The sequence below is a fragment of the Rhizobium album genome (assembly GCF_003122325.1).
GTDB lineage: Bacteria > Pseudomonadota > Alphaproteobacteria > Rhizobiales > Rhizobiaceae > Metarhizobium > Metarhizobium album.
On sequence record NZ_QFBC01000010.1, the window covers coordinates 111,890 to 169,560 of the forward strand.

Genomic DNA, 57,671 nt, shown 5'->3' on the forward strand with positions numbered 1-57,671 from the left:
GACGAGCGTCGGCGCCGAGCCGCGATCGGCGAGCGCCACCTTCAGCGCCAGCAGGAAGCGCGACAGCTCGCCACCCGACGCCACCTTCATGATCGGCCCGGGACGCGTGCCGGGATTGGTCTGGACATGGAATTCGACGACATCGATTCCCTCGGCCGTGCCCTCTTCGGGATCGGTGGTGATCTCGACCATGAAGCGCGCCCGCTCCAGCTTCAACGCCGGCAGTTCGGCCATGACAGCGGCCGCAAGCGCCTCCGCCGCATGGCGTCGCTTGTCCGAAAGCGCACGGGCCGCCGTATCGAAAACCTGCTTCGCCTCGCCCAGCAATTTGTCCAGTTGCGCCAGCCGCTCCTCGCCGGCATCGAGCTCGGCCAGGTCGGCGATCATCTTCACGGCCAGTGCCGGCAAGTCGGTCACGGGGACGGAATATTTGCGTGACGCAGCGCGCAGCGAAAACAGCCGCTCCTCGACGCGCTCCAGCTCCCGCGGATCGAACTCGGTGCGCCGCAGGGCGGCCTCGACTTCCATCTGGGCGTTGGACAGCTGGTCGAGCGCCGCATCGAGCAGCGCTACCGTCTCTTCCAGCAGGCCCGGCGCCTCGTGGCTCTTGCGCTCCAGCCGCCGCACCAGCGAGGCGATATGCGGCACGGGCGAGGCATTGCCGTTCAGGAATTCGCTGGCTTCGGAAATGTCGCCGGCAATGCGCTCGGATTTCTGCATCCGGGCGCGACGTTCGGCGAGTTCCTCCTCCTCGCCGTCCTTCGGCGCAAGCACCTCCAGCTCCTCGACCGAGGAGCGCAGGTAATCCGCTTCGCGCGCCGCATTTTCCACCTTTTCGCGGTGTTTTCGCAGGCTGCGCTCGGCGTCCTTCCAGCTGCGGTAAAAGCCCGCAACCGCCACCGCCTCGTCGCTGAGACCGGCGAAGGCATCGAGAAGAAGACGGTGGGCATTGGTATCGACCAGAGCGCGGTCGTCATGTTGGCCGTGGATTTCCACCAGCATCTGGCCCGCCTGGCGCATCAGCTGCACACTGACCGGCTGGTCGTTGATATAGGCCTTGGTGCGTCCGTCCGCCGATTGCTGCCGCCGGAAGATCAGGTCGCCGTCGTCGTCGAAACCGTTGTCCCGCACCAGCTTGCGCACGGCGTGATCCGCCGGCACGTCGAAGACGGCCGTCACCTGGCCCTTGTCTTCGCCATGGCGGACGAGGCCGCCGTCACCGCGGCCGCCAAGCGCCAGCGACAGGCTGTCGAGCAGGATGGATTTGCCGGCGCCGGTTTCGCCGGTCAGCACGGAAAGCCCCGTCTCGAAGGCCAGATCCAGCCGTTCGATCAAGACGATATCGCGGATCGACAACTGAACGAGCATCGGCTTTCAGGTCTCAGGTTCCAAGCAGAATTCGCTTGCCGGCGCGCGCTATCCAGGAACCGCTGTTTTCACGCGGCGCCACGCCACCGCTCTGCAGCAGCTTGAAGCTGTCGGCATACCACTGGCTGTCCGGATAGTTGTGACCGAGAACGGCGGCGGCGGTTTGCGCCTCCTGCACGATGCCCATGGCGTAATAGGCCTCGACCAGACGCGCCAGCGCCTCTTCCACCTGGTTGGTGTTCGGGAACTGCTCGACCACGACGCGGAAGCGCGAAATCGCCGCCAGATATTCCTTGCGTTCCAGGTAATAACGGCCGATCTGCATTTCCTTGCCGGCAAGCTGGTCGCGGGCAAAGCGGATTTTCGCCTGCGCGTCGTCGACATATTCCGACTTCGGATAGTCGTTGACGACCTTCAGCATGGCTTCGATGGTCTTGGCGGCAGCGCGCTGGTCCTGCGTCACGTCGACGATCTGCTTGGAATAGGAAAGACCGATCAGATACTGCACATAGGCGGCATCTGCGGAATGCGGAAACTGGTTCATGTAGCGCGTACCGGCCGTCACCGCTTCGTCGTACTGCGTCTGGCGATACTTGACGAAGGTCGACATGACCAGCGCCTTGCGCGACCAGTCGGTGAACGGATGCTCGCGATCAATCGCATCGAACTTGCGTCCGGCTTCGTTGATGTTGCCGGCCTTGAGGTTGGCAAGACCCTGATTGTAGAGCACTTCCGGCGGATCGGTTTCGACGCCGAGCTTGGTGATGTCGATGTCGGGGTCCGTCTGGCACCCGGCCACGAGGGCTCCCGTGCCGACAAACAGCAAGGACGCGACCACAATTCTTGCTGCCTTCTTCATCATCAAAGACCCCGCACTATCCATCTGGACAAATCCCACTTGTCGTCGCGACCGCGAAACGCCGCCCCTTGCTGGCGTTTCTAGCCACAAAAGCATCCCGAGAGCAACGCAATGATGTGGCATTAACGCATTTTTATGGCAAAATCGATCATCGCGCCATTTCTTCACTCATCGCAAGGCCCGGAAAAGATTTGCGAATCGGAAACGAGCCTCAAACCGCGCATCCCGCGGCCCCAAAACAAAAGGCCGCCCCGAGGGACGGCCGTTCAAACAGTGTTAAGAATGCTTATGCGGACCAGGGCGCAAATTCCGGCGCATTGATCGCGATGAAATCACGCGCGCCGACGCGCTGGCGCGGCATGCGGGTTTCCACCACTTCATAGGCGGTCGGATCGCTGAGCAACGCCTTCAGGGCATTGGCGTTCATCTTGTGGCCGCCGCGGTAGGAGCGGTAGCAGCCGATGAACTGCGCACCGGCAAGCGCCAGGTCGCCGACGGCGTCCAGCGCCTTGTGGCGCACAAACTCGTCATGGCGGTAACGCAGGCCTTCCATGTTGATGACCGTATCGTCGTCGGAGATGACGACGGAATTTTCGAGCGAAGAGCCCAGCGCGTAGCCGGCAGCCCAGAGCCGCTCGACATCCCGCATGAAACCGAAGGTGCGGGCACGGGAAAGCTCGTCGCGGAACACCTGCGCGGTCAGGTCGCCCTTCCACATCTGCCGTCCGATCAACGGCGTTTCGAAATCGATCTCGATCTCGAAACGGGTGCCGTCATAGGGGCGGAATTCCGACCAGGAACCGCCAGCCTCGATACGCACCGGCTTGACGACGCGGATGTAGCGGCGCTTGACGCCGAGCGCCCGCGTGCCGGTCTGCTCGATCGCTTCGATGAAGGCCTGGGAACTGCCGTCCATGATCGGCATCTCGGCGCCGTGAACCTCGACCAGCAGATTGTCGATGCCCATGGCGTAAAGTGCGGCCATGACATGTTCGACGGTCGCGATCGAGTGATTCGGCATCCGGCCGAGCACCGTGCAGAGATCCGTATTGCCGACCTGCGACGACACCGCCCGCACTTCGGCGACAACCGTGTCATCCTGCATGCGCTGGAAAACGATGCCCGTATCCGCTTCGGCGGGATGGAAGGTAATCGATACCGGAGCCCCCGAATGAACACCGATACCCGCCAGGCTGATACTATCGGCAATCGTGGTCTGAAACCCCAGCAATCCTATTGGCATAAATTTCCGCCTTCTCATTCGCCATTCCGGGACACTCCAAACGAGATCACCGGGCCGGCTTCAATATCAACGCGGCGCTGAAAGCAGCCGCTTCAAGGCCCATTCATACGGATCGACGGGCGACATTCAAATCACTGTTTCTTTCGATTTGTAACGAAAGCAACCGAATGAAAACAAAGAGAAATTCGTCACGGCAGGAAGGCGTTGAAACACAAATGCCCGGGCTTGCGGCCCGGGCATCGAATCTGTGTGGCGATGCGGCGATCAGTTGGACTGGCGGCGCAGGAATGCCGGGATTTCCAGCTGGTCTTCCTCGCCATGCGAACGGCTCTGGGCAACCGGACGGCCATGGTCGTCGAGCTGGCCGCGGCGCGGCGCATAGAGGCTTGCTTCCGGCGACAGCGGGCGGCGCTGCTGCGAGGCAGCACTCGGCGCGGACGCCGTCATGTCGGCCGTTACCTGGTCCTCTTCCTCGCGACGGCCGAGCGAATTGGTGATTCGCTTCAACAGGCCCATCGGGCCGCGCTCTTCCGTCGACTGGGCCGGCGCGACGCGGTGGTCCATTTCGGCCTTCACGACCGGCGGGAAGTCCTCGACCTTCGGCATGCGAACATGCTGTTCGGCGGCCGGGCGGATGATCGGGGCCATCGGCTCCTGGCGCAGGACCGGCTGGGCCTGGGCGATCGGCTGGCTGATAATCGGAGCGGAAGCCGGCGCGTGAACGACCGGCTGCTGGACCTGGACCGGGGCAGCGCGGGTTACCATCGGGGTTTCGGCCGGAGCCGCACCAGCGAAGAGCTTGCTCTGCGGACGGAAGGCGTCTTCGACCTGGGCAACCGGCTGGCTTGCGACCGGCTGCTGCATCTGCGTGGACTGCATGGAGATTTCCAGCTCGCGCTCCATCTGCACTTCGGCGGCACGGATGGTCTGCGCGATCGGATCGACGGCGGTCTTGGGGGCCTGCATCGTTGCGGCAGGCTGGACTGCGGCCGGTGCCGGAGCAACGGCCGCGGACGGACGGATAATCGGCTTGGAAACCTGGCGGAAGTCGACATTGCCGTCGCCGCCGGCCTGGTTGAGTGCACGGTCGATGCCGGTGGCGACGACGGAGACGCGGATGATGCCTTCGAGCGATTCGTCGAAGGTGGCGCCGAGGATGATGTTGGCGTCCGGATCGACTTCCTCGCGGATGCGGGTCGCGGCTTCGTCGACTTCGAACAGGGTAAGGTCACGGCCGCCGGTGATCGAGATCAACAGGCCCTGAGCACCCTTCATCGAGGTTTCGTCGAGCAGCGGGTTGGCGATCGCGGCTTCGGCGGCCTGCATGGCGCGGCCCGAACCGGAGGCTTCACCGGTGCCCATCATCGCGCGGCCCATTTCGCGCATGACCGAACGGACGTCGGCGAAGTCGAGGTTGATGAGACCTTCCTTCACCATCAGGTCGGTGATGCAGGCGACGCCCGAATAGAGAACCTGGTCGGCCATGGCAAAGGCGTCGGCGAAGGTCGTCTTGTCGTTGGCGATGCGGAAGAGATTCTGGTTCGGGATGACGATCAGGGTATCGACCGACTTCTGCAGTTCCTGGATGCCCTGCTCGGCCAGACGCATGCGGCGGGCGCCTTCGAAGTGGAAGGGCTTGGTGACGACGCCGACCGTGAGGATGCCCTTGTTGCGGGCGGCCTGCGCGACGACCGGGGCAGCACCGGTGCCGGTGCCGCCGCCCATGCCGGCGGTGACGAAGCACATATGCGTGCTGTTCAGGTGATCGACGATCTCGTCGATGCATTCTTCAGCGGCGGCGCGGCCGACTTCCGGCTGCGAACCGGCGCCGAGACCTTCGGTGACATTGACCCCGAGCTGGATGACGCGATCCGACTTGGTCATGGTCAGCGCCTGGGCGTCCGTGTTGGCGACGACGAAATCGACGCCCTGGAGGCCGGCGGTGATCATGTTGTTGACAGCATTGCCGCCGCCACCACCGACGCCGAATACGGTGATCCGAGGTTTCAGCTCGGTGATGTCTGGCTTTTGCAGCTTGATGGTCATTTACCCGTTCCTTCTCTATTCGGCCGCAATCGCCACGCCGGCCAATTTATTACATTAGTGTTTCCACCTTGCCCGGAGCCGGTGTCCCCCTCCGGGCAAGACGTCAGAAGCTTTCCTTCAGCCATTGACCCATGCGGGCGATCCGGCTGGTGTTTCCGGCAAAGGACGAGAGCAGACCGCCCGTTGCCGCATGTGTTTCCATTTCCGCGACCTGCGGGTAGATCATCAGACCTACCGCCGTCGAAAAAGCCGGGCCCTTGGCCGCCGTCGGCAGGCCGGAGACGCCCATCGGCCGGCCGATGCGGACGTTGCGGGCGAGGATGCGCCTCGCCGCTTCCGAAAGACCGGTCAGCTGGCTGGCGCCGCCCGTCAGAACGACGCGCTTGCCGACGATCGGGCTGAAACCCGAACGCTGGATGCGGTCGCGGATCAGTTCCAGTGTTTCCTCGATACGGGCCCGGACGATGCGCGAGACAAGCGCCCGCGGCACCTGCGTCGGCTGGTCGCGATCGTCCTCGCCGATCGGCGGGATCGAGACGATGTCGCGCTCGTCGCCGGCATTCGGCAGCGCCGAGGCGTGAACCACCTTCAGGCGCTCGGCATCCTCGATGCGGGTCGACAGGCCGCGCGCCAGGTCGGTCGTCACATGATGGCCGCCGAGGCTGACCGCGTCGGTGTGCACCAGGCGGCCTTCGGCAAAGACGGAGATCGTCGTGGTGCCGCCGCCCATGTCGATGGCGGCGCAGCCCAGCTCGACCTCGTCCTCGACCAGCGCCGCAAGGCCGCTGGCATAAGGCGTCACCACGATGCCCTCGACGGAGAGATGCGCCCGGTTGATGCAGAGCTCGAGGTTTTTCAGCGCGGCGCGCTCGGCCGTCACCACATGCATGTCGACGCCAAGGACGTCGCCATACATCGACAGCGGATCGCGGATGCCGCGCTCGCCGTCGAGCGAGAAGCCGGTCGGCAGCGAATGCAGCACGGCGCGGTCCTGGCGGATCGACTGCTGGCAGGCGGCGGTCAAAACGCGCTTCAGATCGTTCGATTCGACTTCCTGGCCACCGAGATCGATGGTCGCGGTATAGATGTCGCTGGCGATGCGGCCGGCGGAAACGTTGACGATCAGGCTGTCGACGGTCAGGCCGGCCATGCGCTCGGCGGCATCGACGGCCAGCCGCACGACGCTCTCGACCGCTTCCAGATCGGCGATGACGCCGGCCTTGATGCCGCGGGAGCGCTGGTGGCCGATACCGATCACCTCGATATTGTGGGTGCGGTTCGGCAGCATCTGGCTTTCTTCGCGCGGCGTCAGCCGGCCGATCATGCAGACGACCTTGGTCGATCCGATATCAAGCACGGAAACGATATGCGTCCGCTTCGAGGACAGTGGCTTCAGGCGTGGCAGGCCGAAATGCGAGGATCCGAAGAGGCTCATATCTGCTTCTCCCTTTCCGCTTTCTTCACGGCCTTGTCGCGCGCTTCGACGACGGCCTGGCGGCGGGCGGCGGCTTCCGGCGTCAGCTGGATGGTGGTGCGGTCCTGCAGGCGCAGGTCGATGGCGGCGATGTCGCGCTCCAAAAGGTTCTGCTCGGCATCGAGACGGGTCAGTTCCTGCATCGCCCGCTGCACGTCGGTTTCCGGCAGCTTGACGACGACGCCGTTGTCGAGATGCAGGTCCCAGCGGCGACCGGCGACACGCACGAAAGCCTTGACGCGCGTCTTGAGGTCGGGCCAGCCGGCGAACTGCTCCTCGAAATCGACGGCGGCGGCTTCCGCATCCTGGCCGACGAACAGCGGCAGCGCCGTGAACTTGTTGTCGCGCAGCGGCGCGATGACGCTGCCGTTCTTCTCGATCAGCGACAGTTCGGAGCCGTGCTGCCATATGGCATAGGCTTCCCGCTCCTTGAGCGTGACCTCGATGGTGCGCGGATAGACCTTGCGGACAGCGACGGTCTCGACCCAGGGCAGATGCGCCAGCTTTTCACGGGCGACACCGATGTCGAGGGCGACCAGCGAGGTGGTGCCGTCGAGGCCCAGCAACTGCAGGATGTCGATTTCCGACGTCTCGTTGTTGCCCGACACCTTGACGTCCTCGATGGCGAAACCGAAGGCCGTCGTGGTCGATTGGGCGAAAGAATAGGTATAGCCGCCGACCGACATGCCATAGAGGCCGGTCGCGGCATAAAAGGCCACGGCGGAAATCGTGCCGGTATGCGCCGGGATATGAACCCGGCCGCTCGCCAGGTTCACCAGGAAGCGCGCCATGCGGCGAAACGGCCGCGGCAGCACCAGCCGGCCGTCCGGATCCGCAGCAGGCAACGGCAACCGTGCACCCCGCAACCTTCTTGCTTTCCTGCCAATCACCGCAAACACGACGCGTCCTCCACCATCCAACGGAGAAATTCACCAAAGGAAAGGCCGGCATGAGCGGCCATTTCGGGCACCAGCGACGTAGGGGTCATGCCCGGCTGGGTGTTGATTTCCAGCCAGATGACTTCGCCATCCTTGGAGAAACGGTCATCGAAACGGAAGTCCGAGCGGCTAACCCCGCGGCACCCGATCGCCTGATGCGCCTTGAGGGCCAATGATTGTATTGTTTGGTAAATATTTGGTGAAATTTCCGCCGGAATGACATGCCGCGAACCACCCTCGGCATATTTGGCGTCGTAGTCGTAGAAGTCGTGACTGAGCGGAATGATCTCGGTGACGCCGAGCGGCGTGTCGCCCATGACGCCGCAGGTAAGCTCGCGGCCATGGATGTACCGCTCCACCATCACCGCTTCGCCATAGCGCCATTCAGATGAGGACAGGACCTGCGGCGGATGCGAGCGATCCTCCTGGACGATGACGACGCCGAAGGACGAGCCTTCGCGCACCGGCTTGACCACGTAAGGCGGCTTCATCGGATGTTCGTTGCCGATCTCGAAGCGGGTCATGACGCGCGCTTCGGCGACCGGGATGCCGGCAGCCTTCGCCACCAGCTTTGCCTGCCCCTTGTCCATTGCCAGCGCGGAAGCCAGAACGCCGGAATGCGTATAGGGAATTTCGAGATATTCGAGGATGCCCTGGATGCTGCCGTCCTCGCCGTAGGGACCGTGCAGGGCGTTGAAGACGACGTCCGGGCGCAGGTCGGCAAGCACCGACGCAACATTGCGATCGACATCGACCCGCGTGACGCGGAAACCTTCGGCCTCCAGCGCGTCGGCGCATGCCGTTCCCGAAGACAGGCTGACAGGCCTCTCCGAGGAAAATCCGCCCATCAGGACAGCCACATGCTTGCCGCTCATTCATGCCCCCAAATCAATTGACCGTTGTTGCCCGTCACAGGGTGTTCGCCCGAGAATCCGACAACTTCGTGCCACGCCCTACTAAAACGCCATTAAGGTTAATGAAGTGTTTACTTTGGTTAACCAAATGGCTCGGAAGGCGAATTTTTCTTTTCGCGAATCAAATCGCCCTTGCCGATTCCGCGCTTAGAATCAGAGCCTTGCGGCATTCGCAAGACATGGCATGTCACAGCCGTGATAAAAGCGATCAACGGGCAATGCCGCCCTGCCCGTCACCGCGGAGCCCGCAGGCCGGGGCGATTCGGCTGCCCGATTCGGGACAGAATTCGGGAGCATCCATGAAGCAGCCCGAAATCGGGCAGCCGGACAGGTTGAAACTTTATACCAAAGCCGTATGGGCGAAATTGGCGTTTCTTGCGTTTTTGCCATTTCGCAATTCCTAAAATTGAATTAAGGAACCGATAGCCCTCCCAAGGCTGAAAAAACATTCCCGATAGGAAAAACAATGTCTGACGCGATATCCCGCATATCGCCGGCCGCTGACTCCCCGAACGATGTAAAGACAAATTCGCCTGCACGAGTTCTGATAGCCAGCCTGGTCGGCACAACGATCGAATTCTTCGATTTCTATGTCTATGCCACCGCGGCGGTTCTGGTGTTCCCGCACCTCTTCTTCCCCGCCAGCGATCCCACCTCGGCGATGCTGCAATCCTTCGCCACCTTCTCGATCGCTTTTTTCGCCCGTCCCGTCGGCGCCCTGATCTTCGGGCATTTCGGCGACCGCATCGGCCGCAAGGCGACGCTCGTCGCTGCACTGATGACCATGGGACTTTCCACCGTGCTGATCGGCCTGCTGCCCGGTTATGAGTCCGTCGGCGTGCTCGCGCCGCTGCTGCTCGCCTTGTGCCGCTTCGGCCAGGGTCTCGGCCTCGGCGGCGAATGGGGCGGCGCCGTGCTGCTCGCCACCGAAAACGCACCGCCGGAGAAACGCAGCTGGTACGCCATGTTCCCGCAGCTCGGCGCACCGATCGGCTTCATCCTGTCTGCCGGCTTCTTCCTCATCCTCTCGGAGACGATGACCAAGGACACCTTTATGAGCTACGGATGGCGCATCCCCTTCGTCGCCAGCCTGGCGCTGGTGGCCGTCGGCCTCTACGTCCGCCTCAACATCACCGAGACGCCGGAATTCCAGAAAGCGCTGGACAAGCAGGAACGGGTCGCCGTGCCGATCACGGAGATCCTCAGGTCGCACAAGCGCAGCCTGGTTCTCGGCACCTTCGTCGCCGTCGCCACCTTCGTGCTTTTCTACCTGATGACCGTGTTCACCCTGTCCTGGGGCACGACGAAGCTCGGTTATTCGCGGGAACAGTTCCTGGTGGTGCAGCTCGTCGGCGTCGTCTTCTTCGGCCTGACGATTCCGATCGCCGGCCTGCTGTCGGACCGCTTCTCGCGCCGCCGGGTGCTGATCCTGACGACCATCGGCATCGCCGTCTTCGGCCTGTTCTACTCGACGCTGCTGGAAGGCGGCATCGTCGGCGCCTTCGCCTGCTCGATCATCGGCCTGGCGCTGATGGGCTTCACCTACGGTCCGATCGGCGCAGCCCTTGCCGCTCCCTTCCCGACCGGCGTGCGCTACACCGGCGCCTCGATGACCTTCAACCTCGCCAGCATCTTCGGCGCATCGCTGGCGCCGTTCATCGCGACGTCGCTGGCGACGAGCTACAGCCTGACCTATGTCGGCTATTATCTCGCCGCAGCCGCTGCCATATCGCTGCTGTGCATCGTATTGTCGGGTCACGAAGAGATCTGATCGACACGTCTCGTTCCGGAGGGCCGCGCGAAACACCGCGCGGCCCTTTCTTTTTGTCAGGATGACGGGCAGGAGTTGCCGGCGGCCACTTCTCCGCCCGGCACCACGACCCTATACTGCCCCAACGGGAACCGGAGGACGGACATGGTCACGCGACGTTCGCTTTTGCTGCAGGGAATGGGAGCCGGCCTCTGGCTGTCGGCGCCACCGGCGATTCGCCCCGCAGCCGCCACCATGCCGCAGACCGACGTGACTTTTCTCGTCATCAACGACATCCATGCCTGCCGCATGGGCAGCGGCCTCAGCCCGAATTGCGCCGCCGAGGGCAAGACCGACGCCAACCTGCTGCGCCACATCGCCGCGCTCAACGCCATCACCGGAAAACGCTGGCCGGAGGAGATCGACGGCAAGGCGACCGGCCTCGCAAGCGCCGGCAAGCCGATCCAACATCCGCACGGCATCGTCGTCTGCGGCGACATCACCGACGACGGCGGCGGCCAGACGGCGGAGCCCGGCGAAGGCTCGCAACTCCTGCAATTCTCGCACCGCTACCAGCAGGGCCACGGACCGGACTGCGTGCATTACCCCGTCTATGTCGGGCTCGGGAACCACGATCTCGACCAGGACGGCCGGCCGCCGCAGGTGGACTGGTACCGCGACGAGCTGCGCGACTATGTCCGCTTCAACCACAAGCCCAGCGTCTTCTTCAAGGCACCCTTCCCCGCCGACAATTACGACGAGGCGTCCGACAATTATTCCTGGAACTGGGACGGGCTGCACCTCATCCAGGCGCAACGTTTTGCCGGCGATACTGGCAAGGGTGCGGCAAGCGGGCTTGCCTGGCTGAAGAGCGACCTGGCAACTTATGCCGCCGATGGCCGGCCCGTGGTGATCTTCCAGCACTACGGCTGGGACCATTTTTCGCTGGAACGCTGGGACCCGGAAAAGAAGACCTTCGATCCCGAGGGCAGCGGCCCGCCGCACTGGTGGTCGGATGCCGACCGGCAGGCTTTCGTCGATACGCTCAAGGGTTACAACATCGCCGCGATCTTCCACGGCCACGAACACGACACGCCGATGATCTACCAATCCGCCGGCTTCGACATCGTCAAGCCGAAAGCCGCCTACATGGGCGGCTTCGGCCTGGTGCGCATCAGCGGTACGGCGATGGACATCGCACTCGGCGAAGCGTCGGACGACAAGGGCGGCGTCCGTTTCCTCGCCGCCCACAGCAAACCGTTGATGACGCGCTGATTACTCCGTCGTCGCATCCAGGAAAGGCTCGACCTCACGGCCCGGCATGAACGTGCCCAGCCGCCTGATCTCCCATTCCAGCTTGATGCCGGAGGTTTCGAACACCCGTCCGCGCACCGTCTCGCCGAGATATTCCAGATCGTAGCCGGTCGCATGGCCGACATTGATCATGAAGTTGCAATGCAGCGACGACATCTGCGCCCCGCCGATCATCAGGCCGCGGCAACCGGCATCGTCGATCAGCTTCCAGGCCGAATGGCCCTCCGGGTTCTTGAAGGTGGAGCCGCCGGTCTTTTCCTTGATCGGCTGCACCGTCTCGCGGTGGCTGCGCACGGCATCCATTTCGGCGCGGATTTTTGCCCGGTCTTCGGGATAACCCTCGAACACGGCATGGGTGAAGATCAGGTCGGCGGCGGCTTGCGAATGGCGATAGCTGTAGCCCATCTCGGCATTGCTGAGGACGTGCTTTTCGCCCTTGCGATCGACCGCGTGGATTTCCACCACCCGCATTGCCGTCTCGACGCCGTTGGCGCCGGCATTCATGCGCAGCGCGCCGCCGATGCTGCCGGGAATGCCGTAATAGAAATGCAGGCCGCCGATGCCGTTGTCGGCGGCCATCGCCGCGACGTTCTTGTCCGGGCAGATGGCGCCGGCGCGGATGCGGCTTTCACCGGCGAGTTCGACCTGTCCGAAACCCTTGGCGGACAGGCGGAGCACCACACCCGGAATGCCGCCGTCACGCACGAGAAGGTTCGAGCCGACGCCGACGACCGTCAGCGGCACGTCCGCGGGCAGGAATTTCAGGAAGGTGATGAGATCGTCGACGTCATGCGGCTGGAACATCAGCTCCGCCAGTCCGCCGGCCTGGAACCAGGTCACACGATCCATCGGCGCATCCGGCGTCAGACGGCCACGCAACTGATTGACGCCGTCCCCGAGCGACGCCAGAAGCTTTTCCCCATTCACCTGTTTCATGACTTCCCTGAAACGCCTTCCAATTCCTTCGGCAGCGACGCTGCCCATTGCGTTATGTTTCCAGCCCCCAACAAAACCACGAAATCACCCGGCTGTGCAATGCCTGCTATGATTGATGCCAGTTGATCCGGTGAAGCAAGGTAACGGGCATCACGATGTCCGGCGGATTTGATGCGCGAGACCAGCGTTTCCGAATCGGCGCCTTCAATCGGATCTTCCCCGGCCGAATAGACCGGGGCGATCAGGATGCAGTCGGCATCGTTGAAGCAGGCGGCAAAATCCGGCAGCAGGCTGGCAAGCCGGCTGTAGCGATGCGGCTGGTGGACGGCGATGATTCGGCCGGGGCCGGCTTCACGCGCCGCCCGCAGCACGGCCTTGATTTCGACGGGATGATGGCCGTAGTCGTCGAACACCTGCACGCCGTTCCATTCGCCGGTAAAGGTGAAGCGCCGCTTGACGCCGCCGAAGGACGCCAGCCCCTTGCGGATATCCTCGTCGGAAATGCCCAGCCGGTTGGCGACGGCAATCGCCGCCGTGGCGTTCGAGACGTTGTGCCGGCCCGGCATCGGCAGCACCAGGTCCTTCATGGCAAAAACCTTGCCGGTGCGGCGGCGGCGGATTTCCACGTCGAAGATCGACTTCGTGCCCTGCATCCGCACATTGGTGAAGCGGGCATCGGCCTGCGGGTTCTCGCCGTAGGTGATCACTTTCCGGTCCTCGATCTGGCTGACGAGGGCCTGCACCTCCGGATGGTCGAGGCACATGACGCCGAAACCGTAGAAGGGCACGTTCTCGACGAACTGCCGGAAGGCGGCGCGCACGGCGTCGAAATTGCCGTAATGATCGAGGTGTTCGGGGTCGATGTTGGTGACGACGGCGACGTCGGCCGGCAGCTTCAGGAAAGTGCCGTCCGATTCGTCGGCCTCGACCACCATCCATTCGCCCTCGCCCATGCGGGCATTGGTGCCGTAGGCATTGATGATACCGCCGTTGATGACGGTCGGGTCGAGATTGCCGGCCTCGAGCAGCGTCGCGACCATGGAGGTCGTGGTCGTCTTGCCGTGGGTGCCACCGATGGCGATGGCATTGCGGAAACGCATCAGTTCGGCCAACATCTCGGCGCGGCGTACCACCGGCAGCAGCTTTTCACGGGCAGCGACGAGTTCCGGGTTGTTCTTGCGGATGGCCGTGGAGACGACGACCACTTCGGCGTCACCGAGATTTTCCGCCTTATGACCGACGAAAACCTCGATGCCCTTGGCGCGCAGGCGCTGCACGTTGGCGCTGTCGGACTGGTCGGACCCCTGGACGCGATGGCCAAGATTGTGCAGCACCTCGGCGATGCCGCTCATGCCGATCCCGCCGATCCCGATGAAGTGGACGAGGCCGATGGCCTGCGGCATTTTCATGCATGCGCTCCTTTGAATTGTGAAATCGGTTGTTTGCCGGCGATGGCCTCGACCATGTCGGCGAGTTTTGCAGCCGCGTCCGGCTTGCCGGCCTTTTTGGCGGCCGTCGCCATGCGGACGAGCTTGTCCGGATCGTCCATGCATGCCTTGAAGATCGCCGCCAGCCGCTCCGGCGAGAGCTCCGCCTGGGCAATGACCTTGGCGCCGCCAGCGGCGGCAAGCGAGGCGGCATTGGCCGCCTGGTCGTGGTCGAGCGCATACGGATAAGGCACCAGGATCGCCGGCCGGCCGATGACGGACAATTCCGAGACGGTCGAGGCGCCCGAGCGGCAGATGATCAGGTGCGCCGCGGCTAAGCGTTCCGCCATGTCGGTGAAGAACGGCGAGGTCTCGGCCGGCACGCCGAGTTTTTCATAGCTGCCGGCCACCTTGTCGCGGTCTTCCGGCCGCGACTGCTGCGTCACCGCAAGGCGCTGGCGATAGGGGTCGTCGAGCAGGCTGATCGCGGTCGGGATGGCCGAGGAGAAGAATTGCGCGCCCTGGCTGCCGCCGAAGACGACGAGGCGAAAGGTCTCTCCCGCAGCCGAGGGATGGTAGGGCATGGCGGCGGCGGCGAGAACGGCCGGCCGCACCGGATTGCCGGTTGCCACCGTCTTGGCGGCATAAACGCCTTCGCCCTCCGGCAGGAAACCGCCGGCGATCGCCTGCACGCGGTTGGCCAGCGCCTTGTTGGCACGGCCCATGACGGCGTTCTGCTCGTGGATCATCGAGGGCACGCCCATGCCGGTCGCGGCGATCAGCGGCGGCAATGTCGGATAACCGCCGAAACCGACGACGACCAACGGCTTCAGCCTGGAAATCAGCCGGCGGGCGGCGCGCAGGCCGCGCCACAGCGTCCAGAGCGAGCGGGCAAGCGCCACCGGGTTCTTCGAGCCGATGGTGGCGGAGGGAACGACGTGGATTTCGTCCGCCGGAAATTTACCGGCAAAACGTTCGGCACGGCTGTCGGTCACCAGATGGATGGCGTAGCCGCGCTCCTTCAGCGTATGCGCCAGGGCCTCCGCCGGAAAAACATGGCCGCCGGTACCACCGGCGGCGAGAAGAATGATACCCTTGGTCATATGCGCTCTCCGCGTCCGGCCATTCGGTTACTCTGCCGGCACGCCCTGATGCACCCGGAAGAGGCTGCGCTCCTGCGCCCGCTTTTCCGGTCGGTGTCGTGTCAAGGCCAGGATGAACCCCGCCGTGACACTGATCGCCACCATCGACGAACCGCCGTAGGAGATCAGCGGCAGGGTCATGCCCTTGGCCGGCAGCAGCTCGAGATTGACGCCGATGTTGATCATCGACTGCAGGCCGATCTGCAGCACGAGGCCGGCAACGGCGAACCGGTTGAAGTCGTTACGCTCCTTGAACGCGTGACTCAACCCCCTCAGCACCACGAAGGAAAAGATGATGACCAGCGCCATGCAGAACAGGATGCCGAATTCTTCGGCCGCGACAGAGAAGATGAAGTCGGTATGGCTGTCGGGGATAATGCGCTTGACGATGCCTTCGCCCGGTCCCTGACCCAGCCAGTCGCCGCGGATGATCGCCTGGCGGGCGGTATCGACCTGGAACGTATCGCCTTCGCCGGTGAGGAAGCGGTCGATACGGCCGGCGACGTGCGGCAGCATGTAATAGGCGGACACGAAACCGGCGACGCCGAAGCCGCCGAGCAGCACGATCCACAGCCAGGGCATGCCGGCCATGAAGAACATGCCGCCCCAGACGGCGGTGGTCAGGATCGTCTGGCCGAGGTCGGGCTGCGCCACCAAGAGCGAGCCGACCATGCCGAACAGGATGATGGCGAAGAAATTGCCCGGAATTTCCGGCTGGCGGGCATGTTCGGCAAACAGCCAGGCGCAGACGACGACGAAGGCCGGCTTCATGAATTCCGACGGCTGGATGGAGATGCCGGCGAGCGTCACCCAGCGCCGCGATCCCTTGACCTCGACGCCGAAGAACAGCGCCACCAGCATCAGGCCCAAGGCCACGACCAGAAGCACGATCGCGGTGCGTCGCACCTGCCGTGGCGACATGAAGGAAATACCGATCATCACCGCCAGCGACGGCAGCAGGAATGCGGCGTGGCGCTTGACGAAGTGGAAGCTGTCGAGGCCGAGGCGTTCGGCGACCGGCGGCGAGGCAGCGAAGGACAGCATGAAGCCGATCCCCATCAACAGGATGAACGTCGCCAGGAAAAACCGGTCGATCGTCCAGAACCAATCCGCCACAGGGCCTCGTTCGGCACGGCTCACCATGTCACTTCTCTCCGCTTTCGGTATCGATCAGCATGGCCACGCCCTGCAACGACCGGACATGGCCGACGAAGGCATCACCTCTTATCTCGAAATTCTTATATTGGTCGAAGCTTGCGCAAGCCGGGGATAACATAACGGCGGAAGGCCCACCCTGATCCAGCGCCGAATCGGCGGCCGCATGGGCGACCGCCTGCTCCAGCGTTCCGGAAATCTCGTAAGGCACGGCCTGGCCGAGAGTCGCAGCAAACTCCGCTGCCGCCTCGCCGATCAGGTACGCCTTGACGATCCGCGGGAAATACGAGGTCAGCGTCGTGATGCCGCCGGTCTTCGGCAGGCCGCCGGCGATCCAGTAGATGCGATCGTAGCTCGAAAGCGCCGGGGCTGCGGCATCGGCATTGGTCGCCTTGCTGTCGTTGACGAACACGACACTGCCACGGCGGCCGACCGGCTGCATGCGGTGCTTGAGGCCGGGGAAGGATTTGAGCCCGGCCCGGATCTGCTCCGGCGACACGCCGACCGCCAGGCAGGCGGCAATCGCCGCCGCCGCATTCTGGGTGTTGTGGCTGCCGCGCAGCGTCTGGATGTCGGTGAGGTCGGCGATCTCGGACGTCGCGCCCGTCTCGGCACGGATGATGCGGCTGCCTTCAGCATAAAGCCCGTCGGCCAGCACCTGCCGGCGCGAAATACGGATGACCTTGGTGCCGGCCCGCTCGACCCGATCGGCGATCAGGGCCGAAAAACTGTCGTCCACACCGACGACGGCAACCTTGCTGCCGGCGACCAGCCGTTCCTTGACGTCGGCATAATGCTGCATGGTGCCATGACGGTCGAGATGGTCGGGCGTCAGGTTGAGCAGGATGCCGGCGGACGGGTTGAGGGTGGGTGCGAGATCGATCTGGTAGGACGAGCACTCGATGACGAAATAACGTTCCGCCTTCGGCGGCTCCAGCGTCAGGATCGCCGTGCCGATATTGCCGCCGAGTTGCGTATCGCGGCCGCTCGACTTCAGGATATGGGCGATCAGCGCCGTCGTCGTCGATTTGCCGTTGGTGCCGGTAATGGCGATGAACGGGCAATCGGGCGCATGCGCCCGGCGCTCGCGGACGAAAAGCTCGACGTCGCCGATCACTTCGACGCCGGCGGCTTTCGCCAGATCCACCGTCCAGTGCGGCTTCGGATGGGTCAGCGGCACACCCGGCGACAGCACGAAGGCGGATAGGCCGCTCCAGTCGATCGAGCGCAAGTCGGCGGTCGGAATACCCTCGGCGGACGCCTTGGCGACGCTGTCGGGATTGTCGTCCCAGGCGGTGACGGCGACACCGCCGGCCACCAGCGCCCGCGCCGTCGCCAGCCCCGAGCCGCCGAGGCCGAACAGCGCGACCGCCTTGCCCTTGAATGTCGTGACCGCGATCATCGGCTCACCGCAGCTTCAGCGTCGACAGGCCGACCATGGCGAGCACGACGGCGATGATCCAGAAGCGGATGACCACCTGGCTTTCCGTCCAGCCCTTCTTTTCGAAATGGTGGTGGATCGGCGCCATGAGGAAGACGCGCCTGCCGGTCATCTTGAAGAAGCCGACCTGGATGATCACCGACAGCGTTTCCATGACGAACAGGCCGCCGATGATGACCATGACGATTTCGTGCTTGGTGGCGACGGCAACCGAACCGATCAGGCCGCCCAGAGCCAGCGAGCCGGTGTCGCCCATGAAGATGGCGGCCGGCGGCGCGTTGAACCAGAGAAAGCCGAGGCCGGCGCCGATCACCGCGCCGAGGATGACGGCAAGCTCACCGGTGCCGGGCACGAAGTTGATCTGCAGGTAGCCGGCAAAGACCGCGTTGCCCGCGAGATAGGCGATGACGCCGAAGGAGGCCGAGGCGATCATGACCGGCACGATGGCGAGACCGTCGAGGCCATCGGTCAGGTTCACCGCATTGCCGGCGGCGACGATGACAAAACCGCCGAACAGCACGAAGAAGATGCCGAGGTCGATCAGGAAATCCTTGAAGAAAGGAAAGGCAACGGAGGAGCCGAAACCGCCGCCATGCGCCGGGTTGGACAGCGCCGTGTGCATCATGAAATAGACGGCGATGCCGGCAATGACGAATTCGATGGCGAGCCGCGCCTTGCCGGAAAACCCCTTGTCGGTCTGCTTCGTGACCTTGAGGTAGTCGTCGTAAAAGCCGATGGCACCGAAACCCAGCGTCACCAGCAGCGTCGCCACCACGTAGACGTTGGAGAGGTCCGCCCACAAAAGCGACGAGACGACGATGCCCGCAAGGATCATCAGCCCGCCCATGGTCGGCGTTCCGGCCTTCTTGAAATGCGTCTGCGGTCCGTCCGCACGGATCGGCTGGCCTTTGCCCTGGCGGATGCGCAACGACGTGATCATGCGCGGCCCGAACAGGAAGACGATCGCGGCCGAGGTGAAGAGGGCTGCTCCGGTGCGGAAAGTAATGTATCGAAATAGGTTGAAGAGTTGAAAGTGGTCCGCCAGTTCCACAAGCCAGATTAGCATAGGAGCCCTTTCTCAAGCCCAATCAAGATTGGCGCTCCGTGTCGGAAAACGCAGGATATTTGTCAAGCAGCGCCGCGACGATCTTGCCGAAACCGATGCCGAGCGAGGATTTTATCATCAGCACATCGCCCGGCATCACCGACGCGGCGGCAAATTTCACCATGTCTTCAGTCGCGGCGCGATATTCGACATGGATACTGGAGGGCAAGGCGTCGCGCAGATGCGCCATCTCGGGTCCGGAAAGCCAGACATGCTCGATGCCGCTTGCGAGCAACGGCGAGGCCAGCTCGGCATGCACCTGCGCCGCGAATTCGCCCATTTCCAGCATGTCGCCGAGAATGGCCACCCGCCGCCCCTCGCCTTCCGGCTGGGCCGAGGCAAGCAGCGCCAAAGCGGCGCGCATCGAGGCCGGGTTGGCATTGTAGCTTTCGTCGATCAGCGTGAAGAAACTGTCGTGCCCGATGGCGCGGCGGTGGCGCTGGCCGCGCCCCTTGACCGCCTTCAGGTCCTCCAGCGCGGCGACCGCCTCGGCAAGATCGGCGCCGACAAGCATCGCCGTGCCGAGTGCGGCCATGGCGTTTTCGGCGATGTGCCGGCCGGGCGCGCCGATCAGGATCTCGGTGGTCTCGCCGCCGAGGGTCGCCCAGACGATCGAGCCTTCCGCCGAACCGTCGAAATCCGCCAGCCGGAAATCTGCCTTGGCATGCTGGCCGAAGGAATAGATGTGCTCGATGCCGCAATTCTGCGCCGTTTTCTCCAGGAAGTCGTACTGCTCGTTGTCGCGGTTGAGAACGACCGCGCCGCCCGGCTCGACGCCCTCGAAGATTTCCGCCTTGGCAGCGGCGATCTCGCGCAGGTCACGGAAATTACCGAGATGGGCGGCGGCGATGGTGGTGATGATCGCCACATCCGGACGCACCAGCTTGACCAGCGGCCGGATCTCGTCTGGATGGTTCATGCCGATCTCGAAGACGCCGAAGGCGGTATCGGCCGGCATGCGGGCCAGCGTCAGCGGCACGCCCCAGTGATTGTTGAAGGAGGCGACCGCCGCATGCACCTTGCCGGACGGCTCCAGCACGTGGCGGAGCATTTCCTTGGTCGTCGTCTTGCCGACGGAGCCGGTCACCGCGACGATCTTCGCCGGAGTCCGCGCCCTTGCTGCGGCACCCAGCCGGCCAAGTGCGGCCAGCACGTCGTCGACGACGATCATCGGCACCGTCAGCCGGCCCAAAGCCGGAAGCTTGGCTTCGCTGATCACCAGAAGCGAGGCGCCGTTCGCCATGGCGATGCTGGCATAATTATGGCCGTCGACCCGGTCGCCCTTGATGGCAAAGAAGGCCTCTCCCTCGGAAATGCTGCGGCTGTCGATCGAAATGCCGGTCACGCCCTCCGGCAGGGTGCCGATCGGCCGCCCCACCATGGCAGAAATCATTTCGTCGGTTGTCCAAAGCCACGTCAATGCCTGCGCTCCTCCAAAGCCTTTCTCACTTCCGCATGATCGGAGAACGGCAGCGTCACGGCGCCCACCGTCTGTCCCTCCTCATGCCCCTTGCCGGCAACGATCAGCGTGTCGCCGGCCTCCAGCAGGCCGACGGCATGGCGGATCGCCTCGGCGCGGTCGCCGATCTCGGTGGCGCAGGGGGCTGCCGCCATGATCTCCGAGCGGATGGTCGCCGGCTCTTCCGAGCGTGGATTGTCGTCGGTGACGATCACCACGTCGGCAAGCCGGCAGGCGATCTCGCCCATGATCGGCCGCTTGCCTTTGTCGCGATCGCCGCCGCAGCCGAACACCACGACGACGCGGCCGGTGGTGAAAGGCCGCACCGAAGCGAGCACGTTCTGCAAAGCATCCGGCTTGTGGGCGTAATCGACATAGGCCAAAGCGCCGTTGCCGGCATGGCCGACCAGTTCCAGCCGCCCGGAGGCGCCCTTGAGCTTGCCGAGTGCGGCCATGGCTTCGGCCGGCGCAACGCCGGTCGAGATCGCCAGCCCGGCGGCGACCAGCGCGTTGGCGATCTGGAAATCGCCGGCAAGCGGGATGTGCACTTCGAAGATCTCGTCGCCGTGATGCACCTCGGCGACCTGCTTGTGGCGGAAATGCTCGACGCGCTTCAGGCTGAGGAAACGGCCCTGGCGGCCGACGGTGCGCACGTCATGACCGGCAGCCGTAGCGACACGAATGGCTTCCGCCGACCACGGATCGTCGGCGAAGATCACCGCCGGCGAGCCCTTCGGCAACAGCGTATCGAACAGCCGCATCTTCGCCGCCATGTAGTTTTCCATGGTCGGATGGTAATCCATGTGGTCGCGGCCGAGATTGGTGAAGGCGGCAGCCGACAGGCGCACGCCGTCCAGCCGGCTCTGGTCGAGGCCGTGGCTGGATGCTTCCATCGCCGCATGTGTCACGCCGGCACCGGCGAGTTCGGCCAGCAGACGGTGGAGGGAAACCGGATCGGGCGTCGTCAGCGAGCCGTAATCGTCGCGCCCCGGGGCGATGACACCGGTGGTGCCGATCTGGGCAGCAGCCCGGCCGGCACCGGCCCAGATCTGCCGCGTGAAGGAAACGACGGAGGTCTTGCCGGCCGTACCGGTCACCGCCACCATGGTCTGCGGCTGCGCGCCAAAAAAGCGGGCGGCGGCCAGCGCCAGGAAGCGCCGCGGCTCGGAAACAGACAGGACCGGCACGGCGGACTCGCCATCACCTTGCCCCGGCCCGGCAATCACCGCCGCTGCACCGCGGGCAATCGCGTCGCCGATGAAGCGGGCGCCGTTCGCCTTGCTGCCGGCGAGCGCCACGAAAAGGCTGCCGGGTTTCATCGCGCGGCTGTCGGCGGAGATATCCGCCACGGCGATGTCACCGGCCTTGCCTTCGAGTTCAGTTGAGAGTTCCGGAAAGTCGGTTCCGGCCAGTTCGCGCAGTTTCATCGGATATGCTTTTCTGTCCCTTGCGTCGCGCACCCCACGCGAATCGCTGGCCGCTATTCTTTCCCATTCAATAAGACTGCAGCAAGGCAGCACCGCCATCACCAAACTGCGGCTGGACGCCCAGAAGCGGCGCCGCACGGCGAATGATGTCGCGCACCATCGGCGCCGCCGTATAGGAGGCGATCGTGCCGCCGCCCTCGCCGCTGTGCGGCTCGTCGCAGAACGACAGGACGATGTAGCGCGGATTGCCCATCGGGAAGGCCGCAAGGAACGCGTTGAAGTTCAGCTTGCTGTCGTAGCGGCCGTTGACCACCTTGTCGGCGGTACCGGTCTTGCCGCCGACGTCGAAGCCGGCGACACGGGCGTTGCGGCCCGAACCGTTCACGCCGTTATATTCGAACAGGTAGCGCATGTCGGCGCTGGTCTTTTCCTGGATCACCACCTTGGCGACCTCGTCGGCCTGGTCCTGCGTGCGCGGCAGGAAGGTCGGCTCGATCAGTTTGCCGCCGTTGACCAGCGCGGCACCTGCGACCGCCGTCTGCAACGGCGTCGTCGAAACGCCGTGGCCGAACGAAATGGTGATCGAGTTGATCTTCTTCCATTCACGCGGCTGCGTCGGCGTCTTCACTTCCGGCAGCTCGGTCTGCATCCTGGTGAGCAGGCCGAGTCTGGTGAGGAATTCCTTGTGCGCCTCGATGCCGACGACGTCGGCCATCTTCGCCGTGCCGATGTTGGAGGAATACTGGAAGATTTCCGGCACGCTGAGCACCCGGTGCTTGCCATGGAAATCCTTGATGGTGAAACCGCCGATGCGGATCGGGAAACGAGCATCGAAATTGTCGGTCAGCTTGACCTTGCCGGAATCGAGCGCCATTGCCGTGGTGAACGACTTGAAGGTCGAGCCCATCTCGAAGGTGCCGTTCGACATGCGGTTGAGCCAACCTTCGGCTGCACCCTCCAGCGGATTGTTGGGGTCGAAATCCGGTGCCGACGCCATGGCCAGGACTTCGCCGGTATTGGCATCGAGAACGACGGCGCCGGCCCCCTTCGCCTTGTAGTTGGTCACCGCATTGACGACGACGTCGCGGACGATCGCCTGGACACGCACGTCGATGGAGAGTTTTACCGGCTCCAGCGGCGTATCGCTGGTCATGCCGACGGCGGCGAGATCGGCCAGGCCTTGGTTGTCGATGAACTTTTCCATGCCGGCAACGCCGCGGTTGTCGATGTTGACATAACCGACGATGTGCGCGGCGGTGGCGCCGCCGGGATAGAAGCGGCGCTTTTCCGGACGGAAGCCGATGCCGGGAATACCGAGCGCCAGGATCTGGCTCTGCTGCTTCGGCGTCAGCTGCCGGCGCAGCCACTGGAAGTGCGATTTGGACGACAGCTTCTTGTAGGTGCCCTTGAGGTCGAGGTCCGGCAGCACGGTCGCCAGCATTTCGACGGCTTCGTCGGCATCGACGATCTTGTGCGGCTCGGCATAGAGCGAAACGGTGCGAATGTCGGTGGCCAGCACCTCGCCGTTGCGGTCGAGGATATCCGGGCGCGAGGCCATCAGCCGGTCGGCCGGCATGATGCTGGACACGACTTCCGGCGACGCCATGCCGTATTGCACGAGTCGGCCGCCGATAATGCAGTAGACCACCGAAAAACCGGCGATGATGATCGCAACCCGGCTGCGCGCCTGGTCGCTCTTCTTCTTGACGGTCCCCTGGAAGGCGGAGGATTGCGTGCCGCCGGGGCGGTTATGGCCGCCTGCGGAAAAATGCGCCTTGCTCTTCAGCACCATGATACGGGAAAGAAAAGACATCAGGGTTTTACCGATCCTGTTGCGATTTTATCCGTTGCCTTGTCCTTGGCGCCCTTCGCGCCATCCGTCTCGGCCGCTTCCGTTGCCGGCACGTCGGCCTTGAGCATCGGCAGCTCCATTTCCTGGGCGATCTGGCGCGAATCGGTCGGCACCAGCTTCAATTCGCCGGCATAGACGGTAATCAGCTTTTCCAGCCGGTTCGGCTGCGTCAGCAGCGCCCAGTCGGCTTTCAGCAGATCGATCGTATCCTTCTCCAGCTTGATTTCCGCTTCCAGGCGCTTGACCTCGTCGAGCTTCAGCTCGGCGCGATGCTTGATGGAATAGGTCACCGTGGCGGTCACGGTCATGACGGCGATCAGAACGATGTCAAAGGTGCGCAGCATCGGTTCAGCCTCCAATCTTTCCTAGGCTCGTCAGGTTGGGGAGATCGAAGATCGAAAAATCTTCCGTTTCGGCCGGGGCCTCGGTGCGGCTGCCGGCCCGCAGCTTGGCCGAGCGCGCCCGCGGATTGAGCTCCGCCTCTTCATCACTGGCGGCCACCATCGACTTGCCGACGGGATCGAACGTCGCCGCCCGTTCGTGCATCATCGGCATGTGGCGGGAACCGGACGCCTTGCCGGAACGATCGGAGAAGAACTTCTTGACGATGCGGTCTTCCAGCGAATGGAAGGTGACGACGACGAGGCGCCCGCCGGGCTTCAGCACCCGTTCGGCGGCAAGCAGCGCCTGCGCCAGTTCGCCCAGTTCGTCGTTGACATAAACGCGCAGCGCCTGGAACACCCGCGTCGCCGGATGGATCTTGTCTTTGGCCTTGCGCGGTGTGACGATCTCGATCAGGCCGGCAAGGTCGCGGGTCGTCTGGAACGGTTCTGTGGCACGCTTCTTCTCGATGGCGCGGGCGATGCGGCCCGCCTGCTTTTCCTCGCCGAGGAAGCCGAAGATGCGGATGAGGTCGGACACCTTGGCGCGGTTGACCACATCGGCGGCGGAAACGCCCGATGCCGACATGCGCATGTCGAGCGGCCCGTTCTTCTGGAAGGAAAAACCGCGCCCGGCCTCGTCGATCTGCATGGAGGAGACACCGATGTCGAGCACGACGCCGTCAAGCCCGCCGGCCGGCGCATGCTCGGCGAGACGGGAAAATTCCGAGTGGATCAGGGAAAGACGGCCGCCGCTCGCAGCCACCAGTGCCTGGCCGCCGGCTATCGCCGTCGGATCGCGATCGAGCGCGATGACGTCGGCGCCGGCATTCAGGATCGCCGAGGTATAACCGCCGGCGCCGAAGGTGCCGTCGAGGATGACCTTGCCGGGTGCCGGCTCGAGCGCCGCCAAAACCTCTTTGAGAAGAACCGGAATGTGGCGAACCGGTCCGCCATCGGCTTCAGAAACAGATCCTCCGCCAAGATTCGCCACCATTCCGTTTCCCCGTCTTAACTGGGCCGCGTTCCTCTCAGTCTGCGTCCCTCTCGCGCAGCCTGCTGCGTCTCCTGGAAGACCGTCGGCTGCCAAAGCTGAAAATGATCCGCCCGCCCGACAAATGTCACCTCGGTGGTGATACCGGTGAAATCGCGGATAAAATCCGTGACCATCAACCGCCCCTCGGCATCGAGCTTCATGAAGACCCCGCCCCCGTGAATGAGGAGCGACATCTCGTTGGCGTCCGGCGAAAAAGGATCTTCCGCCGAAATCTGGCGCTCGAAACGATCGAGCACATCCGGGCCCCCGACGCTGATCGCCGGAAACACAAAATCCTGGAAGCAATAAAGCTCCTGGATGTTCCGCTGCGCCAGCACCGACCGGAACACGGACGGCACGGAAACCCGCCCCTTCGCGTCGATCTTGCTGGTCACGTTGGAAAGGAAACGGTTCATGATTCGATACAGCCGTTCCCCATCGTGAGAGGCGCCGCATCCGCCCCCGAAGATACACCCTATGAAACAAAGCATCTCTCATCCGGGGAGCGGGTAGCACCCCGTCAACTCCATCCTGGAGCCGGCCTTTTTTTTGCGATGAGCGGGCGTCAAATCGCCCTTGAGCAGTGTGCATTTGGGATAACATGGGACCATATGGGCGTCAATGGGAACCAGCCGCCGACACCCGTGACAGCGTCAAACGTTTATAAGCTGTTAAGTTTAACGAATCGTTATGAAACCCCGGCCCCGCAGGCTCTGGCGGGCAGGAGAAGCAAAAACCGGCGATTACTCGCCCACGTAGAAAAAAGAAAATAAAACCAGATGCTTGCGAAAAAATTTCGCAAATTTTTGAAAAATCTCAGGGGTAAAAATTGCCAGTTGGCCTGTAAGCCGGGTTCTGTATGGCCCCGGTTGTGACACCGGTGCGTGGCAGCCATTCCTCTGGGACAGGACTTGCGCCCTGCCTCTCGCAACCCACCCGGATGACCGGCCCGGAAACGGGCTGTAACGCTTGCGCGCCCATGTCATCCCTATTCGGTCTTGCTCCCGGTGGGGTTTACCATGCCGCCCCTGTCGCCAGGCGCGCGGTGGGCTCTTACCCCACCCTTTCACCCTTACCCCGCCGGCTTTGGCGTCCGTGTCGACGACGCAAAAGCAGGCGGGGCGGTTTCCTTTCTGTGGCACTTTCCCTAGGGTCGCCCCCGCCGGACGTTATCCGGCACCGTGTTTCCGTGGAGCCCGGACTTTCCTCACCCTACCGCCTTTCGGCATTGGTAAAGCGCGGCTGCCCGGCCAACTGGCAGGGGGTCAATAACCGAGTGTGGCCGGGAATGCCACAAAAATATGCATGCTTTGGCGTTCAGAGAAATTCCGGTTTGAAATCCGTCGCATAGGCGCCGTCGCTGATTCGGCCCTCGAGCATCAGCCCCGCCCCCAGCCGGCCGATCTCGTCCGAACTCTTGGCCGAGGCGCCGCAGCCGCCCGTCAGCACGGCGATGCGCGGCGACGAGGTGAAACCGATCGCCGGATAGCCGCTTGGCGGAAACGAGGTAACGCAGGACGAGGTGGAGATCGACCGCACGGCCAGATCAGGGACGATCTCGCCCATGATGCGCACGAGGTGATCGCGGGCAGACGGCCGGCCGTCCGTCTGGAACCAGTCGCGAATCTCCGGCTCGGTCTGCAGGTGCAGATTGTCCGGATCGCCGCCGATCTTCGCATAGATCCTGCCGTCAGGATAGAGGATCGGCGGCAGCATGTAGATGCCGTCGCGCGGGTCCGCGGGCTCGCTGATCAGCGACGGCATGTTCGAAAGCCGTCCCGCTTCGGCCTCGTCGACCTCGAAGAAGACGATCGTGCGGCCATAAACCGTCATGGCAAGACGGTCCGGCAAGAGGCGTTCCGCAATCGAAAAACCGCCCGCTGCCACCAGCACCTTTTCGGCACTGTAGCTGCGCCCCGTATCGGTCACGACCTCGACGTGGTCGCCGCGATCACGCGTCGCAACAGCAGTCTCGCGGATGACGGCGGCGCCTGCCTTTTCCGCCAGCAGCGACTGCGCCTTTACCAGCCGCCGCGGGCTGATATGCCCGGCGTTACGCGCCTCGTGGACACCTTCGCTGCCAGCAGGAAAGGCAAAGAACGGAAAGCGTTCGGCCAGCGCCGCATCGTCGAGAATATCGATCCCGACGCCGAGCGCGGCGGCGGCATCCACGACATTGGCGATATAGGCGCCGCCACTGCTGCGCTTCTGGCCGGCAATGAGGCAGCCGGCAGGCGTATAAAAATCGATGCCGCTCTTTTCGGCAATCTCGGCGTATCGCGCAATCGAGCGATTGGCGAGGCGCGCCCAGTCGGCGTCCTTGTCGATGGTGCGGGTAATCCGACCCTCGTCATAATGGCTGGCGAAGACGCCACGGTGGCCCTGCCGCTCGGCAGGTTCATCCGGCCCGAGCACGGCGATGCCATCGGACTGCAGTGCCAGATGGCGGGCGGCGGCGGCACCCATCATGCCGCGACCGATCACGAGAACCTTGAAATCCGCCGCCATGATCGCCATCCCTCTCAACGCCTGAAAGGCAAGCGATAACATGGCGGCTGAATTACCGCATTACTTTAAGTCGGGGCGAAAAGGATTCATCCCCAGGCACTTGCGGGACGTTTTGGAAATCTCAGTCGATCAGCGACTGCACCTTGCCGCAATAGCGCTTCGACACCGGGTTCATGCGTTTGGCCGCATGGCCGGCATTGTATTTCAGGATGGTGCTGCAGGTTTCGCCGCCGCCCAGTTCATGGGCCATGGCCAGGTATTTCATGCCGAAGCGGATGTTGGTCTCCGGGTCGTAGAGACCTTTGCGCGTGCCGGAATATCCCATCATCCGCGCCGTTGCCGGCTTGATCTGCATCAGGCCGATTTCGCCGGCGCTGCCGCGGGCTTTCGGGTTAAAATTGCTTTCGATCCGCACCACCGCATGTGCCAGCGAAACCGGCACGCCATATTGACGGGCATATTTGGAAATCAGCTGCGAATAGGGACCGGTGGAGGAAAAGGAAGGGGTCGCATAACCGGCGGTGCGGGTGGTCGAGGTCAGCGATATCGTCTCGACACGGGCGGGCCTTTCTCCTGCAAAAGCGCAGGAAATCCCCGACAGCAGCACGCCAAGGCATGCCGCAGCAGCAAAAGTCAGTCTTTTCATCTTGGAAGTTTTACTCCGACCCAAAGGCCTGCCGGACAGTGCGCCCACGCGTTTGGTCCTCGTGCGGATGTCCTCGGACGGCATCGCACGGCAGCAGCACCTTATCGTTTACATTCGCAGCCGGCCCTTGCGGCGGCTGCCGTTCACGGGGCTGTTAGACCAGCGCAATGCGGAAAGAATAGGGAATTGCTGTGGCGGCGCAGCATTTCACCGAAAACGGCGTTTCCGGACGAATAAAACCGCCCTGTCGCCCGTTCAGTCCTGACCGAAACGCGGCAGCGCCGCAAGCAGGCGGTGCAACGTATCGATAGTGGAAACATCGGCGATGCCGTCGATCCGCTCCGGCCGGAAATGGCGCTGGAAAGCGTTGACGCAGCCTTCGGTCTTGTCGTCGAACGCACCTGTGATTTCAACACCGTAACCGTACATCGACAGCATCGACTGCAAGGCTTCGATCGGCTGGCCGTGGTCGCCGCGCTGGAAGAAGCGCCCGCCCATCGCCCGGCCCGGCTCCACCCAGTGGCCGACGCCGTGCCGATACAGGGTTTCCCAGGGAAACCTTTCACCCGGATCGACCTTGCGAACGGGAGCGATATCGGAATGCCCCAGCACCCGCTCCGGGGCGATGGCCCAACGCTGGCCGCAATCCCGACACAAATCGATGACGGCGGCGATCTGCGCCTGCGAAAAATCCGGCAGACCGCCAGGATGGCCGGCATTGGCGATCTCGATGCCGATCGAGGCGGAATTGATGTCGGTTGTTCCACCCCAGAAACTTTTGCCGGCATGCCAGGCGCGCCGCGTCTCCGGCACGAGCTGCAACACACGGCCGTCCTCATCGACGAAATAGTGGCTCGATACCTGGCTTTCGTCACGACAGAGCCAATCCAACGCCCGCCCGGCGCTCTCCATGCCGGTATAATGCAGGATGATCATGCTTGGCGTGCAGCCATCGGCCCGTTCACCATGGTTGGGCGAAGGCTTGACCTCCGCACCGGCGTAGTCAGCAGTAAAATGGGAGGTCATGCCGCGCGGCGTTCTTTCTCGATCGCCGCGTAAGCGGCATTCAGCGTCGCCATGCGATCATTGGCGATGGTATGGAATTCCTCCGGCACACCGCGGGCGATCAGCCGGTCGGGGTGGTGCTCGGAAACGAGGCCGCGGTAATGCCTGCGGATCGTGGCGAAGTCGTCGGAACGGTTGACGCCGAGGACGATATAGGGATCGCGGCCCTCGACGAAGACGTGGCGGGCGGTGATGCGCTCGAAATGCGCCTCGCTTATGCCGAAAATCTCCGCCACCCGGGCAATGAAGGCCATTTCCTTCTCGTGCAACGCGCCGTCGGCCTTGCCGATATGGAAAAGACCGTCGATGACGTCTTCCAGCACCGGGCAGTTGGCGGCACAGGTGCTGCACAGGCCGGCGAGCTTCTCGGCATAGGCCTCGTAGCCGGCCACGTCCTGGCGGGCCAGATTGTAGAGGCGGGCGACGTTGCGCGCCTCGCTGTCGGGGAAGTCGAAGATGTGGCGGAAGGCTGCGACCTCGGATTCGGTCACCACGCCGTCGGCCTTCGCCATCTTCGCCGACAGCGCGATGACGGCCACGGAGAAGGCGACGTTGCGCCGCGTCTCCGGATCACCTTCGAACACCGTTCGAATGGTTTCCACCACCGCTGACAAGGCATTGCTGGCAGCGTCAGCGACTGCGCTCAGCAACTTCTCCCAGAAAGACATTATCGATCCATAGGCAAAATGCGTCGTTTTGCAAGCTGATCAAATAATCCTGGCAATTGCAAGATGACCTTAGGATTGCATCGGATGAAACATCGTTCACATTTGTTTCATCGATCGTCGCCCATGGGAAACCATGACAGGCGGCACCGACACGCTTTCGCCTGAGGAAACCTTAAAACTTCACTTTACACCCGCTTCCGGCTGTCGCATCCATGGCCCGCATGAACCATGAGCGGCGGCGCCCAAGGCGCCGAAGGAGGAACGATGGCGAAACAGAAAGTTGCAATGCTGACGGCCGGCGGCCTGGCCCCCTGCCTCTCGTCGGCGGTCGGCGGGTTGATCGAGCGCTACAGCGACGTCGCCCCTGATATCGAACTGATCGCCTACCGTTCCGGCTATCAGGGCCTCCTGCTCGCGGACCATATCGCCATCACGCCGCACATGCGTGAAAAGGCCGCCCTGCTGCATCGTTATGGCGGCTCGCCGATCGGCAACAGCCGCGTCAAGCTCACCAATGCCGCCGACTGCGTCAAGCGCGGGCTGGTAAAAGAAGGCCAGAACCCGCTGGCAGTCGCCGCGGACCGACTGGCCGAGGATGGCGTCACCATCCTGCACACCATCGGTGGCGACGATACCAACACCACCGCCGCCGACCTCGCCGCCTATCTCGGCGCCAACGGCTATGATCTCACCGTCGTCGGCCTGCCGAAGACGGTCGACAACGACGTCGTGCCGATCCGCCAGTCGCTCGGCGCCTGGACGGCGGCCGAGGTTGGCGCCGATTTCTTCGACAATGTCAGCAACGAGCAGAGTGCTGCGCCCAAAACCCTGATCGTCCACGAAGTCATGGGACGCCACAGCGGCTGGCTGACGGCGGCGACGGCGCGTGCCTACATACAGAAGAGCAGCCGCAACGACTATGTCGACGGCCTGATGATGGACGGCAAGCTGAAGACGATCGACGGCCTCTACCTGCCGGAAATGGCCTTCGACCTGCAGGCCGAAGCGGCACGGCTGCGCAAGGTCATGGAAACCAACGGCTTTGTCAGCCTGTTCGTTTCGGAAGGCGCCTGCCTCGATGCGATCGTCGCCGAACGCGAGGCGGCCGGCGAGACGATCAAGCGCGATGCCTTCGGCCATGTGAAGATCGACACCATTAACGTCGGCAACTGGTTCTCCAAGCAGTTCGCCGCCCTGCTCGGCGCCGAACGCTCGATGGTGCAGAAGTCGGGTTATTTCGCCCGCTCCGCGCCTGCCAACCAGGACGACCTGCGGCTGATCCAGGGCATGGTCGATCTCGCGGTGGAAAGCGCCCTCAACAAGGTCTCCGGCGTCACCGGCCACGACGAGGCCCAGAAGGGCAAGCTCAGGACGATCGAGTTCCCGCGCATCAAGGGCGGCAAACACTTCGACCTGTCGACCAAATGGTTCGGCGAGGTGATGGATGTCATCGGCCAGAAATACAAGCCGGCCTGATTGAACACTGGCGGCGCCCACGAGTTTCTGGCAGGATATCTGCGGAGGAATCGATGTCCACGGAATATCTGGCGATCTACGCCGTTGGCGCCGCAATCATCCTGGCCCTGCCGGGTCCGGGCAACTGCCTCATGCTGTCTTATGGTCGCAGCAGGCGGCATTTGCAATCGCTGGCGGCAGCGGCGGGAATCACCCTGACCGGCACGGTCCTGACGACCGCGATTGCGACCCTCGTCGCCGTCGCGGGCGGCCTTTCGGAACTGCTCGCAGCCGTTTTGCGCGGTTGCGGCATGGCCGTGCTGGTGTGGTCGGTGCTGGTGCTCTGGCGCCTGCGCGGCATGACCGGCCTCGTCGCCGACAATGACAATCTCGACGGTAAAAACGCCGCATCGGCCTTCCTCAAGGGGGCCAGAACAATGATCCGCAATTATTGGCAGTTGACGCTGTTTGGCGCCCTCGCCACCCAGGCCGTCGGGCCTGGCATCGTGAATTTCCAGCAAACTATTGTTTTTTCAGTTATATTTATTGCATTCTCGATTTTGACAAACCTGATCTATGCCATTTTCGCCGGCCGCATCCACAAAAGGCTTCGCCGCCTGGAAACCCGGAAGATCAAGGGCAGGACCCGCGGCAAGCTGCGCGTCAACGCGGGAATCGTCAGCGTCGGCTATCGACGCCTTGCTGCATAGCCAGCTTGCCCCATGCTTGCGGGGCCTTCACGAATAGGTTAATGGGTGAAAAATGGTGTTAACAGTTTCCCCCTGTTTATGCGTTGCGGGGAGGCACGATTTCGCGAGAGTGATCAAATGGTAGCGATCGGACATGTCACCCTGAAACGCAATCTGGCATTGGCGGCCGTCCTGACCGCGGGCCTTTCGGGATGCGCCAGCGTTGACTCGACATCCGAAGCCGAATTGTCTGCCGTGCAGACGACCGTACCCGTGGCAAAGCCCGGCACGGAAGTCGGTTACGCGACGGCGGCCGCAGCGGACACACAGGCGACCGGCACTGGAATGGTGACCACCACGGCAGCGCTCGACACCTCGGATGCTGCGGCGAACAAGCCGGCGACGATGGCCTACGCGACGCAGACGACGTCGACCGCCACCACAGCCCTGGCGACCGCGACGAACGACACGGCCACCACCACGGTCGTCGCCACCAGCGAAATCCCGACCGAGACGGCAGCACAATCAATGACGGCGTCTTATGCCGAAATGCCGCTGACCGACGAAGTCACCGCCATCCAGTCGGTCATTCCGATGAAGCGCCCCGGCAGCGAACTCGCCTATGCGGCGACGACGACAACGCCGACGAGAACAGCCTTCACCTCGATGAATTCCATGCTGGAATTCGACACTCGTCCGGTCAGCGCCATCCAGCCTGCCAGCCTGACGTTCCAGCCGAGCGTCGGCATCGTCGAAACCGGCAACAAGGGTCCGCTCAAGGAACTGATTTCCAAATATGCGAAGCTCTACGAGGTTCCCGAAGCGCTCGTGCATCGCGTCGTGAAGCGCGAAAGCACCTACAATCCCAAGGCCTTCGCCCACGGCAACTACGGCCTGATGCAGATCCGCTACAACACCGCCAAGGCCATGGGCTACGAAGGCCCGGCTTCCGGCCTGTTCGATGCCGAGACCAACCTGAAATATGCGGTCAAATATCTGCGCGGCGCATGGATCACCGCCGATACCGACCATGACGGCGCGGTAAAACTCTATTCGACTGGTTATTATTACACCGCCAAACGCAAGGGCCTGCTGAACCAGGTTCAGTAGGCGGACTTGATCATTCCGGCAGGTCGAGAATAGCCTTCAGCATCTGCTGCGGGCGGTAGTTGAGGCGACCGGGCGTCAACCCCAACCGAACGACGACCAGCCTTGCCGACGGTACGATTGCGACCGTCTGGCCGTCATGTCCCTGCATCCAGAACACGTCCTCCGGCAAGCCCGGTTCGTCTGCGTTCCTCTGCCGCGGGCCGGCATGCCAGGCTTGCATCTGCGTATATATGCCGTTCGAAACCGCTGTCGGCCGGCCCATTGCCGCAACGAAACCTTCGGGCAGCAGCCTTACGCCGTTCCAGACGCCATCCTGCAGCAGGAACTGACCGAAACGGGCCCAATCGCGTGCCGTGGCATAGAGGTAGGAACTGCCGACAAAAGTGCCGGCCGCATCGGTCTCGAAGACGGCGCTGCGCATACCGAGCGGCGCGAACAAAGCCCGCCGGGGATAGTCGAGCGCCTCCTGCGCGGTTCCCACCCTTGACATCCACAGGCGAGCCAGCAGCGTTGCCGTGCCCGATGAATAATTGAAGGTCGTGCCTGGTTTGGCCACGAGCGGCTTAATCGCCGCGAAGGCCGCCATATCGCGCTCCAGATACAGCATGCTCGTGACATCGGTGACGCTGCCGTAATCCTCGTTGAACTGCAGGCCGTCTTCCATGGCCAGCAGATTTCGGATGCTGATCCCAGCGCGATCGTCCCCCTTCCACGTGTCGAAAAGGCCGGCCTCATCAAGGCCGAGCTTGCCTTCGGCCATCACCCGGCCAAGGATGGCTGCATTCACCGTCTTGGTCATCGACCAGCCCAGCAGCGGCGTCTCCGCATCGAAGCCGGCGCCATAGGCCTCGCCGACGATCCGACCGTCCTTCACCACGACGATGCCGCGCATGCCCGGCCCTGTCAGTGTCGGATTGGAGAACAGCGCGGCAATACGCGGATCGGCAGTCTCGATCTGCTTCCCCTGCGGCCAGAGCCCGTCCGGTGCCGGCTCTTGCGACGCCGCGGCCGTCACAGCGCCAGCAAGCGCCGCAACATCGCCGTCCGGCACCACAGTGCAGCCAAGTCCCTCGCGATAGGCTGCCGTGGATGCAGCAAACAATCCCATGAAACGCGAGGTCACCGTCGCCGCCTCACGGTCGACACTCACCCGTAGCAGCTTGAGCAGCGGATGCCCCGGCGCCTGGACGTCTTCGGCCAGAACCTGCTCCGCATCGCGGCCGGCGAGGAAGACATTGGAGCAGACAATTTTGGCTGCATAACCGTCGCCCACCTTCAGCAGCAGCGGCGGCGCCACGGAAAGCCAGACCGCGCCACCCGCGACCACGAGAACAGCCGTTGCCCCCAGCGCCTTGAAGATCCTGCCAAACGCCATGCGACCATCTCCCTCGGTTGCGCCCAGACAAGCAGGTAGGGCCTGCAGAGGGAAATCACAATGTCTTCAGGCTGGCCTGCCGCCCTGTCCTCAGGCTGCGTCATGAAGCTGTAGCAGTAGCGGAGTAGATGCGTTCAACCCAAACGGAGGGCAGACTCAGATGACCGAATTCGCACCCGACGCCGGCTTTCGCAAGAACCGCAAACTCAAGGACGCACTTCTGCAGCACAAGGCGTTGTCGAAGGCGGGTTTCTCCGAGCGCCTGTTCGGCCTGCTGTTTTCCGGTCTCGTCTACCCGCAAATCTGGGAGGATCCGGATGTCGACATGGCGGCCATGGAACTCTGCCCGCAACATCGCATCGTCACGATCGGCTCCGGCGGCTGCAACATGCTCGCTTACCTCTCGAAGGATCCGGCCCGCATCGATGTCGTCGATCTCAACCCGCATCATGTGGCGCTGAACCGCCTGAAGCTCGCCGCCTTCCGCCACCTGCCGGCGCATGCCGACGTGGTGCGCATGTTCGGCATGGAAGAGGTCGAAACCAACAGCCTTTCCTACGACACGTTCCTGTTGCCCAACCTCGACGAAGCGACCCGTTGTTACTGGAACACCCGCACCAACATGTTCGGCCGCCGGCGCATCGAGGTCTTCAACCGCAACATCTACAAGACCGGCCTGCTCGGCCGCTTCATCGGCTTCGGCCATCTCATCGCCCGCCTGCACGGCGTCAAGCTGCAGGAGATCGCCGAGACCCGCTCGCTCCGCGAACAGCGCCAGTTCTTCGAAGATCGCATCGCGCCGCTATTCGACAAGCCGCTGATCCGCTGGATGACCAGCCGCAAGAGCTCGCTGTTCGGTCTCGGCATTCCGCCGCAGCAATTCGACGAACTCGCCAGCCTCAGCGCCGGAAAGTCCATCGCCCCTGTCCTGTGCCAGCGTCTGGAAAAGCTCACCTGCCATTTCCCGCTGCGCGAAAACTATTTCGCCTGGCAGGCATACACCCGCCGCTATCCGACCGTCGACGAAGGCATTCTGCCGACCTACCTGAAATCGGAAAACTATCATGCGATCCGCCGCAATGCCGGCCGCGTCGAGGTGCATCACGCCAGCTTCACCGAGCTTCTGGCGCAGAAGCCGGCCAATTCCGTCGATCGTTTCGTGCTGCTCGACGCCCAGGACTGGATGACCGACAAGCAGATCAACGAATTGTGGGCCGAGATCACCCGCACGGCAACGCAAGGCGCCCGCGTCATCTTCCGCACCGCCGCCGAAAAGAGCGTCATAGAAGGCCGCCTCTCGGAAACCATCCACAACCAGTGGACCTACCTCAGGGAGCGTTCGCAGGCGCTCAACACCCAGGATCGCTCTGCCATCTACGGCGGCTTCCACATCTACGAAAAAGCCGCCTGATGGCCGTGGATGCAGCAACCGGCGACAGCCACGCCGCCCGCATGGACCGGATGTACCGCTACCAGCGGCACATCTACGACCTGACGCGGAAATATTACCTCTTCGGCCGCGATCGCACGATCGCCGGCCTGGAGGTGCCGGACGGCGGCTCGCTGCTCGAAATCGGTTGCGGCACCGGCCGCAACCTGTTGCTTGCCCACAGGCTTTACCCGCACGCCCGCCTCTACGGCCTGGATATCTCCGCCGAGATGTTGTCCTCCGCCCGCAAGGCGTTTTCCGGCAAGGCGACGATGCCGGAATTCCGGGTGGCGGATGCGACGAATTTTACCGCCCAGGCCTTCGGCACCAAAGGTTTCGACCGCATCATGATCCCCTACGCGCTATCGATGATCCCCGCCTGGGAAGCAGCGATCGACGCCGCGCTGGCTGCGCTGAAGCCCGGCGGATCGCTGCACATCGTCGATTTCGGCCAGCAGGAAAGGCTGCCCGGCTGGTTCCGCCGGCTGCTGCAGGCATGGCTCAAGCGCTTCCACGTCATGCCGCGGGCCGATCTGGAAGAGGTGCTGAAACAGCGCCTGCCAGCTTACAATGCCACGATGCGCTTCGAATGCATCGGCGGCGGATATGCCTGGCGCGCCATAATTACGCCGCGTGCGACAATCTCCGCTTGAATAACGCAATTTTTACGTTGATATGGTGAAAAAGAGGTTCACGCCTCTGAGGGGATCTCTTTTCGCGGAAGCCATCAGTGGGTCATCGACACCATCCATTTCCGAATGGGCCATTTTCGAATGGGACGCGTATGCGGCGGCTTCTTGTTGCGTTTTTGCCAGTGGTCATGGTCCTGTCCGGCTGCACGTCAAGCAGTTACGACCTGATCGAGACGGCCGCCATCCCGCCGAAATTCGAGGACAAGGATCCGCAGGATTTCGGACCGAAACATCCCAATCGCCATCCGGTGCACGGCATCGACGTGTCGAAATGGCAGGGCGACATCGAATGGGAAAAGGTCAAGGCTTCGGGCGTCTCCTTCGCCTTCATCAAGGCGACCGAAGGCAAGGACCGGCTCGACACCCGTTTCCATGAATACTGGCGACGGGCGAATGCCGTCGGCATTCCGCACGCGCCGTATCATTTCTACTATTTCTGCTCGACGGCGGACGAACAGGCCGACTGGTTCATCCAGAACGTGCCGAAGGTTTCGATGGACATGCCGCCGGTGCTGGATGTCGAGTGGAACGGTGAGTCCAAGACTTGTCTGACCCGCCCTGCCCCCGACACGGTGCGCAGCGAGATCAAGCGCTTCATGGATCGCATCGAAGCCTATTATGGCAAGCGCCCGATCATCTATACTTCCGTCGATTTCCATCGCGACAACCTGGTCGGCTATTTCGGCGACTATCACTTCTGGGTGCGCTCCGTCGCCGCCCATCCGGAAAAGACCTATGCCGACCGGCGCTGGGCCTTCTGGCAATACACCTCGACGGCCGTCGTTCCGGGCATTCCCGGCAATACCGACATCAACGTCTTCGTCGGCACGCAGAAGAGCTGGAAGAAGTGGCTTGCCTCCGCCAACAAGTCGTGATTTTTGCTGCCTGTTTCATGATCTTTCTTGCTTCCGTCACAATGTTCTGTGAAAGCCACCAAAGCTGAACAGAGAAAAAGGATTGCCGTATGTCCCGTTTTGCCGCCCGCCGTTTCGGACTTCTGATGTGCTTTACGTCGATCCTGGCAACCACCGCGGCAGCGCAGGAATGCGGCGGCGACCTGGGGGCCTTCCTTGACGGCGTCAAGAAGGAAGCCGTCGCAGGCGGCATTCCGGCCGAGATCGCCGACAGGGCGCTTGCCGGCGCCCGCATCGACGAAAAGGTGCTGTCGCGCGACCGGGCCCAGGGTGTCTTCAAGCAGACCTTCCTGGAATTCTCGCAGCGCACCGTCAGCAAGGCGCGCCTCGATATCGGCGCCAGGAAGATCAAGGAATATGCCGAGGTCTTTGCCCGCGCTGAGCAGGAATTCGGCGTTCCCGCCGGCGTGATCACCGCCTTCTGGGCAATGGAAACCGATTTCGGCGCCGTGCAGGGCGATTTCAACACGCGCAACGCCCTCGTGACGCTGTCGCATGACTGCCGCCGCCCGGAACTCTTCCGGCCGCAGCTGATCGCGCTGATCAAGATGGTCGAGCACGGCGACCTCGACCCGCAGACCAATACCGGCGCCTGGGCCGGCGAAATCGGCCAGGTGCAGATGCTGCCGAAGGACATCATCGCCTTCGGCGTCGACGGCGACGGCGACGGCCACGAAAACCTCAAGACCAGCGCGCCGGACGCCATCCTGACGGCTGCAAAATTCATCCAGCATCTCGGCTTCCGCCGCGGCGAACCCTGGATCCAGGAAGTGACGCTGCCGGAAAACCTGCCCTGGGAAAAGTCGGGCCTCGGCGGCACGCTGACGGCCGGCGACTGGTTCGCGGCTGGCGTGACCCCGCGTGACGGCAATACCAGCTTCGCCAGCCTGCCGGCGGCGCTGGTGCTGCCGCAGGGTCGCAAAGGCCCTGCCTTCATCACCTATCCGAATTTCAACGTGTATCTGGAATGGAACCAGTCCTTCATCTACACGACGTCGGCTGCCTATTTCGCCACGCGCCTGAACGGCGCCCCGGCCTATGACAAGGGCAACCCGGAAACCGGCCTGAACGACGCCGACATGCGGGCGCTGCAGACCAAGCTGCAGGCGCTGGGCCACGACGTCGGCAAGATCGACGGCATCCTCGGCTCCGGCACCCGTGTCGCCATCCAGAAGGAACAGGCGCGCCTCGGCATGCCGGCAGACGGTTGGGCGACACCGGCGCTGCTCGGCGCGCTCTGATCAACCAGTCGTCCCCGGCTTTCTTGTCTCGGTGACAAGAATCGGGTGGTTGGGGCGGCAGCCGCCGCCTACAGCCTTCCGCACGTTGCGGGAGGACGGTCATGGCAGGTGAAACGGAATACAGGATGAGCACCCTCACCTGGGGACTCCTGGTGTTGCTCGGCCTCATCTGGGGCGGTTCGTTCTTCTTCGCCCGCATCGCCGTGCAACAAGTGCCACCCTTCACGCTGGTGTTCCTGCGGCTGTCGCTCGCCGCCATCGCCCTGCATCTCTATCTCCACGGCCGTTTCGGCCTCTACGCGGCGCTGCGCAGCCGCTGGCGGCAATTCCTGGTGATGGGCCTGATCAACAACGCCGTGCCGCACACTCTGATCTTCATGGGCCAGACCGAAATCGGCGCCGGCCTTGCCGCCATCCTCAACGCCACGACGCCGATCTTCACCGTGCTGATCGCCAACAGCCTGACGAAGGACGAAAAACTCACCTCGGCAAAGCTGGCGGGCTGCATTCTCGGTCTGGCCGGCACCGCGATCATGATCGGCCCCGGCGCCTTCGCCCGCAGCGGCATCCCGTTCTGGGCGCTGCTCCTGCCGGTGCTCGCCGCGGTCTCCTATGGTTTTGCCGGCACCTACGGCAAGCGGTTCCGCGGGCTTGCCGCCCCGGTAACCGCCGCCGGCCAACTGACGGCCTCCTCGTTGATGATGCTGCCGGTCTGCCTGTTCGTCGATGCCCCCTGGACGCTCTCCCTGCCCTCCACCGGCGCCATCGCCGCCATCCTCGGCCTCGCCCTGCTGTCGACCGCCTTCGCCTACATCCTGTTCTTCCGCATCATGAGCCTGGCCGGCGCCACCAATACGTCGCTGGTGACGCTGCTCGTGCCGCCAAGCGCCATCCTGCTCGGCATCCTGTTTCTCGGCGAACATCTGGAGGCGACCGAGATCGGCGGCATGCTGCTGATCGCCGCCGGCCTCGTCATTCTCGACGGCCGGGTGCTGGCAAGGCTCCGGCCGGCCTGAGCCTGCGGCCAGAATCAGCCTCTCGCTTCCCTCCTCCGGCCAGCGCCGGAAGCAACCCATGCGCGGAAGGCGAACACCACAAACAATATTCATAAAAACCAGCGATTTACAGGCTTTTGCTTCCTGCAAACTCATCCGGCCGGGCCATTAACCTCGGATAACCGAATGTTAAACTGCCGCAAAAAATTGTGAATAATTTTTTGGATGAATTTTCAATAGCTTGCAATTCAACATCAGCATTTTCTGCGCAGTGTCTTCGCAGCGCAACATTGAAAGCGCTTTTCAGCCGCCATAAATCCGACATATGATTTAACGGTCAACGCAAGGAGGCAACAATGGGACTTACGAATTCCTTCAATGTCCTTCTGGTCAGTGCAGCATTTGTGTTCATCGCAACCATGCTTTTTATCTAGGGGAAAGTCGCCGATCCTTCCAAACGTCAGCGACTGACGACAGACCAGTCTTCGAGCACTCTTCGCAAGACACACACATCAAGACAAACGCATGGCGATGGGAGTATCGCCATGCGTTTTTCTTTTCAGCGCGGGTGGAACAGGATCAGGCAGCGGCGCCGGTGGTTTCAGCCACCTTCCGCGTCAGGCCAAGCCGCGCAAACGTCTCGTTGACCAGCGGCGCGCGGTTCATCGAATAGACGTGGAATTCGTGAATGCCGCGCCGGACGAGATCGGCCATCTGCTCGGCGGCAACATCCGCCGCCACGGCAGCGCGCTCCGCCGGCTTGTCGTCCAGCCCCTCGAACCGTTCGTCGAGGCGCGCCGGCACGGTCGTGCCGCAGGCGCCGGCGAACCGCTTGAGCTGCGTCAGGTTCTGGATCGGCATGATGCCCGGCACGATGGGAATGGTGATACCGGCGGCACGCACGCGCTCGAGATAGCGTTCGAAGACATCGTTGTCGAAAAAGAATTGCGTCAGCGCCCGGTTGGCGCCGTTATCCACCTTGCGTTTCAGCATGTCGATATCAGCCGCCGTGTCACGGCTTTCCGGATGCTTTTCCGGATAGGCGGAAACGGAAATCTCGAAATCGTCGATCGAGCGCAGGCCGGCGACGAGTTCCGCCGCATTGGCGTAGCCGCCGGGATGCGGCTGGTAGGCGGCGCCGACACCACCGGCCGGATCGCCGCGCAGGGCGACGAAATGGCGAACGCCGGCGGCCCGGAAATCTTCGACCACCTGGTGCACCTCGTCGCGGCTGGCGCCGACGCAGGTGAAGTGCGAGGCGGTCGGCAGCGCGGTTTCAGCCAGCAGCCGGCGCACCGTCGACAGGGTCGGCGCCCGCGTCGAGCCGCCGGCGCCATAGGTCACCGAAACGAATTCGGGGCGCCAGCCGGCGAGATCGTCGATGGTCGCCCACAACTGCCCCTCCATCTCCTCCGACTTCGGCGGGAAGAACTCGAAGGAAAAGTGAAGCTTCGCGAGGTCTGCGGAACGGAGGAGGGAATGGGACATCAGCGGCTCCCGACGAGAAGAGAGGAAGGCTGGCCGTCTTGGCCGGTTCGATCGGCGGCGCGTTCGTCACGCGCCAGCCAGATGGTGACGGTCAGATCCTGGCCGGCCTGTTTGCCGGAATGCAGATCGACGGATTTTTCCATTTTCAGGCCGGCCCGCTTCAGCCAGTCGGCCATCGCCTGGTTGGAGAAGCCGAGGCGGACATGCGCATGCTCGTCGCGCAGGTGCTCCAGCGTATGCGGCGCCAGATCGACGATCACCAGGCGGCCGCCCGGCCGCAGCATGCGCGCCGCTTCGGCGATCGCCAGTTCCGGCTGGTCGAGGAAGTGCAGCACCTGGTGGATGGTGACGAGATCGAAATCCTGTGCATCAAGCGGCAGGTTGAGAATATCGCCGTGCCGGACGGAGGCTTTGGCGACGCGGGCCTGATCGAGATTGGCGCGTGCCACCGCCAGCATGTCGCGGCTGGCATCGATGCCGACGGCGCGCTGGTAGAGCGGCTGCAGCAATTCGAGAATACGGCCGGTGCCGGTGCCGAGATCGAGCAGCGCCTCGACCGGTTCGTCGCCGACAAGTGCCACGATCGCCGCATCGATGTCGGCATCGCTGACATGCAGGCGGCGCAGCGCATCCCATTCGGCGGCATTGCGGCTGAAATAGGCCTGGGCGCGCTCGGCACGCACCCGCTTCACCGAGGCGAGACGGTCGCTGTCGCGCAGCAGCACCGGATCGTTCTCCGATGCCGTTTTCAGCAGCGTACGCGCCAGCGTCGCCGGCCGGCCTTCACGCTTCAGGCCGAAATAGGCCCAGGCGCCTTCCTGGTAGCGGTCGATGAGATCGGCCTCACCCAGCAGCTTGAGATGGCGGGAAATGCGCGGCTGCGACTGGCCGAGAATTTCCGTCAGGTCGGAGACCGTCAGGTCGCCCTGTTCCAGAAGCGCCAGCAACCGCAGCCGCGTGGGCTCGCCCACCGCCTTCAGCAGGTCCACCAGATCGTCGAGTCCGAATTTCACCAGATTAGCCACGAAACACCCAATCAAGATATAAAGATATCTTTATGTCATTAGATGTTTTGACGCAAGCGGGAAATGATCCGCCGCACATTTCTGTCGGCCGCGCCATGATGCTGCGGAAACGACGATCGGGCAAGAAAAAGGCCCCCGGATGACCGGAGGCCTTGGATTGCAGGCGGAAATCGGCACAGGGCCGGGAACGAAACGGGCGTTGCCGGCCAGGCCGGCCCTGCAGCCGCCCGGAGGCCGAAACCACTTTCGGCGGGAGGCTGCCGAAAGCGAAAGGGCCGATCAGCGCGTCAGGCGCTTGTAGGTGACCCGCTTCGGATTGACTGAATCCGCGCCGAGGCGGCGGATCTTGTCCTTCTCGTAGTCCTCGAAGTTGCCTTCGAACCACTCGACCTGGCTGTCGCCTTCGAAGGCGAGGATATGGGTTGCCAGGCGGTCGAGGAACATGCGGTCGTGGCTGATGATGACGGCGCAGCCGGCAAAGTTTTCCAGCGCGTCTTCCAGCGCCGCCAGCGTTTCCGTGTCGAGGTCGTTGGTCGGTTCGTCGAGCAGCACGACGTTGCCGCCGGCCTTCAACAGCTTGGCGAGATGCACGCGGTTGCGCTGGCCGCCCGACAGCGTGCCGACCTTCTGCTGCTGGTCGCCGCCCTTGAAGTTGAAGGCGCCGCAATAGGCGCGCGAATTCATCTCGTGCTTGCCGAGCTTGATGATGTCGTTGCCGCCGGAAATCTCTTCCCAGACCGTCTTGTTGCCATCGAGCGTATCGCGGCTCTGGTCGACATAAGCGAGATCGACGGTATCGCCGACGCGGATTTCGCCGCTATCGGGCTTCTCCTGGCCGGTGATCATGCGGAACAGCGTCGTCTTGCCGGCGCCGTTGGGGCCGATGACGCCGACGATGCCGCCGGGCGGCAGCTTGAACGACAGGTTGTCGATCAGCACGCGGTCGCCGTAGGACTTGGTGAGGTTTTCAGCCTCGATGACCACTTGGCCGAGACGCTCGCCGACCGGGATGACGATCTGCGCGTCGCCGGGGCGGCGGTCCGCCGCCGATTGCACCAGTTCGTCATAGGCGCGGATACGCGCCTTGGATTTCGCCTGGCGGGCCTTCGGGCTGGCGGCGATCCATTCCTGCTCGCGCGACAGCGCCTTCTGGCGGGTGGCCTCCTCGCGGCCTTCCTGCGCCATGCGCTTGGCCTTTGCCTGCAGGTAGGCGGAATAGTTGCCTTCGTAGGGAATGCCGCGGCCGCGATCGAGTTCGAGGATCCAGCCGGTGACGTTGTCGAGGAAGTAACGGTCGTGGGTGATCATCATCACGGCGCCGGGATATTCGCGCAGGTGCTTTTCCAGCCAGGCGATGGTTTCGGCGTCGAGGTGGTTGGTCGGTTCGTCGAGCAGCAGCAGGTCCGGCTTCGACAGCAACAGCTTGCAAAGCGCCACGCGGCGCTTTTCACCACCGGAGAGGCTGTCGACGCCAGCGTCGCCCGGCGGGCAGCGCAAGGCGTCCATGGCCATCTCCACCTGGCTTTCCAGATCCCAGAGGTTCTGGCTGTCGATGACGTCCTGCAGCTTGGCGCCCTCTTCCGCCGTCTCGTCGGAATAGTTCATCATCAGCTCGTTATAGCGGTCGAGGATCGCCGTCTTCGACGCCACGCCTTCCATGACGTTTTCCAGAACCGTCTTGGCGGAATCGAGCTGCGGCTCCTGCGCCAGGTAACCGAGAGTGGCGCCCTCCGCCAGCCAGGCCTCGCCGGTGAACTCCTTGTCAAGACCGGCCATGATGCGCAGCACCGTCGATTTACCGGCGCCGTTCGGGCCGAGAATACCGATCTTCGCATCCGGATAGAACGACAGGTGGATGTTTTCGAGAATCTTCTTCGGACCGTAGGACTTGTTGAGCCCCGACATATGATAGATGAACTGACGTGCCATTGGGATGATCGCTCCGCGCGGAAAAACTGGGATTGTGCCGCTATGTAGGCGAAATGCTCCGCGCGGGCAATGACGAAACCCAGCTTTCCGCCACGATCTGCCGCACCGCCCGCCTCACTGGAAACCGGCGGCGTCGACGATACCTTCCGGGCAATCGAATTTTGTCTTGCCGGCGCCGGCGATCATCGCCGCAAGCGAGACGTTCTCCGTCGAAACCGTGCCGTTGAGGCCGATCGTCAGTTCGGTGATGATCCGCCGGTCGCCATCCTTGTTGCAGCGCATCTTGACGCGGTCGCCCGCGCCGTCTCCGAAACTCTGCTCGAAAGCCTGCTTGATCGCGGCCTCCGTAAGCGGCTTGCCGATGTTGTCGGCGAACAGCGTGCCGACGGCCGAAGCGTTCAACTGCTCCAGCAGGAGCAACGACGTCCTGAAATAGGTCTCGGCGTCCACGCCGGAACAACTGCCGTGCTTGACCCATTCGTGGCGATCCAGACCCGACTGCATGCCCGGCATCTTCTGGGCCAGCGATGCGGCGGTATCCGGAGACAGGCTTAGAGCCGGCAGGTCCTTCCAGTCGCCCTTCTTGTCGGCAAGCTGCAACTCGGCGCTGACGTCGCAATAGGTTTTCCGGATCCTCCAGAGACCGTGCAGCGAGAAGCGGCTGGCGTCGAAACGGTCCGCCGTCTGGCTGGCGCATTCCGGCTTCTTGCGCCGCCGCTCGCAGAAACCCGGCTGCCAGCTTGCCGCAAGGATGAGTTGCGTCCGCCCCTTGCGGCCGGTCGCCGCCTGTTCCTGGGTTTTTGCCGCCGCGTCCTGCGAATCATCCTGTGCCGTCGCGCCGGCAGGGAAAAACAGTCCGAACGCAATCAAAAGCCAAGCCAGAACCATTGACCGGAAAGAAATCCCGCTCATGCGTCACCTCGTCGCCAATGAAGAACAAAACAGGATCAAATATGCATTACCACATGACAAATGCAACCCAGAATCGATATGGACGCGAGATTTTCGCACGTCGCCGAAGAGACACTTGCTTCTGTTGCGCAAATCCCCTTTGTTCGGGACATGGCATGGGGAGGCAGGGCGAATGTTTGACGAAAGGCGGCGGCGGCAGAGCCCCGACGGTGCCGATCTCGCCTGGCACCATCAGGAGGCGGCGATGCAGCCCCGCGGCATCCTGCTGATCAGCCACGGGCTTGCCGAACATTCCAGGCGCTACCGGCGCTTTGCCGAATACATGGCAGCCGAGGGATATCATGTCTACGCCCACGACCACCGCGGCCATGGCGAGACGCGGGCTGCGGATGCGCCGCTCGGCCGGTTTGCGCAGCGCGGCGGCACGCGGCGGGTGCTGGAAGACGTCTTCACCATCCGCGACATGGCCGCGGAGTGCCATCCGGGCCTGCCGATCATCCTGTTCGGCCATTCCATGGGGGGCCTGATCGCTTTGAACGCCGCCTTCGAGGATGCCAGCCGCTTCGATGCGCTTGCGGTCTGGAACTCGAATTTTCACCCGGGCCTCGCAGGCCGGGCGGCGCAGCTCATCCTTTTCATGGAGCGCTGGTTCAGGGGTTCGGACGTGCCGAGCGAGCTTCTGCCACGCCTGACATTCGAGGCCTGGGGACGATCGATAGCCGGCTACAAGACGCCTTTCGACTGGCTTTCCCGTGACGAAGCGGAAGTCGCGCACTATATCGACGATCCGCTCTGCGGCTTTGCCTGCAGCGTGTCGCTGTGGATCGACGTGTTTTCCCTGACATTTTCCGGCCCGAAACGCGCCCGGGCGGCATCAAGCGCCCGCGATCTGCCGATCCATCTCGTCGGCGGCGGGCAGGATCCGGCGACGACGAGGGGGCGCGCCGTCCTCGACCTCGCAAATGATTTGAAAAAGGCGGGATTCTCCAATATCAGCACCCGCATCTATGAGGAGATGCGCCACGAAACGCTGAACGAAATCGACCGCACCGTCGCCATGGCGGAGTTTGCCGCGTGGTGCGGGTCGGTTTCCGGTGGATTTGCCGCAAAAACGGGACGGTTGTGATCGATGGCGAGCAGTTCCACCCCGAAAGGAGCAACCGTTCCCGGCAGCGAAGTGATGACCGGGCTGGTCCTGATGTTCCTCGCCGTCCTGATCGGGCCGCTGATCGACATCTTTTCAAAGCTGGCAGCCTCGACGCTCGTTTCGACGGAAGTCGCCCTGTTCCGTTTCCTGCTGCAATCGCTGTTCATGCTGCCCTTCGTGCTCTGGCGCGGCGCGCTGGCGCAAATCTCCTGGCGCCAGACGCGTTTCCACATCATCCGCGGCGGCCTGATCGCATTGTCGATGATCTGTTTCGTCACCACCCTGCGGGTGATGGAGGTGGCCGATGCCATTGCGATCTTTTTCGTCGAGCCGATGATCCTGACGATCCTCAGCAGCATTTTCCTGAAGGAAATCATCGGCTGGCGGCGGTATACGGCTTGCGGCGTCGGCTTCCTCGGCGCGCTCTTGATTATCCAGCCGAGTTTCAACGAGGTGGGTTTCGTCGCCCTTCTTCCCGTCGTCACCGCCTTCTGCATCGCCATCTTCGCGCTGATGACGCGCGTGCTCGCCCATCGCGAAGATCCCTGGGCGATGCAGCTCCAGACCGGCATCTGGGGCGGCCTCATCTGCGGCGTCATCCTGTTTTTCGGCGAAGGCAGCGGGTCGCCGCTCTTCGATCCGTCCATGCCGGATCTTGCAGCTTCCGGCCATCTGCTCGGCGTCGGGATAGCGGCAACCATCTCCGGCATCCTGTCGGTCTATGCCTACCGCGCAGCACCCGCCTCGACGCTGGCACCGCTGCAATATTTCGAGATCGTTTCCGCAACCCTCTTCGCCTGGCTGGTCTTCGGCGATTTTCCCGATGCGATCAAATGGCTGGGCATCTCGATCATCATGGGCTCAGGCCTGTATATCATCTGGCGCGAGCGGCGTTTCGTCTCGCGGCCGGTGTCCGATACCTCAGAATCCGCTCTTTCGCCCTGAACTTCGAGGACATTCCATGACAACAGACAGATCCAAGCAGCCGCCGCTCGCCGGCTTTCGGGTGATCGAACTCGCCCGGGTTCTCGCCGGCCCCTGGGCGGGGCAGATGCTGGCGGACATGGGCGCCGATGTCATCAAGGTGGAAAACCCCGAAGGCGGCGACGATACCCGCGCCTGGGGCCCGCCCTTCGTCGAGGGCGCGGACGGCGAAAACCTGTCTGCCGCCTACTACCACTCGACCAACCGCGGCAAACGCTCGATCGCCGTCGATTTCAGCAAGCCGGAAGGCCAGGAGATCGTCCGCCGCCTGGTCAGGAGCGCCGATGTCGTCATCGAGAACTTCAAGGTCGGCGGCCTGAAGAAATACGGACTCGACTACGAAAGCCTGAAAGCGGTCAATCCCAAGCTGGTCTATTGCTCGATCACCGGTTTCGGGCAGACAGGCCCCTATGCCACCTTTGCCGGCTACGACTACATCGTCCAGGGCATGTCCGGCTTCATGTCGATCACCGGCGAGGCCGACGGCCAGCCGATGAAGGCGGGCGTCGCCATCGCCGATATCTTTACCGGCATCTATGCGGTCGCCGCCATCGAAGCAGCCCTCATCCACGCCCTGAAGTTTGGCCAGGGCCAGCATGTCGACATGGCACTGCTCGACGTGCAGGCCGGCGTGCTGGCCAACCAGAACATGAACTACCTGATCTCCGGCCGGGCGCCGAACCGGATGGGCAACGCCCACCCGAATATCGCCCCTTACGAAGTGGTGCCGGCGGCAGACGGCCATCTCATCCTGGCAGTCGGCAATGACGGCCAGTTCCGCCGGCTCTGCGGCATCTTCGGCATCGAAAGCCTGGCGGACGACGAACGGTTCGCCTCCAACAAGGCGCGTGTTGCCCATCGTGCCGAATTGCGGCCGATCATCTGCGCCGAGACCGTAAAGTGGAAGAAACGCGACCTGCTCGATGCCTGCGAGGGCAACGCCGTGCCGGCCGGCGCGATCAACACCATCGGCGAGATGTTCGAGGACCCGCAGGTCAAGGCCCGCGGCCTGCGCATCGACCTGGAAGACCGCGACGGCAACCGCATCCCGAGCGTGCGCAGCCCTATCGTCCTGTCGGAAACGCCGCTGGTCTACGAGCGGCCGAGCCCGCGGGTCGGCGAGCATACGCAAGAAATCCTCGAAGAATTGCAGCAATGGGAAAGGAAGGCCTGAGATGAAGAGAACCGGCGGAGAGCTGATCGTCGAGGCACTGAAAGCCAACGGCGTGAAGCGGATTTCCTGCGTGCCGGGCGAGAGTTACCTCGCCGTGCTGGACGCGCTGCACGACAGCGATATCGACGTCCTCGTCTGCCGCCAGGAAGGCGGCGCGGCGATGATGGCCGACACCTGGGGCCGGCTGACCGGCGAACCGGGCATCTGCATGGTCACCCGCGGGCCGGGCTCCACCAATGCGTCTGCCGGCCTGCATGTCGCCATGCAGGATTCGGTGCCGATGATCCTGTTCATCGGCCAGGTGCAGCGCGATGCCCGCGAGCGCGAGGCCTTCCAGGAGGTCGAATATCGCCGTGCCTTCACCGAATTCGCAAAATGGGTCGGCGAGATCGACGATGCCGCCCGCATTCCCGAATTCGTCACCCGCGCCTTTGCCGTCGCCACCTCCGGCCGCCCCGGCCCGGTGGTGCTGACCCTGCCGGAAGACATGCTGCGCGACAGCGTCGAGGTGCCGGCCGCCAGGCCCTACCAGCCGGTCGAAGGCCATCCTGGCCCATCGCAGGTCAAGGCCTTCCACGACATGCTGCTGGCGGCGGAACGGCCGATGGTCATCCTCGGCGGCACCCGCTGGACCGAGGAGGCCGTCGCAGACTTTCAAGAGTTTGCATCAGCGCACAACCTGCCGGTCGGCTGCTCGTTCCGCCGGCAGATGCTGTTCGACCATCTTCACCCGAGTTATGCCGGCGATGTCGGCATCGGCATCAATCCGGCCCTCGGCAAAGAGGTCAAGGAGGCCGACCTGATCGTGCTCATCGGCGGACGTTTCTCGGAAATGCCGTCCTCCGGCTACACGCTGATGGATATCCCCTACCCGCAGCAGAAGCTGGTGCATGTCTATCCCGATCCCGACGAGCTCGGCCGCGTCTACCGGCCGGAGCTTGCCATCGCTGCTGCGCCCGAACATTTCGTCGCCGCGCTGAAGGGATTGACGCCGCCTTCGACGCCCGCCTGGGCGAAGCGGACGGAAGACATGCACGCCGCCTACCTCGCCTGGTCGACGCCGCCGGCCTCGGGGCCGGGCGCGGTGCAGATGGGGCCGATCATGGACTGGCTGGAAGCCAACGTCGCCGAGGATACGATCTTCACCAACGGCGCCGGCAACTATGCCACCTGGGTGCACCGTTTCCATCGTTTCCGCCGCTTCAACACCCAGTCGGCGCCGGCTTCCGGCTCGATGGGTTACGGGCTTCCGGCCGCCGTCGCCGCCAAGCAGCTTTTTCCGCAACGCGAGGTCATCTGCTTTGCCGGCGACGGCTGCTTCATGATGCATGGGCAGGAATTCGCCACGGCCGTACGCTATGGCCTGCCGCTGATCACCGTGCTGGTCAACAACGGCATCTACGGCACGATCCGCATGCATCAGGAGCGGGAATATCCGGGCCGCGTCAGCGCCACCGGCCTCACCAACCCCGACTTCGCCGCCTTCGCCCGCGCCTATGGCGGCCACGGGGAAACGGTGGAAAGGACGGAGGATTTCGCAGGCGCCTTCGAGCGGGCGCGCCAGAGCGGCAAGCCGTCGATCATCGAGATCAGGCTCGATCCGGAAGCAATCACGCCGACCCGCACGCTGAGCCAGATCCGCGACCGGGCCTGAGGAGGCAGGCCCTGAGGAGGCAGGCAAGGCACAAAAAAAGGCCGGTTCGACGACCGGCCTTTTTCCATAGTGTCAGACAAATCAGTCGAGAGCGGCGATGACGACGAACTCGACCTTGTAGTCCGGGGTCGCCAGGGCGGCCTGGCTGGTGGCGCGGGCCGGCGTGTTCTTCGGGTCGACCCAAGCTTCCCAGACGGCGTTCATTTCGCCGAAGGTGGAGATGTCGGAGAGATAGATGATCGTCTGCAGGATCTTCGACTTGTTGGTGCCGGCGGCGGCCAGCAGACGATCGACTTCGGCCAGCGCCGACTTCGACTGCTCGGTGACGCTCACACCTTCACCGACCTGGCCTGCCAGGTACACGGTGTTGCCGTGGACGACAGCGCCGCTCATGCGCGGACCGGGCTCGATACGGGTAATGCTCATAGAAAACTCCCTCATGTTTGGAAATCGAAAGAAAGGGCCTGCGTCATGAACGCAGGTCCAAGAAGGCCAGCCCGCGACCGCAGGCCGGTAATCCTGAACGCCTGTCAGGCGCGGATATGCAGGGTCTGCTGGTAGACGGCGGTCGAGCGCGCGCCCGAACGGCAATAACCGAGCATCGGACGGGGAAACTCGTCGAGCGCATCGACCATGGCGGTGACGGCATCGGCGGTCACGCCCGCCGGACCGACCGGGATGTGTTTGATGTCGAGGCCGAGTTCTCCGGCGCGAGCGGCGATGTCTTCGAAACGCGGCTGGTCCGGAGCCTCGAAGTCCGGGCGATGGCAGACGATCGACTTGAAGCCGAGTGCCTTGATCTCGTCGAGATCCTCTACCCCGATCTGGCCGGTGACCGAGTATTCGTCGTTGATCTCACGAATGTCCATGGCGTTCTCCTCGATTGAAATCCAAGGATGATCTACGCTGTGGCAAAGGCAGCGTCAATTCAACGGCGTTCCAAACTTCTCAAACAAAGGAAAAACGCAATCCGTAGCTCCGGCTTTCGCCGGGTGCGATTTCCGTCAGTTCTCCCGACCGGCCGAGTTCGGCGCGGCCGACAAATCGATGCGAGCAGGGTTCGATGCCGAGCACATGCGCCGGCGCCGCCTGGTTGCGCCAGATCTGCAGGAACGGCAGCGTATCGGTGCGGAACGCCACCCGCAGCGACAGGCCGCCGAGCGAGGCCATCGGGCCGAGCACCAGTTCCGCCCATTCGGGACCCTCGGCCGGCACGCAGAAAACGCCGCCGGGGTCCTTGCCGAAGGTCCAGGGGAAGCCGCCGCCCTCCAGCATGACGCCGGACAGCCGGACATCGCCATCGAACAGTCGGGCGCCGATGTTCATGTGGTACATCAACATCGGCGGAAACGGTGCATCGCCGGTGTTGACGATCCGGTCGTCGAGCTGCACCTCGCCGGTCTTGCCGTCGATGAACCAGCGCCGCTCCAGCCGCGCCGGGCCGCCCTCGGTCATGCGCACGTCGACGACGGCATGGCATTCCGCGTCGCCGTTTTCGCCGGTGTTCGAAAGGATGGTCGCGGGATGGGCAGAAAAGGCGCCGTGCAGCGGATATTTGCGGCCCGCCGCATCGCCCTCGATTGGTTCGGGATGCCGCAGGTGATCCGGCCCGCAGGTAAAGAGGAAGCCTTCGAGCGAATGGTCGATGCGCGGATCGCCGTCGTCGGGAATGGCCCGTCCGGGCGCCAGGTTTTCGCCGCCGACGATGCACGCGCCGATATCGAGCACCGAACCCGAGTCGAGCGTCAGGCGCGGACCTTTGGCTGCCGAAAATTCGATCATGATAGTCCTCCCCTTGCCCGCTGGAGCCGGCATCCCCACCTGGCGTCCGAACAGGGCTCAAAACGCCGTCTCAATCGCATAGTGGCTGCGGTGTCGTTCCGTCAATCGCAAAGGATCGCTTTCACCGCCGTTGCACGCTTTGTCGCGGCAGCGGGCGGGCATTGCGAGAATCAGCCATGATGGCCAGATGCGGGATAGAGACATGCGCCCGAAACCTTCGGATACCGCCTCGCATTTGGATGAGAAGGGCGGGCGGTTGAAGCCATGTGGGCATCGGTCATAAACACGCCCGATTCAAATTTAATGGAACGTTCACCACAGATTCATGATTTTCACACTAGGGTCAAATTTGAGGTGTCTGTGACTTTTAAAGCGCTGCGTCGAGGATCGCCAAAACCGTGAGAAACGTTGTTAGAATTGCTGTATCTGCCGCCACGATGGTTTCGGTCATGGCGATTGCGGCTGCGGACGCGGAAGCCCAGCAGAGATATCGCCGCTACCAGAGCGAATCCGTGCTGGTCACGCCGGAAGGCTCCATCCTCGACTTTATGCCCGAGGAAAGCGAAGTCATCGTGCGGATCGACAGCCGCGGCCGCCGCGTGCTGATCGATCACTACGGCAATCTGGTCGCCACCGAAATGCCGGCCGATCTTTACTTCGCCCGCAACGAACAGCCGCGTTACGAAGACCCCTATCGCGACAACGACGACAATGGCGGCTTCGACGGTTTCGATGCCCGCGATCCCAGCACGATCACCGGCACCGTCCCCCGTCACGGCGACGTGACGCGCCTGCCGCTCGAAGACCAGTCGCTGCCCGGTTTCGAAAACGACAACGCCGAAGGCCAACTGCGAAACACCGCCCCCACCGACAACCAGGACATCACCTCGCTCGACCCGCAGGCAAGCCAGCCTGCCATCCAGGATACCGAGCCGGCGATCGTCCTGAAGAACAAGTCGCGCGCCGAAATCACCGCCCTGCAGGTCTTCCTCGACCGCGAAGGCGCATCGCCGGGCGTGATCGACGGCAAGATGGGCATGAACGTCACCAAGTCGATCCGTGCCTGGGAAAAGATCAGCGGCGAGACGCTCGACCCGAACGATACCGAAGCGATCCTCGAACGGCTGCGGCTGTCCGGCGGCATGCCGATCATCAGCTACACGATCACGCCGGCCGACGCCGCCGGGCCGTATGTTGCGGAGATTCCCGAGGATTATGCCCACAAGGCCCTGCTGCCGCGGCTTTCCTTCACCTCGACGACGGAAATGCTCGCCGAGCGGTTCCACATGGATGAGACCTATCTGAAGGAACTCAATCCCGGCGTTGACTTCAGCATTCCCGGCACCATCGTCAAGGTGGTCAATCCCGGTGAAGCCCGCACCGGCATCGTCGCCCGCATCGTCGCCGACAAGGGCCGCAAGCAGGTTCTTGCCTATGGCGAGGCCGGCGAACTGATCGCCGCCTATCCGGCCAGCATCGGCTCGTCCGACACGCCGTCACCCTCCGGCACCGTGACGGTGGAGCGCATCGCGCTCGATCCCGGCTACACCTACAATCCGAAGATCAACTTCCAGCAGGGCGGCAACGACAAGATCCTCGAAATCCCGCCGGGGCCGAACGGCCCGGTCGGCACGGTCTGGATCGCGCTGTCGAAACCCACCTACGGCATCCACGGTACGCCGGAACCGTCGAAGATCGGCCGGACGCAGAGCCATGGCTGCATCCGCTTGACGAACTGGGATGCGACCGAACTGGCCAAGATGGTCAAGCCGGGCGTCACCGTCGAGTTCATCGACTGACCGTCATCTTTTTGCAGGCATGGAAAAGCCCTCCGGAAACGACGTCCGGAGGGCTTTCATTTTACGCACGACGAAAGCGGGATTTCAGGCTGCGTCGGAGAGGCGGCGGAATGTCGGGCGACCGCGGCGCAGCGGAACGTAGCGCGTGACTTCGTCGGCGAACTGCCGGGCATTTTCCATGGCCTTGTCGAGATTGCTGACCTTCGCCGGGTCCATGCCCGTCAGCGTGCCGCCACAATCGAAGATGTCACGGAAGGCGGAGCGTTCGATGATCGGCGTGCCGAGCACGTGCACCTGGCGCTCGGCGAGCAGCATCTTCACCGAGAGAAGCGCGCGCGTCGTGACGAGCGAATTGACCCGGGTCAAGACCACCGAATGCGGGATCTCGATACCGGCCTTGTCGGAGAGGTATTTCAGCAGTTCCAAAACCTGCGCGCCGCCGCGCGCATCCATGGCGCAGCCCTGGATCGGGATCAGCACATGGTCGGAAAGGCCGAGCGCGGTGGCAAGCAGGGGATTGCGGGTGCCGGGCAGATCGATGATGAAACAATCGGTCCGGTCCTGGTTTTCCGTGATGTGCTGCTGGATCGACGCCATGGTGACGTAGGAGATCACCGAAAGGTTCGGAATGGTGCCGGAAATATCGTGCCAACGCGAAATCCAGTGCTGCGGATCGGCATCAAGGATGGTGATCCGATATCCCTGGCGGGCAAGCTCGGTTGCAAGGATAAGCACCGCAGTGGTTTTGCCGGCGCCGCCCTTTGTGTTGGCAAATGTAATGACTGGCATGTTCGATCCTTGATGTGGCAGAGCAGTGCATCGCTCTGAATCAGCACCTCGGAAGAGCATGGTGCGTTTCGTACATCTTTTCCAAATATGGTTAATGAAGTGGAAATTCCCGGACCGGTTTTATCATCACAATTTCTTGGGTCGCCTTGATACGGCAAGAAAAAAGCCCGGAAACTCAAGAGCTTCCGGGCCGGGTTTGTTGCAGGATCGAAGGATCTTCAGAAGCAGTCCAGGAAAAGCTGCCTGGTGTTTTCCGCCGTCATCTTGACCGGGTTGCCGCCGACGCTCGGATCTTCCAGCGCCATGGCGGTCAGCTCGTCGATACGATCCGGCTTGATGCCCATCGCCGTCAGGTTGTCCGGCACGCCGAGTTCCGAACGCAACGACAGGACGAAATCGTAGAAGCCGTCGAAACCGCCCGCGATGCCGAGATAGGCGGCGGCCCGTTCGATCCGGCTTTCGATTTCCGGACGGTTGAAGCGCAGCACCGGCGGCATGACGACGGCATTGGTCATTCCGTGGTGGGTGTTGTAGACCGCGCCGATCGGGTGCGACAGCGCATGGATGGCGCCGAGCCCCTTCTGGAAGGCGACGGCACCCATGGCAGCCGCCGACATCATGTTGGCGCGGGCTTCGAGATCCGTGCCTTCCTTATAGGCGCGCGGCAGGAATTCCTTCACCAGCCGCATGCCTTCCAGCGCGATGCCGGCCGACATCGGGTGGTAGAAGGGCGAGCAATAGGCTTCCAGGCAATGGGCGAAGGCGTCCATGCCGGTGCCGGCGGTGATCATCTTCGGCATGCCGACCGTCAGCTCCGGATCGGCGATGACGACGCCCGGCAGGAACTTCGGATGGAAGATGATCTTCTTGACGTGGGTTTGCGAGTTGGTGATGACGCTGGCGCGGCCGACTTCCGAGCCGGTGCCGGCCGTCGTCGGCACGGCAACGATCGGCGCAATGCCCTCGACGTTCGCCCGCGTCCACCAGTCGCCGATATCCTCGAAATCCCAGACTGGCCGCGTCTGGCCGGCCATGAAGGCGACGCACTTGCCGAGATCGAGGCCGGAACCGCCGCCGAAGGCGACGACGCCGTCATGGCCGCCGTCCTTGAACGCCTTGATGCCGGCGTCGAGGTTTTTCTCGTTCGGGTTCGGATCGACGTCGGCGAAGATCGCCCGGCCGAGACCGGCTTCCTCCAGCACGTCGAGCGCCGTCTTGGTGATCGCCATCGACGCCAGGCCGCGGTCGGTGACCAGCAGCGGTTTCTTCATGCCGAGGCTCTTGCAGGCGTCGGCGAGTTCCTTGATGCGGCCGCGTCCGAGCTTGAAAGCGTTCGGATAGCTCCAGTTGGCGGAAATGTTGAGGCTCATGCGGTCACCTTCTTGAGATGATAGGATTTCGGGCGGGTCAGGTTCTGGAAGCCGAGCACGGAGAGCGAGCCGCCGCGGCCGGTTTCCTTGCAGCCGGTCCAGACCAGCGCCGGGTCGAGATAGTCGGCGCGGTTCATGAACACGGTGCCGGTTTCGATATCGCGGCCGATGCGGGCGGCGCGCTCCGGATCCTTGGTCCACAGCGAGGCGGTGAGGCCGTACTTGCTGTCGTTCATCAGATCGAGCGCTTCGGCATCCGACTTGACCTTCATGATGCCGACGGCAGGTCCGAAGGTTTCTTCGCGCATGAACTCCATGGAATGGTCGACATCGACGAGAACCTGCGGTGCCAGGTAGGCACCACCGTCGTCGGCCGGGAAGAGTTTCGGATCGACCAGGGCCTTGGCGCCCTTGGCGACGGCATCGGCGATCTGTTCGCGCACCACCTTGGCGAAACGCTTGTTGGCCATCGGCCCCAGCGTCGTCTCGGCGTCGAGCGGATTGCCGAGCTTGTAGTTCGAAACCCAGGCGACCGACTTTTCCACGAAGGCATCGTAAAGCGATTCGTGTACATAGATGCGCTCGATGCCGCAGCAGCACTGTCCGGAATTGAAGGTCGCGCCGTCCATCAGCGTGTCGACGGCGGCGTCGAGATCGGCATCCTCCATCACGTAACCCGGGTCCTTGCCGCCGAGCTCGAGGCCGAGGCCGGCGAAGGTGCCGGCGGCAGCCCGCTCGATCGATCGGCCACCCTCCACCGAACCGGTGAAGTTGATGAAGTTGAAGTTGCCGGCAGCGATCAGCGCCGAGGTCGTCTGGTGGTCGAGGAAGAGGTTGACGAAGACGTCGTCCGGCACGCCGGCCTCGACAAAGGCGCGCACCATGCGTTCGCCGACGAGCAGCGTCTGGCTGGCATGCTTGATGACGACGGTATTGCCGGCCATCAGCGCCGGCGCCACCGTGTTGATCGCCGTCATGTAGGGATAGTTCCACGGCGCGATGACGAAGACGACGCCGTGCGGCTCGCGTTCGATGCGGCGTTCGAAGCGGTCGCTTTCTTCAATGATCAGCGGCTTCAGGGCATCGGCGGCAATCGAGGCGACGTAGTTGGACCGCTCGTTGAAACCGCGGAATTCACCGCCGTACTTGATCGGCCGGCCCATCTGCCAGGCGATCTCCGGCACCACCTCGTCGACCATCTCGTTGAGGCGGGCAACGCCCTTCAGCACCAGCTGGACGCGTTCTTCGAGCGGCCGCCTTGCCCAGCCCTTCTGCGCCTTGCGCGCCCGGGCCACCGCAGCGGTCGCCACATCCAGCGACACGGCTTCCCGTTCGGCGTAAACCTCCCCGTTCACGGGGGAAATGCATTGGATCATTGTCATGATCTGTTCCTGTTCTCGTCTTCAAATTCTTGCGGGCCGTGAGAGCCCCTCATCCGCCTGCGTCCTGCGGACCCTTCCCGCCGCAAGCGGGCGAAGGGGATATGCCGCACCGCTTTGCCAAGCTCGACGTTGCGTGTGGCAAGTCCCCTCTCCCCGCCTATGGGGAGAGGGTTAGGGTGAGGG

General features: G+C 63.3%; 49 protein-coding genes and 1 other RNA gene (1 of these 50 cut by a window edge). 15 read left to right on the forward strand and 35 right to left on the reverse strand.

The features are described 5' to 3' along the window. The 7 genes from recN to DEM27_RS20470 all read right to left on the reverse strand — a co-directional run. Positions 1–1,368 carry the 5' portion of a DNA repair protein RecN gene (recN, locus tag DEM27_RS20440; RefSeq protein ID WP_109460102.1) on the reverse strand. Its footprint begins 306 nt before the window's first position, so 1,368 of the gene's 1,674 nt are visible here — the first part of the coding sequence; the start codon lies at positions 1,366–1,368; its stop codon lies beyond the left edge, outside the window. Positions 1,369–1,381: 13 nt separating this feature from the next. Next, entirely contained in the window at positions 1,382–2,251 is an 870-nt protein-coding gene (locus DEM27_RS20445) for an outer membrane protein assembly factor BamD (protein WP_205908935.1), read from the reverse strand. Between the two features lie 262 nt (positions 2,252–2,513). After that, entirely contained in the window at positions 2,514–3,470 is a 957-nt protein-coding gene (gene lpxC / locus DEM27_RS20450) for a UDP-3-O-acyl-N-acetylglucosamine deacetylase (RefSeq protein ID WP_109460103.1), read from the reverse strand. Between the two features lie 264 nt (positions 3,471–3,734). Then, positions 3,735–5,516 carry a cell division protein FtsZ gene (ftsZ, locus tag DEM27_RS20455; protein ID WP_109460104.1) on the reverse strand — a complete coding sequence of 594 codons (1,782 nt, stop codon included), beginning with the start codon at positions 5,514–5,516 and terminating at the stop codon, positions 3,735–3,737. 103 nt (positions 5,517–5,619) lie between these two features. Next, complete coding sequence (ftsA, locus tag DEM27_RS20460) at positions 5,620–6,951, reverse strand: cell division protein FtsA (protein ID WP_109460105.1); 1,332 nt, start codon at positions 6,949–6,951, stop codon at positions 5,620–5,622. Then, positions 6,948–7,889 (reverse strand): cell division protein FtsQ/DivIB, encoded by a 942-nt coding sequence (locus DEM27_RS20465; protein WP_165823510.1) that lies wholly within the window; start codon positions 7,887–7,889, stop codon positions 6,948–6,950. Before DEM27_RS20465 ends, ftsA begins: the two co-directional genes overlap by 4 nt. Next, on the reverse strand, positions 7,877–8,803 hold the full coding sequence (locus DEM27_RS20470; protein ID WP_109460107.1) for a D-alanine--D-alanine ligase: 927 nt from the start codon (positions 8,801–8,803) through the stop codon (positions 7,877–7,879). Before DEM27_RS20470 ends, DEM27_RS20465 begins: the two co-directional genes overlap by 13 nt. Before the next feature lie 505 nt (positions 8,804–9,308). On the opposite strand from DEM27_RS20470, the gene DEM27_RS20475 reads away from it, so the two are divergent. Beyond that, positions 9,309–10,613: an MFS transporter gene (locus tag DEM27_RS20475; RefSeq protein ID WP_109460108.1), complete on the forward strand. Its 1,305-nt coding sequence runs from the start codon at positions 9,309–9,311 to the stop codon at positions 10,611–10,613. Positions 10,614–10,757: 144 nt separating this feature from the next. Then, positions 10,758–11,867, forward strand: coding sequence for a metallophosphoesterase (locus DEM27_RS20480; protein ID WP_109460109.1), 1,110 nt, complete (start codon positions 10,758–10,760; stop codon positions 11,865–11,867). On the opposite strand, the gene murB is transcribed toward DEM27_RS20480, so the two are convergent. The 17 genes from murB to DEM27_RS20565 form a co-directional block, all read right to left on the reverse strand. Then, positions 11,868–12,842, reverse strand: coding sequence for a UDP-N-acetylmuramate dehydrogenase (gene murB / locus DEM27_RS20485; RefSeq protein ID WP_109460110.1), 975 nt, complete (start codon positions 12,840–12,842; stop codon positions 11,868–11,870). It lies immediately after the preceding gene. Continuing rightward, positions 12,839–14,251: a UDP-N-acetylmuramate--L-alanine ligase gene (murC, locus tag DEM27_RS20490; RefSeq protein WP_109460111.1), complete on the reverse strand. Its 1,413-nt coding sequence runs from the start codon at positions 14,249–14,251 to the stop codon at positions 12,839–12,841. Before murC ends, murB begins: the two co-directional genes overlap by 4 nt. Next, a complete protein-coding gene (gene murG, locus DEM27_RS20495) occupies positions 14,248–15,372 on the reverse strand; it encodes an undecaprenyldiphospho-muramoylpentapeptide beta-N-acetylglucosaminyltransferase (RefSeq protein ID WP_109460112.1) in 1,125 nt (374 codons plus the stop codon). Before murG ends, murC begins: the two co-directional genes overlap by 4 nt. Before the next feature lie 27 nt (positions 15,373–15,399). Continuing rightward, the gene (gene ftsW, locus DEM27_RS20500; protein WP_109460113.1) at positions 15,400–16,554 is read right to left on the reverse strand and encodes a putative lipid II flippase FtsW; all 1,155 of its coding nucleotides are present in this window, start codon (positions 16,552–16,554) and stop codon (positions 15,400–15,402) included. Between the two features lies 1 nt (position 16,555). After that, entirely contained in the window at positions 16,556–17,968 is a 1,413-nt protein-coding gene (murD, locus tag DEM27_RS20505) for a UDP-N-acetylmuramoyl-L-alanine--D-glutamate ligase (protein ID WP_109460114.1), read from the reverse strand. A gap of 4 nt (positions 17,969–17,972) precedes the next feature. Next, positions 17,973–19,073, reverse strand: coding sequence for a phospho-N-acetylmuramoyl-pentapeptide-transferase (gene mraY, locus DEM27_RS20510; RefSeq protein WP_109460115.1), 1,101 nt, complete (start codon positions 19,071–19,073; stop codon positions 17,973–17,975). 22 nt (positions 19,074–19,095) lie between these two features. Continuing rightward, positions 19,096–20,532 carry a UDP-N-acetylmuramoylalanyl-D-glutamyl-2,6-diaminopimelate--D-alanyl-D-alanine ligase gene (locus DEM27_RS20515; RefSeq protein ID WP_109460116.1) on the reverse strand — a complete coding sequence of 479 codons (1,437 nt, stop codon included), beginning with the start codon at positions 20,530–20,532 and terminating at the stop codon, positions 19,096–19,098. Beyond that, positions 20,529–21,998, reverse strand: coding sequence for a UDP-N-acetylmuramoyl-L-alanyl-D-glutamate--2,6-diaminopimelate ligase (locus DEM27_RS20520; protein ID WP_109460117.1), 1,470 nt, complete (start codon positions 21,996–21,998; stop codon positions 20,529–20,531). Before DEM27_RS20520 ends, DEM27_RS20515 begins: the two co-directional genes overlap by 4 nt. Positions 21,999–22,065: 67 nt before the next feature. Then, entirely contained in the window at positions 22,066–23,811 is a 1,746-nt protein-coding gene (locus tag DEM27_RS20525; protein ID WP_109460118.1) for a peptidoglycan D,D-transpeptidase FtsI family protein, read from the reverse strand. Beyond that, on the reverse strand, positions 23,811–24,194 hold the full coding sequence (ftsL, locus tag DEM27_RS20530; protein ID WP_245445968.1) for a cell division protein FtsL: 384 nt from the start codon (positions 24,192–24,194) through the stop codon (positions 23,811–23,813). Before ftsL ends, DEM27_RS20525 begins: the two co-directional genes overlap by 1 nt. Positions 24,195–24,198: 4 nt before the next feature. Next, positions 24,199–25,227, reverse strand: a complete 1,029-nt coding sequence (gene rsmH / locus DEM27_RS20535; RefSeq protein WP_109460119.1) for a 16S rRNA (cytosine(1402)-N(4))-methyltransferase RsmH — start codon at positions 25,225–25,227, stop codon at positions 24,199–24,201. Positions 25,228–25,241: 14 nt separating this feature from the next. Beyond that, positions 25,242–25,682 (reverse strand): division/cell wall cluster transcriptional repressor MraZ, encoded by a 441-nt coding sequence (mraZ, locus tag DEM27_RS20540; protein ID WP_109460120.1) that lies wholly within the window; start codon positions 25,680–25,682, stop codon positions 25,242–25,244. 412 nt (positions 25,683–26,094) lie between these two features. Next, an RNA gene (rnpB, locus tag DEM27_RS20545) (RNase P RNA component class A) lies at positions 26,095–26,524 on the reverse strand. 59 nt (positions 26,525–26,583) lie between these two features. Further along, a complete protein-coding gene (locus DEM27_RS20550; RefSeq protein WP_109460195.1) occupies positions 26,584–27,774 on the reverse strand; it encodes an NAD(P)/FAD-dependent oxidoreductase in 1,191 nt (396 codons plus the stop codon). Positions 27,775–27,895: 121 nt separating this feature from the next. Then, positions 27,896–28,420, reverse strand: a complete 525-nt coding sequence (locus tag DEM27_RS20555; RefSeq protein WP_109460121.1) for a lytic transglycosylase domain-containing protein — start codon at positions 28,418–28,420, stop codon at positions 27,896–27,898. A gap of 255 nt (positions 28,421–28,675) precedes the next feature. After that, entirely contained in the window at positions 28,676–29,446 is a 771-nt protein-coding gene (locus DEM27_RS20560) for an N-acetylmuramoyl-L-alanine amidase (protein ID WP_109460122.1), read from the reverse strand. Continuing rightward, positions 29,443–30,153 carry a J domain-containing protein gene (locus DEM27_RS20565; protein ID WP_109460123.1) on the reverse strand — a complete coding sequence of 237 codons (711 nt, stop codon included), beginning with the start codon at positions 30,151–30,153 and terminating at the stop codon, positions 29,443–29,445. Before DEM27_RS20565 ends, DEM27_RS20560 begins: the two co-directional genes overlap by 4 nt. Before the next feature lie 264 nt (positions 30,154–30,417). Between DEM27_RS20565 and DEM27_RS20570 the strand changes: the two genes are divergently transcribed. The 3 genes from DEM27_RS20570 (at position 30,418) to DEM27_RS20580 (ending at position 33,407) form a co-directional block, all read left to right on the forward strand. Then, complete coding sequence (locus DEM27_RS20570; RefSeq protein WP_109460124.1) at positions 30,418–31,629, forward strand: pyrophosphate--fructose-6-phosphate 1-phosphotransferase; 1,212 nt, start codon at positions 30,418–30,420, stop codon at positions 31,627–31,629. Between the two features lie 53 nt (positions 31,630–31,682). Then, entirely contained in the window at positions 31,683–32,318 is a 636-nt protein-coding gene (locus DEM27_RS20575) for a LysE family translocator (protein ID WP_280954528.1), read from the forward strand. A 117-nt stretch (positions 32,319–32,435) separates the two neighbouring features. Beyond that, complete coding sequence (locus DEM27_RS20580; protein WP_109460126.1) at positions 32,436–33,407, forward strand: lytic transglycosylase domain-containing protein; 972 nt, start codon at positions 32,436–32,438, stop codon at positions 33,405–33,407. 10 nt (positions 33,408–33,417) lie between these two features. On the opposite strand, the gene DEM27_RS20585 is transcribed toward DEM27_RS20580, so the two are convergent. Continuing rightward, positions 33,418–34,782 (reverse strand): serine hydrolase domain-containing protein, encoded by a 1,365-nt coding sequence (locus DEM27_RS20585; RefSeq protein WP_109460127.1) that lies wholly within the window; start codon positions 34,780–34,782, stop codon positions 33,418–33,420. Between the two features lie 160 nt (positions 34,783–34,942). Between DEM27_RS20585 and DEM27_RS20590 the strand changes: the two genes are divergently transcribed. The 5 genes from DEM27_RS20590 (at position 34,943) to DEM27_RS20610 (ending at position 40,074) form a co-directional block, all read left to right on the forward strand. Continuing rightward, positions 34,943–36,193, forward strand: a complete 1,251-nt coding sequence (locus DEM27_RS20590) for a BtaA family protein (RefSeq protein ID WP_109460128.1) — start codon at positions 34,943–34,945, stop codon at positions 36,191–36,193. Further along, the gene (locus DEM27_RS20595; protein WP_109460129.1) at positions 36,193–36,864 is read left to right on the forward strand and encodes a class I SAM-dependent methyltransferase; all 672 of its coding nucleotides are present in this window, start codon (positions 36,193–36,195) and stop codon (positions 36,862–36,864) included. Before DEM27_RS20590 ends, DEM27_RS20595 begins: the two co-directional genes overlap by 1 nt. A 131-nt stretch (positions 36,865–36,995) precedes the next feature. After that, a complete protein-coding gene (locus tag DEM27_RS20600; RefSeq protein ID WP_109460130.1) occupies positions 36,996–37,778 on the forward strand; it encodes a glycoside hydrolase family 25 protein in 783 nt (260 codons plus the stop codon). Positions 37,779–37,903: 125 nt separating this feature from the next. Then, a complete protein-coding gene (locus tag DEM27_RS20605) occupies positions 37,904–39,058 on the forward strand; it encodes a lytic murein transglycosylase (RefSeq protein ID WP_245445980.1) in 1,155 nt (384 codons plus the stop codon). Between the two features lie 101 nt (positions 39,059–39,159). Next, positions 39,160–40,074, forward strand: a complete 915-nt coding sequence (locus DEM27_RS20610; protein WP_109460132.1) for a DMT family transporter — start codon at positions 39,160–39,162, stop codon at positions 40,072–40,074. 558 nt (positions 40,075–40,632) lie between these two features. On the opposite strand, the gene metF is transcribed toward DEM27_RS20610, so the two are convergent. The 4 genes from metF to DEM27_RS20630 form a co-directional block, all read right to left on the reverse strand. Beyond that, positions 40,633–41,541, reverse strand: coding sequence for a methylenetetrahydrofolate reductase [NAD(P)H] (gene metF / locus DEM27_RS20615; RefSeq protein ID WP_109460133.1), 909 nt, complete (start codon positions 41,539–41,541; stop codon positions 40,633–40,635). After that, positions 41,541–42,557, reverse strand: a complete 1,017-nt coding sequence (locus tag DEM27_RS20620; protein ID WP_420028844.1) for an ArsR/SmtB family transcription factor — start codon at positions 42,555–42,557, stop codon at positions 41,541–41,543. Before DEM27_RS20620 ends, metF begins: the two co-directional genes overlap by 1 nt. 288 nt (positions 42,558–42,845) lie before the next feature. Beyond that, the gene (gene ettA / locus DEM27_RS20625) at positions 42,846–44,495 is read right to left on the reverse strand and encodes an energy-dependent translational throttle protein EttA (RefSeq protein ID WP_109460135.1); all 1,650 of its coding nucleotides are present in this window, start codon (positions 44,493–44,495) and stop codon (positions 42,846–42,848) included. A gap of 114 nt (positions 44,496–44,609) precedes the next feature. Continuing rightward, on the reverse strand, positions 44,610–45,407 hold the full coding sequence (locus DEM27_RS20630; RefSeq protein ID WP_245445970.1) for a ribonuclease T2 family protein: 798 nt from the start codon (positions 45,405–45,407) through the stop codon (positions 44,610–44,612). A 172-nt stretch (positions 45,408–45,579) separates the two neighbouring features. On the opposite strand from DEM27_RS20630, the gene DEM27_RS20635 reads away from it, so the two are divergent. From DEM27_RS20635 to DEM27_RS20650, 4 genes are read left to right on the forward strand one after another with little or no spacing between them, the layout of a single operon-like run. Beyond that, entirely contained in the window at positions 45,580–46,533 is a 954-nt protein-coding gene (locus tag DEM27_RS20635) for an alpha/beta fold hydrolase (protein ID WP_109460137.1), read from the forward strand. A 3-nt stretch (positions 46,534–46,536) separates the two neighbouring features. Further along, positions 46,537–47,499, forward strand: coding sequence for a DMT family transporter (locus DEM27_RS20640; RefSeq protein WP_109460138.1), 963 nt, complete (start codon positions 46,537–46,539; stop codon positions 47,497–47,499). Positions 47,500–47,515: 16 nt separating this feature from the next. After that, positions 47,516–48,712, forward strand: a complete 1,197-nt coding sequence (caiB, locus tag DEM27_RS20645; protein WP_109460139.1) for a succinate--glutarate CoA-transferase — start codon at positions 47,516–47,518, stop codon at positions 48,710–48,712. 1 nt (position 48,713) lies between these two features. After that, positions 48,714–50,366 carry a thiamine pyrophosphate-binding protein gene (locus tag DEM27_RS20650; protein ID WP_109460140.1) on the forward strand — a complete coding sequence of 551 codons (1,653 nt, stop codon included), beginning with the start codon at positions 48,714–48,716 and terminating at the stop codon, positions 50,364–50,366. An 81-nt stretch (positions 50,367–50,447) separates the two neighbouring features. Here the strand turns inward: DEM27_RS20650 and DEM27_RS20655 are convergent, their stop codons facing one another. From DEM27_RS20655 to DEM27_RS20665, 3 genes are all read right to left on the reverse strand, one after another. Further along, entirely contained in the window at positions 50,448–50,792 is a 345-nt protein-coding gene (locus DEM27_RS20655; protein WP_109460141.1) for a RidA family protein, read from the reverse strand. 104 nt (positions 50,793–50,896) lie between these two features. After that, positions 50,897–51,235 carry a protein tyrosine phosphatase family protein gene (locus tag DEM27_RS20660; RefSeq protein WP_109460142.1) on the reverse strand — a complete coding sequence of 113 codons (339 nt, stop codon included), beginning with the start codon at positions 51,233–51,235 and terminating at the stop codon, positions 50,897–50,899. Between the two features lie 79 nt (positions 51,236–51,314). Next, positions 51,315–52,148, reverse strand: coding sequence for a DUF4432 family protein (locus DEM27_RS20665; RefSeq protein WP_109460143.1), 834 nt, complete (start codon positions 52,146–52,148; stop codon positions 51,315–51,317). Between the two features lie 398 nt (positions 52,149–52,546). Between DEM27_RS20665 and DEM27_RS20670 the strand changes: the two genes are divergently transcribed. Next, complete coding sequence (locus tag DEM27_RS20670) at positions 52,547–53,947, forward strand: L,D-transpeptidase (protein WP_420028843.1); 1,401 nt, start codon at positions 52,547–52,549, stop codon at positions 53,945–53,947. 84 nt (positions 53,948–54,031) lie between these two features. Here DEM27_RS20670 and DEM27_RS20675 read toward each other — a convergent pair whose 3' ends face one another. From DEM27_RS20675 to DEM27_RS20685, 3 genes are all read right to left on the reverse strand, one after another. Further along, complete coding sequence (locus DEM27_RS20675; RefSeq protein ID WP_109460145.1) at positions 54,032–54,736, reverse strand: ParA family protein; 705 nt, start codon at positions 54,734–54,736, stop codon at positions 54,032–54,034. A gap of 218 nt (positions 54,737–54,954) precedes the next feature. Further along, positions 54,955–56,106, reverse strand: a complete 1,152-nt coding sequence (locus DEM27_RS20680; protein WP_109460146.1) for an iron-containing alcohol dehydrogenase — start codon at positions 56,104–56,106, stop codon at positions 54,955–54,957. Next, a complete protein-coding gene (locus DEM27_RS20685; RefSeq protein WP_109460147.1) occupies positions 56,103–57,488 on the reverse strand; it encodes an aldehyde dehydrogenase family protein in 1,386 nt (461 codons plus the stop codon). The genes DEM27_RS20680 and DEM27_RS20685 overlap by 4 nt, the downstream gene beginning before the upstream one ends. Positions 57,489–57,671 lie beyond the last annotated feature (183 nt).

Coding starts and splice junctions, on each gene's coding strand:
- DEM27_RS20650 (WP_109460140.1), top strand. CDS start 48,714: ATGAAGAGAACCGGCGGAGAGCTGATCGTCGAGGCACTGAAAGCCAAC.
- DEM27_RS20685 (WP_109460147.1), bottom strand. CDS start 57,488: ATGACAATGATCCAATGCATTTCCCCCGTGAACGGGGAGGTTTACGCC.
- DEM27_RS20520 (WP_109460117.1), bottom strand. CDS start 21,998: ATGAAACTGCGCGAACTGGCCGGAACCGACTTTCCGGAACTCTCAACT.
- DEM27_RS20600 (WP_109460130.1), top strand. CDS start 36,996: ATGCGGCGGCTTCTTGTTGCGTTTTTGCCAGTGGTCATGGTCCTGTCC.
- murD (WP_109460114.1), bottom strand. CDS start 17,968: ATGATCGCGGTCACGACATTCAAGGGCAAGGCGGTCGCGCTGTTCGGC.
- lpxC (WP_109460103.1), bottom strand. CDS start 3,470: ATGCCAATAGGATTGCTGGGGTTTCAGACCACGATTGCCGATAGTATC.
- DEM27_RS20665 (WP_109460143.1), bottom strand. CDS start 52,148: ATGATCGAATTTTCGGCAGCCAAAGGTCCGCGCCTGACGCTCGACTCG.
- ftsL (WP_245445968.1), bottom strand. CDS start 24,194: ATGCTGCGCACCTTTGACATCGTTCTGATCGCCGTCATGACCGTGACC.
- DEM27_RS20470 (WP_109460107.1), bottom strand. CDS start 8,803: ATGAGCGGCAAGCATGTGGCTGTCCTGATGGGCGGATTTTCCTCGGAG.
- DEM27_RS20595 (WP_109460129.1), top strand. CDS start 36,193: ATGGCCGTGGATGCAGCAACCGGCGACAGCCACGCCGCCCGCATGGAC.
- DEM27_RS20480 (WP_109460109.1), top strand. CDS start 10,758: ATGGTCACGCGACGTTCGCTTTTGCTGCAGGGAATGGGAGCCGGCCTC.
- DEM27_RS20555 (WP_109460121.1), bottom strand. CDS start 28,420: ATGAAAAGACTGACTTTTGCTGCTGCGGCATGCCTTGGCGTGCTGCTG.
- DEM27_RS20610 (WP_109460132.1), top strand. CDS start 39,160: ATGGCAGGTGAAACGGAATACAGGATGAGCACCCTCACCTGGGGACTC.
- DEM27_RS20675 (WP_109460145.1), bottom strand. CDS start 54,736: ATGCCAGTCATTACATTTGCCAACACAAAGGGCGGCGCCGGCAAAACC.
- DEM27_RS20630 (WP_245445970.1), bottom strand. CDS start 45,407: ATGAGCGGGATTTCTTTCCGGTCAATGGTTCTGGCTTGGCTTTTGATT.
- DEM27_RS20655 (WP_109460141.1), bottom strand. CDS start 50,792: ATGAGCATTACCCGTATCGAGCCCGGTCCGCGCATGAGCGGCGCTGTC.
- DEM27_RS20575 (WP_280954528.1), top strand. CDS start 31,683: ATGTCCACGGAATATCTGGCGATCTACGCCGTTGGCGCCGCAATCATC.
- mraZ (WP_109460120.1), bottom strand. CDS start 25,682: ATGAACCGTTTCCTTTCCAACGTGACCAGCAAGATCGACGCGAAGGGG.
- DEM27_RS20585 (WP_109460127.1), bottom strand. CDS start 34,782: ATGGCGTTTGGCAGGATCTTCAAGGCGCTGGGGGCAACGGCTGTTCTC.
- DEM27_RS20640 (WP_109460138.1), top strand. CDS start 46,537: ATGGCGAGCAGTTCCACCCCGAAAGGAGCAACCGTTCCCGGCAGCGAA.
- DEM27_RS20560 (WP_109460122.1), bottom strand. CDS start 29,446: ATGACCTCCCATTTTACTGCTGACTACGCCGGTGCGGAGGTCAAGCCT.
- ettA (WP_109460135.1), bottom strand. CDS start 44,495: ATGGCACGTCAGTTCATCTATCATATGTCGGGGCTCAACAAGTCCTAC.
- ftsA (WP_109460105.1), bottom strand. CDS start 6,951: ATGAGCCTCTTCGGATCCTCGCATTTCGGCCTGCCACGCCTGAAGCCA.
- DEM27_RS20565 (WP_109460123.1), bottom strand. CDS start 30,153: ATGTCTTTCTGGGAGAAGTTGCTGAGCGCAGTCGCTGACGCTGCCAGC.
- DEM27_RS20635 (WP_109460137.1), top strand. CDS start 45,580: ATGTTTGACGAAAGGCGGCGGCGGCAGAGCCCCGACGGTGCCGATCTC.
- DEM27_RS20525 (WP_109460118.1), bottom strand. CDS start 23,811: ATGTCTTTTCTTTCCCGTATCATGGTGCTGAAGAGCAAGGCGCATTTT.
- rsmH (WP_109460119.1), bottom strand. CDS start 25,227: ATGGTGGCGAATCTTGGCGGAGGATCTGTTTCTGAAGCCGATGGCGGA.
- ftsW (WP_109460113.1), bottom strand. CDS start 16,554: ATGGTGAGCCGTGCCGAACGAGGCCCTGTGGCGGATTGGTTCTGGACG.
- ftsZ (WP_109460104.1), bottom strand. CDS start 5,516: ATGACCATCAAGCTGCAAAAGCCAGACATCACCGAGCTGAAACCTCGG.
- metF (WP_109460133.1), bottom strand. CDS start 41,541: ATGTCCCATTCCCTCCTCCGTTCCGCAGACCTCGCGAAGCTTCACTTT.
- DEM27_RS20550 (WP_109460195.1), bottom strand. CDS start 27,774: ATGGCGGCGGATTTCAAGGTTCTCGTGATCGGTCGCGGCATGATGGGT.
- DEM27_RS20475 (WP_109460108.1), top strand. CDS start 9,309: ATGTCTGACGCGATATCCCGCATATCGCCGGCCGCTGACTCCCCGAAC.
- DEM27_RS20445 (WP_205908935.1), bottom strand. CDS start 2,251: ATGGATAGTGCGGGGTCTTTGATGATGAAGAAGGCAGCAAGAATTGTG.
- murG (WP_109460112.1), bottom strand. CDS start 15,372: ATGACCAAGGGTATCATTCTTCTCGCCGCCGGTGGTACCGGCGGCCAT.
- mraY (WP_109460115.1), bottom strand. CDS start 19,073: ATGCTAATCTGGCTTGTGGAACTGGCGGACCACTTTCAACTCTTCAAC.
- murB (WP_109460110.1), bottom strand. CDS start 12,842: ATGAAACAGGTGAATGGGGAAAAGCTTCTGGCGTCGCTCGGGGACGGC.
- DEM27_RS20660 (WP_109460142.1), bottom strand. CDS start 51,235: ATGGACATTCGTGAGATCAACGACGAATACTCGGTCACCGGCCAGATC.
- DEM27_RS20680 (WP_109460146.1), bottom strand. CDS start 56,106: ATGAGCCTCAACATTTCCGCCAACTGGAGCTATCCGAACGCTTTCAAG.
- DEM27_RS20605 (WP_245445980.1), top strand. CDS start 37,904: ATGTGCTTTACGTCGATCCTGGCAACCACCGCGGCAGCGCAGGAATGC.
- DEM27_RS20580 (WP_109460126.1), top strand. CDS start 32,436: ATGGTAGCGATCGGACATGTCACCCTGAAACGCAATCTGGCATTGGCG.
- caiB (WP_109460139.1), top strand. CDS start 47,516: ATGACAACAGACAGATCCAAGCAGCCGCCGCTCGCCGGCTTTCGGGTG.
- DEM27_RS20570 (WP_109460124.1), top strand. CDS start 30,418: ATGGCGAAACAGAAAGTTGCAATGCTGACGGCCGGCGGCCTGGCCCCC.
- murC (WP_109460111.1), bottom strand. CDS start 14,251: ATGAAAATGCCGCAGGCCATCGGCCTCGTCCACTTCATCGGGATCGGC.
- DEM27_RS20590 (WP_109460128.1), top strand. CDS start 34,943: ATGACCGAATTCGCACCCGACGCCGGCTTTCGCAAGAACCGCAAACTC.